The 56,433-nt window shown below is 71.6% G+C and carries 52 protein-coding genes (1 of these 52 only partly in view); 29 read left to right on the top strand and 23 right to left on the bottom strand.

Annotation, left to right across the window (positions count from 1 at the left end; all coding sequences use genetic code 11):
• Positions 1-247, bottom strand: the 5' portion of a protein-coding gene (locus tag VGB24_RS22630; RefSeq protein ID WP_331075311.1) for a response regulator transcription factor. Its footprint begins 407 nt before the window's first position; only the first 247 of its 654 coding nucleotides appear in the window; it begins with the start codon at positions 245-247; its stop codon lies beyond the left edge, outside the window.
• Complete coding sequence (locus VGB24_RS22625) at positions 216-1,373, bottom strand: ATP-binding protein (protein ID WP_331075192.1); 1,158 nt, start codon at positions 1,371-1,373, stop codon at positions 216-218. The genes VGB24_RS22630 and VGB24_RS22625 overlap by 32 nt, the downstream gene beginning before the upstream one ends.
• 505 nt (positions 1,374-1,878) lie before the next feature.
• On the opposite strand from VGB24_RS22625, the gene VGB24_RS22620 reads away from it, so the two are divergent.
• The 14 genes from VGB24_RS22620 (at position 1,879) to VGB24_RS22555 (ending at position 20,537) form a co-directional block, all read left to right on the top strand.
• A complete protein-coding gene (locus tag VGB24_RS22620) occupies positions 1,879-3,042 on the top strand; it encodes an amidohydrolase family protein (RefSeq protein ID WP_331075191.1) in 1,164 nt (387 codons plus the stop codon).
• A 59-nt stretch (positions 3,043-3,101) separates the two neighbouring features.
• A complete protein-coding gene (locus VGB24_RS22615) occupies positions 3,102-4,001 on the top strand; it encodes a cyanophycinase (RefSeq protein WP_331075190.1) in 900 nt (299 codons plus the stop codon).
• A gap of 78 nt (positions 4,002-4,079) precedes the next feature.
• Positions 4,080-4,673 (top strand): ferritin-like domain-containing protein, encoded by a 594-nt coding sequence (locus VGB24_RS22610; RefSeq protein ID WP_331075189.1) that lies wholly within the window; start codon positions 4,080-4,082, stop codon positions 4,671-4,673.
• A gap of 980 nt (positions 4,674-5,653) precedes the next feature.
• Positions 5,654-6,409, top strand: coding sequence for an FHA domain-containing protein (locus VGB24_RS22605; protein WP_331075188.1), 756 nt, complete (start codon positions 5,654-5,656; stop codon positions 6,407-6,409).
• A 7-nt stretch (positions 6,410-6,416) separates the two neighbouring features.
• On the top strand, positions 6,417-7,985 hold the full coding sequence (locus tag VGB24_RS22600) for a penicillin-binding transpeptidase domain-containing protein (protein WP_331075187.1): 1,569 nt from the start codon (positions 6,417-6,419) through the stop codon (positions 7,983-7,985).
• On the top strand, positions 7,985-9,631 hold the full coding sequence (locus VGB24_RS22595; protein ID WP_331075186.1) for an FtsW/RodA/SpoVE family cell cycle protein: 1,647 nt from the start codon (positions 7,985-7,987) through the stop codon (positions 9,629-9,631). Before VGB24_RS22600 ends, VGB24_RS22595 begins: the two co-directional genes overlap by 1 nt.
• Positions 9,628-10,863 (top strand): PP2C family protein-serine/threonine phosphatase, encoded by a 1,236-nt coding sequence (locus VGB24_RS22590; protein ID WP_331075185.1) that lies wholly within the window; start codon positions 9,628-9,630, stop codon positions 10,861-10,863. Before VGB24_RS22595 ends, VGB24_RS22590 begins: the two co-directional genes overlap by 4 nt.
• Positions 10,860-11,906: an FHA domain-containing protein gene (locus tag VGB24_RS22585; RefSeq protein ID WP_331075184.1), complete on the top strand. Its 1,047-nt coding sequence runs from the start codon at positions 10,860-10,862 to the stop codon at positions 11,904-11,906. The genes VGB24_RS22590 and VGB24_RS22585 overlap by 4 nt, the downstream gene beginning before the upstream one ends.
• Before the next feature lie 311 nt (positions 11,907-12,217).
• Complete coding sequence (locus VGB24_RS22580; protein ID WP_331075183.1) at positions 12,218-14,056, top strand: protein kinase domain-containing protein; 1,839 nt, start codon at positions 12,218-12,220, stop codon at positions 14,054-14,056.
• Positions 14,057-14,530: 474 nt separating this feature from the next.
• Positions 14,531-16,351, top strand: a complete 1,821-nt coding sequence (locus VGB24_RS22575; RefSeq protein WP_331075182.1) for a serine/threonine-protein kinase — start codon at positions 14,531-14,533, stop codon at positions 16,349-16,351.
• A 2-nt stretch (positions 16,352-16,353) separates the two neighbouring features.
• Positions 16,354-16,680: a hypothetical protein gene (locus VGB24_RS22570; protein ID WP_331075181.1), complete on the top strand. Its 327-nt coding sequence runs from the start codon at positions 16,354-16,356 to the stop codon at positions 16,678-16,680.
• 20 nt (positions 16,681-16,700) lie between these two features.
• Positions 16,701-18,311 (top strand): M14 family zinc carboxypeptidase, encoded by a 1,611-nt coding sequence (locus VGB24_RS22565; RefSeq protein ID WP_331075180.1) that lies wholly within the window; start codon positions 16,701-16,703, stop codon positions 18,309-18,311.
• A gap of 100 nt (positions 18,312-18,411) precedes the next feature.
• Positions 18,412-19,860 (top strand): MFS transporter, encoded by a 1,449-nt coding sequence (locus VGB24_RS22560; protein ID WP_331075179.1) that lies wholly within the window; start codon positions 18,412-18,414, stop codon positions 19,858-19,860.
• Between the two features lie 119 nt (positions 19,861-19,979).
• Positions 19,980-20,537 carry a hypothetical protein gene (locus VGB24_RS22555; RefSeq protein ID WP_331075178.1) on the top strand — a complete coding sequence of 186 codons (558 nt, stop codon included), beginning with the start codon at positions 19,980-19,982 and terminating at the stop codon, positions 20,535-20,537.
• Positions 20,538-20,898: 361 nt separating this feature from the next.
• On the opposite strand, the gene VGB24_RS22550 is transcribed toward VGB24_RS22555, so the two are convergent.
• Both VGB24_RS22550 and VGB24_RS22545 read right to left on the bottom strand, forming a co-directional pair.
• Positions 20,899-22,485 (bottom strand): S41 family peptidase, encoded by a 1,587-nt coding sequence (locus VGB24_RS22550; RefSeq protein WP_331075177.1) that lies wholly within the window; start codon positions 22,483-22,485, stop codon positions 20,899-20,901.
• On the bottom strand, positions 22,482-23,690 hold the full coding sequence (locus tag VGB24_RS22545) for a hypothetical protein (RefSeq protein WP_331075176.1): 1,209 nt from the start codon (positions 23,688-23,690) through the stop codon (positions 22,482-22,484). The genes VGB24_RS22550 and VGB24_RS22545 overlap by 4 nt, the downstream gene beginning before the upstream one ends.
• 203 nt (positions 23,691-23,893) lie before the next feature.
• Here VGB24_RS22545 and VGB24_RS22540 point away from each other — a divergent pair, with 203 nt between their 5' ends.
• From VGB24_RS22540 to VGB24_RS22525, 4 genes are all read left to right on the top strand, one after another.
• Positions 23,894-24,490 carry a hypothetical protein gene (locus tag VGB24_RS22540; RefSeq protein ID WP_331075175.1) on the top strand — a complete coding sequence of 199 codons (597 nt, stop codon included), beginning with the start codon at positions 23,894-23,896 and terminating at the stop codon, positions 24,488-24,490.
• Positions 24,487-25,104, top strand: coding sequence for an RNA polymerase sigma factor (locus VGB24_RS22535; RefSeq protein ID WP_331075174.1), 618 nt, complete (start codon positions 24,487-24,489; stop codon positions 25,102-25,104). The genes VGB24_RS22540 and VGB24_RS22535 overlap by 4 nt, the downstream gene beginning before the upstream one ends.
• Positions 25,101-25,487, top strand: a complete 387-nt coding sequence (locus VGB24_RS22530; protein ID WP_331075173.1) for a hypothetical protein — start codon at positions 25,101-25,103, stop codon at positions 25,485-25,487. The genes VGB24_RS22535 and VGB24_RS22530 overlap by 4 nt, the downstream gene beginning before the upstream one ends.
• 342 nt (positions 25,488-25,829) lie before the next feature.
• Positions 25,830-26,381, top strand: coding sequence for an NYN domain-containing protein (locus VGB24_RS22525; RefSeq protein ID WP_331021060.1), 552 nt, complete (start codon positions 25,830-25,832; stop codon positions 26,379-26,381).
• A 605-nt stretch (positions 26,382-26,986) separates the two neighbouring features.
• Here the strand turns inward: VGB24_RS22525 and VGB24_RS22520 are convergent.
• The 8 genes from VGB24_RS22520 to VGB24_RS22485 all read right to left on the bottom strand — a co-directional run bounded on the left by VGB24_RS22520 (position 26,987) and on the right by VGB24_RS22485 (position 33,423).
• Positions 26,987-27,499: a hypothetical protein gene (locus VGB24_RS22520; RefSeq protein WP_331075172.1), complete on the bottom strand. Its 513-nt coding sequence runs from the start codon at positions 27,497-27,499 to the stop codon at positions 26,987-26,989.
• A gap of 145 nt (positions 27,500-27,644) precedes the next feature.
• A complete protein-coding gene (locus tag VGB24_RS22515) occupies positions 27,645-28,940 on the bottom strand; it encodes a DUF58 domain-containing protein (RefSeq protein ID WP_331075171.1) in 1,296 nt (431 codons plus the stop codon).
• Positions 28,937-29,917, bottom strand: a complete 981-nt coding sequence (locus tag VGB24_RS22510) for a MoxR family ATPase (RefSeq protein WP_331075170.1) — start codon at positions 29,915-29,917, stop codon at positions 28,937-28,939. Before VGB24_RS22510 ends, VGB24_RS22515 begins: the two co-directional genes overlap by 4 nt.
• A complete protein-coding gene (locus tag VGB24_RS22505; RefSeq protein WP_331075169.1) occupies positions 29,914-31,092 on the bottom strand; it encodes a DUF4350 domain-containing protein in 1,179 nt (392 codons plus the stop codon). Before VGB24_RS22505 ends, VGB24_RS22510 begins: the two co-directional genes overlap by 4 nt.
• A complete protein-coding gene (locus tag VGB24_RS22500; RefSeq protein WP_331075168.1) occupies positions 31,085-31,726 on the bottom strand; it encodes a DUF4129 domain-containing protein in 642 nt (213 codons plus the stop codon). The genes VGB24_RS22505 and VGB24_RS22500 overlap by 8 nt, the downstream gene beginning before the upstream one ends.
• A gap of 17 nt (positions 31,727-31,743) precedes the next feature.
• The gene (locus tag VGB24_RS22495) at positions 31,744-32,634 is read right to left on the bottom strand and encodes a hypothetical protein (protein WP_331075167.1); all 891 of its coding nucleotides are present in this window, start codon (positions 32,632-32,634) and stop codon (positions 31,744-31,746) included.
• A 113-nt stretch (positions 32,635-32,747) separates the two neighbouring features.
• Complete coding sequence (locus tag VGB24_RS22490; RefSeq protein WP_331075166.1) at positions 32,748-32,885, bottom strand: hypothetical protein; 138 nt, start codon at positions 32,883-32,885, stop codon at positions 32,748-32,750.
• 70 nt (positions 32,886-32,955) lie between these two features.
• The gene (locus VGB24_RS22485; RefSeq protein ID WP_331075165.1) at positions 32,956-33,423 is read right to left on the bottom strand and encodes a hypothetical protein; all 468 of its coding nucleotides are present in this window, start codon (positions 33,421-33,423) and stop codon (positions 32,956-32,958) included.
• A 312-nt stretch (positions 33,424-33,735) separates the two neighbouring features.
• Between VGB24_RS22485 and VGB24_RS22480 the strand changes: the two genes are divergently transcribed.
• The 4 genes from VGB24_RS22480 (at position 33,736) to pckA (ending at position 39,756) form a co-directional block, all read left to right on the top strand.
• Positions 33,736-35,172: a copper resistance CopC/CopD family protein gene (locus VGB24_RS22480; protein ID WP_331075164.1), complete on the top strand. Its 1,437-nt coding sequence runs from the start codon at positions 33,736-33,738 to the stop codon at positions 35,170-35,172.
• Positions 35,173-35,290: 118 nt separating this feature from the next.
• Complete coding sequence (locus VGB24_RS22475; protein ID WP_331075163.1) at positions 35,291-37,360, top strand: TonB-dependent receptor; 2,070 nt, start codon at positions 35,291-35,293, stop codon at positions 37,358-37,360.
• 339 nt (positions 37,361-37,699) lie between these two features.
• Positions 37,700-37,951: a hypothetical protein gene (locus VGB24_RS22470; RefSeq protein WP_331075162.1), complete on the top strand. Its 252-nt coding sequence runs from the start codon at positions 37,700-37,702 to the stop codon at positions 37,949-37,951.
• A 170-nt stretch (positions 37,952-38,121) separates the two neighbouring features.
• On the top strand, positions 38,122-39,756 hold the full coding sequence (pckA, locus tag VGB24_RS22465) for a phosphoenolpyruvate carboxykinase (ATP) (protein ID WP_331075161.1): 1,635 nt from the start codon (positions 38,122-38,124) through the stop codon (positions 39,754-39,756).
• A gap of 88 nt (positions 39,757-39,844) precedes the next feature.
• Here the strand turns inward: pckA and VGB24_RS22460 are convergent, their stop codons facing one another.
• The 3 genes from VGB24_RS22460 to VGB24_RS22450 form a co-directional block, all read right to left on the bottom strand.
• Positions 39,845-40,321 (bottom strand): HEPN domain-containing protein, encoded by a 477-nt coding sequence (locus VGB24_RS22460; protein ID WP_331075160.1) that lies wholly within the window; start codon positions 40,319-40,321, stop codon positions 39,845-39,847.
• Between the two features lie 6 nt (positions 40,322-40,327).
• Positions 40,328-40,909, bottom strand: coding sequence for a nucleotidyltransferase domain-containing protein (locus VGB24_RS22455; RefSeq protein WP_331075159.1), 582 nt, complete (start codon positions 40,907-40,909; stop codon positions 40,328-40,330).
• Between the two features lie 131 nt (positions 40,910-41,040).
• A complete protein-coding gene (locus tag VGB24_RS22450) occupies positions 41,041-41,259 on the bottom strand; it encodes a DUF3072 domain-containing protein (protein ID WP_331075158.1) in 219 nt (72 codons plus the stop codon).
• A gap of 182 nt (positions 41,260-41,441) precedes the next feature.
• On the opposite strand from VGB24_RS22450, the gene VGB24_RS22445 reads away from it, so the two are divergent.
• Positions 41,442-42,383 carry an ABC transporter ATP-binding protein gene (locus VGB24_RS22445; RefSeq protein ID WP_331075157.1) on the top strand — a complete coding sequence of 314 codons (942 nt, stop codon included), beginning with the start codon at positions 41,442-41,444 and terminating at the stop codon, positions 42,381-42,383.
• The gene (locus VGB24_RS22440; RefSeq protein WP_331075156.1) at positions 42,376-43,404 is read left to right on the top strand and encodes an ABC transporter permease; all 1,029 of its coding nucleotides are present in this window, start codon (positions 42,376-42,378) and stop codon (positions 43,402-43,404) included. The genes VGB24_RS22445 and VGB24_RS22440 overlap by 8 nt, the downstream gene beginning before the upstream one ends.
• Before the next feature lie 76 nt (positions 43,405-43,480).
• Here the strand turns inward: VGB24_RS22440 and VGB24_RS22435 are convergent, their stop codons facing one another.
• On the bottom strand, positions 43,481-43,852 hold the full coding sequence (locus VGB24_RS22435; protein WP_331075155.1) for a hypothetical protein: 372 nt from the start codon (positions 43,850-43,852) through the stop codon (positions 43,481-43,483).
• Positions 43,853-44,137: 285 nt separating this feature from the next.
• On the opposite strand from VGB24_RS22435, the gene VGB24_RS22430 reads away from it, so the two are divergent.
• The 4 genes from VGB24_RS22430 to VGB24_RS22415 all read left to right on the top strand — a co-directional run bounded on the left by VGB24_RS22430 (position 44,138) and on the right by VGB24_RS22415 (position 48,509).
• Positions 44,138-44,647, top strand: a complete 510-nt coding sequence (locus tag VGB24_RS22430; protein ID WP_331075154.1) for a sigma-70 family RNA polymerase sigma factor — start codon at positions 44,138-44,140, stop codon at positions 44,645-44,647.
• Positions 44,644-45,417 carry a hypothetical protein gene (locus VGB24_RS22425; protein WP_331075153.1) on the top strand — a complete coding sequence of 258 codons (774 nt, stop codon included), beginning with the start codon at positions 44,644-44,646 and terminating at the stop codon, positions 45,415-45,417. Before VGB24_RS22430 ends, VGB24_RS22425 begins: the two co-directional genes overlap by 4 nt.
• A 31-nt stretch (positions 45,418-45,448) precedes the next feature.
• On the top strand, positions 45,449-47,662 hold the full coding sequence (locus VGB24_RS22420) for a carboxypeptidase-like regulatory domain-containing protein (RefSeq protein ID WP_331075152.1): 2,214 nt from the start codon (positions 45,449-45,451) through the stop codon (positions 47,660-47,662).
• Positions 47,663-47,735: 73 nt separating this feature from the next.
• The gene (locus tag VGB24_RS22415; protein ID WP_331075151.1) at positions 47,736-48,509 is read left to right on the top strand and encodes a hypothetical protein; all 774 of its coding nucleotides are present in this window, start codon (positions 47,736-47,738) and stop codon (positions 48,507-48,509) included.
• Positions 48,510-48,581: 72 nt separating this feature from the next.
• On the opposite strand, the gene VGB24_RS22410 is transcribed toward VGB24_RS22415, so the two are convergent.
• The 7 genes from VGB24_RS22410 to VGB24_RS22380 all read right to left on the bottom strand — a co-directional run bounded on the left by VGB24_RS22410 (position 48,582) and on the right by VGB24_RS22380 (position 55,843).
• The gene (locus VGB24_RS22410; protein WP_331075150.1) at positions 48,582-49,436 is read right to left on the bottom strand and encodes a hypothetical protein; all 855 of its coding nucleotides are present in this window, start codon (positions 49,434-49,436) and stop codon (positions 48,582-48,584) included.
• A 49-nt stretch (positions 49,437-49,485) separates the two neighbouring features.
• A complete protein-coding gene (locus tag VGB24_RS22405) occupies positions 49,486-50,580 on the bottom strand; it encodes a PAS domain-containing protein (RefSeq protein WP_331075149.1) in 1,095 nt (364 codons plus the stop codon).
• Between the two features lie 73 nt (positions 50,581-50,653).
• Positions 50,654-51,259 (bottom strand): DUF4276 family protein, encoded by a 606-nt coding sequence (locus tag VGB24_RS22400; protein WP_331075148.1) that lies wholly within the window; start codon positions 51,257-51,259, stop codon positions 50,654-50,656.
• Complete coding sequence (locus VGB24_RS22395) at positions 51,256-52,437, bottom strand: AAA family ATPase (RefSeq protein WP_331075147.1); 1,182 nt, start codon at positions 52,435-52,437, stop codon at positions 51,256-51,258. The genes VGB24_RS22400 and VGB24_RS22395 overlap by 4 nt, the downstream gene beginning before the upstream one ends.
• A 75-nt stretch (positions 52,438-52,512) precedes the next feature.
• Complete coding sequence (locus VGB24_RS22390) at positions 52,513-53,508, bottom strand: amidohydrolase family protein (protein ID WP_331075146.1); 996 nt, start codon at positions 53,506-53,508, stop codon at positions 52,513-52,515.
• Complete coding sequence (locus VGB24_RS22385) at positions 53,505-54,392, bottom strand: alpha/beta hydrolase (protein WP_331075145.1); 888 nt, start codon at positions 54,390-54,392, stop codon at positions 53,505-53,507. Before VGB24_RS22385 ends, VGB24_RS22390 begins: the two co-directional genes overlap by 4 nt.
• Positions 54,389-55,843: an NAD(P)/FAD-dependent oxidoreductase gene (locus VGB24_RS22380; protein ID WP_331075144.1), complete on the bottom strand. Its 1,455-nt coding sequence runs from the start codon at positions 55,841-55,843 to the stop codon at positions 54,389-54,391. The genes VGB24_RS22385 and VGB24_RS22380 overlap by 4 nt, the downstream gene beginning before the upstream one ends.
• Before the next feature lie 156 nt (positions 55,844-55,999).
• Here VGB24_RS22380 and VGB24_RS22375 point away from each other — a divergent pair, with 156 nt between their 5' ends.
• A complete protein-coding gene (locus tag VGB24_RS22375; protein WP_331075143.1) occupies positions 56,000-56,308 on the top strand; it encodes a hypothetical protein in 309 nt (102 codons plus the stop codon).
• Positions 56,309-56,433 lie beyond the last annotated feature (125 nt).

Below are 56,433 nucleotides of genomic sequence, written 5' to 3'. Positions count from 1 at the left end.
GCGCCAGGATCCGCACGTCGGGGCACTCGCGCGTCAGCCGCTCGGCGGTTTCGGGCCCTCCCAGGCCGGGCATGGACACGTCCAGCACCGCCACGTCGGGGCGCAAGGCGCACGCCTGAAGGCACGCTTCCAGGCCGTTGCGCGCCTCGCCCACCACCTGCATCCCCTCGCTGCCGTCCAGGAGCGATCGCAGGCCGGCGCGGACCATCTCGTGGTCATCGGCCAGCAGTATGCGCACCATGTTCATCACGGCGTGTCAGTTTCGGGGGGGGGGGAGATCCATCTGATACCCGCACGAAGAGCGTGGTGCCCACGCCGGGTGACGACTCCACGTCGAGCCGGCCTCCCAGCGGCGCCACCCGCTCGCGCATGCCCCGCAGACCCAGCGCCTGCGTCTTTTCATACAGCAGGTCGGTGTCGAACCCGTCGCCGTCGTCCTCGATGACCAGGGAGATGGACCCGCCCCGCCGCTCCAGCAGCACGCCCACGCGGGACGCGGCGGCGTGCTTCAGCACGTTGGTCAGCGCCTCCTGGGCCACCCGGTACAGCATGGTTTCCACCTCCGGGGCAAAGCGCTCGGGGCCCAGCCCCACCGCCTGGAAGTCGCACTCGATGCCGTTGCGGTCCGACCACTCGTGAAGCATGCTCTCCAGTGCCAGCGTCAGGCCCAGGTTGTCGAGCCCCGGCGGGCGCATCTCCACGGCCAGCTGGTGCACCTCGCGGGCAATGCGGCCGGCCAGCTGCTCCAGCTCGGCAACGCGCCGCGCCCGGTCTTCTCCGTCCGCGTGAAGGCCCTTGAGCCCCACCTGCAGGGCCGTCACCAGCTGCCCCATCTGGTCGTGAAGCTCGCGCGAAATGCGCAGCCGCTCCTGCTCCTCGGCCGACGCCAGCCGGCGCAGCAGGTCGTTGCGCTCATCCTCGACCACGCCGACCGTCACCTGGCCCATCAGCAGAGGCACCCGGTTCAGCCGCCCGAACACGAGCCCCACGCTCCGGGGGTCGGGCGTGCCGGGGTACTCGTTCACCCAAACCAGCGCCGCCATGTCCAGGATGTGCGCCAGCTCGTCGAACTCGCGGATGATCTCGCGCACCTCGTAACCCTGCCGGCGGCGAAGGCTGGCGATGTTCCGCATCTCCGCGGTAACGAACTCCTCGGCGGTGAGCTTTTCCGGGTCCGGGCTCAGCAGAAACTCGGCGGCCCGGCCCAGCACGATGGGAATGTCGTCGAGGATGGAGTCGTGCGGCAGAATGCGGACGGGGTGGATGTCCAGGTCCCCCGAAAGCTTCATCACCCAGTCGCGGGTGATCTGCTCGCGGTCTTCCATCAGCCGGTTGGCGGAATACTGCTCGAACGAGAGGGTCGTCTGGTCCATGGCCGTTCTTGCTGCGGGGGCACGTGGCCCTCTCGGCAAGTCGGGAACCATGCCGCGGACAGACAAGTCCAGGCGGGCGGGCTCGATCTCTTGGAGAGAAAGCATTGGGAGGCGCAATCTGCGCCCAATCAACAAGATAGCTCAACCTGCCCCGAACTCCAAACCTGGGCACGCGCACCTGCCCGGTTCGCCTGCGCATCCCCCGCACCGGCCCGGCGGCATCCCAGGCCCGGGCGGCGCCGCCGGGGGTACTCCGGGGGATGGGTGCGTGCCGTTCCCCTCACCCGCACGTGACACCCGGCGGGCCCACTCGCGGCCGGAGCGCGCCCGCGTACTCCCGCCGGTTGCCGTCGCCGCCGTACCAGCGGGCGCCCCCGTTCCGCGACTGCGCACAGGCGCGGTCCGCCGCCTGCGTTGTAGCACCCCGTAGCAAGGGCTGCGCGCGGCTTTCGACGGTGGCGCGGCGGCGGGATGGGGGTGAATCCACACGGGCGGGGACGGGCGAATGCTGACGCTGATCGAAGGGGGACGGGTGTACACGCCCGACCCGGTGGGGGTGCAGTCCATCCTGCTAGCCGACGGCCACGTGGGAAAAGTAGGCGAAGTAGACAGGAGCGCGCTGGAGCGGCTGGGCGCCGAATACGAGGTGATCGACGCCAGCGGCTGCATCGTCGTCCCCGGCTTCATCGACCCCCACACCCACCTGCTGGGCGGCAGCGGCGAAACCGGCTACAGCACGCAGACGCCGGAGTTCTTCATCAGCGAGATCATCGCCTTCGGCATCACCACCGTGGTGGGCACGCTGGGCGTGGACACCACCATGAAGACCATGGCCGGGCTGCTGGCCAAGGTAAAGGGGCTCAAGGAGCAGGGGATCAACGCCTTCTGCTGGACGGGCGGCTACGACATCCCGCCGAACTCCATCCTGGGCACCGTTCGCGAAGACATCATGTTCATCGACGAGGTGATCGGGGCGGGCGAGGTGGCCATCGCCGACGAGCGGGCCCTGGCGCCCGATCCACAGCAGCTTGCGCGCACCGCCACCCACGCGCACATCGGCGGCATGCTGGCCAAGAAGGCCGGGCTGGTGCACATCCACTGCGGCGACTCGGAGCGGCGCCTTTCGCAGCTTCGCGACGTGCTGAACAACTACGACGTGAAGCCGTCGTGGTTCTACAGCACGCACGTCGAGCGCACCGAAAAGCTTGTGGAAGAGGCCATCGAGCTTTCCAACCAGGGGATGCCCTGCGACATGGACGTGGTGGAGGGCGATCTTCACCGCTGGGTGCGCTACTGGCTGGACCACGGCGGAAACCCCGAGCGGCTGACGGTGTCGTCCGACGCGTCCATGACCGGGCACGGGCTGGTGTGGCAGCAGGTGCGCGAATGCGTGCTGGAGCATGGTTTCACGCTGGAACAGATGCTGCCCATGATCACCCGGAACACGGGGCGCATCCTGAAGCTGCGCGAGAAAGGCGAGATCCGGAAAGCCTTCATGGGCGACATGGTGATGCTGGAGGAAGGCTCGCTGGAAATCGTCAACGTGATGTCGCAGGGCAAGATGATGGTGCGCGACGGCAAGCTCACGTGCGAAGAGAACTGGCTGAAGGACAGCGACCGCGAGATCCACCTGTCCGGGCGCAAGAACGAAGGCGGCGAGGACGACTGACCGCGCACCCACGAGGGGCACGCGGGGCAGGGCGGACGAGGAACGAGGAAAGAACGCAAATGGCCGAGGACCAGGACGAGCAGAAGGGCCGAGAGGGCCAGCAGGATGTAGAGGCGGGCGACCACGCGAAGCGGATGGGGCACCTGCTGGTGATCGGCGGCGCGGAAGATCCCGACGAGGACGACATGAAGATCCTCCCGCACTTCGTAAAAATGTGCGGCGGGCCCTCGGCGCGGATCGTCGTCTGCTCGTCGCCTTCGGAAAACCCGCACGACAAGGCGGACACCTACGAGCGGCTGTTCGAGAAGATCGGCGTGGAAGCGGTGTTCCCGGCCCCCATCGAGAGCCGCGACGAGGCCGAGAACCCGGAGCTGCTGGAGTTCACCCGCGGCGCCACGGGCGTCTTCTTCACCGGCGGCGACCAGCTGCGGCTGACGGCGCTGGTGGCCGGGACGGGGTTTGGTGAGATGGTGCGGACGCGGCTGTACGGCGACAACCTGGTCGTAGGCGGCACCAGCGCCGGCGCCGCCGCCATGAGCAGCGTGATGCTGATCGGCGGCAAGAGCGAGGGCACGGTGAAGCGCGAAGACATCAGCCTGGCGCCGGGACTGGGCTACTGGCGCGACACGGTGGTCGACACGCACTTCAGCCAGCGCGGCCGCGTCAGCCGCCTGATGACCATCTTTGCGCACAACCCCCAGGTCCTGGGCATCGGTATCGACGAGAACACCGCCATAGACCTGGTGCCCGGCGACCGCTTCACCGTCATCGGCGCGGGGGTGGTGATGGTGTTCAACGGCCGCGTCAGCCACACCAACGCGCCCGATGCGTCCGACGACGAAACGCTGGCCATCACCGACACGGCGCTCCACACTCTTCCCGACGGGTACGGCTTCAACCTGCGCACCAAGCGGCCGATGCTGCCCGGGGGCGAGGAGATCCCCAGGCTGGAGCATTGAGCCGCGGGTCACGACGGCAACGACGGTAGCTACGGTCACCACGGCCGGACGAGGCCGGCTGCAGCGGAGGGATGCGCGATGACGGAGAGCGGAACGGGGCCGACCGGCGCGGAGCAGATCGCGCTGCTGAACGACCTGCTGGCGCTGGACCACGACGCGGTGCAGGCGTACTCCATCGCCATCGGGCGGATCAGCAGCGCCGAGTACCGCGAAACTTTGGCGGGCTTCCGGGGCGACCACCAGCGGCACATCACGCAGCTGACGGGGCTGATCCAGGACCGCGGCGGGGTGGCGGTGCAGCTGCCGCACCTGCCCACGGGGCACTTCAAGCTGGCGGTGCAGGCCCTTGGCGCCGCGGGCGACGACCGCGCGCTACTGATGGCGTTCAAGGCCAACGAGCGGCAGGTGCGCGACAAGTACCGCCGCCACGCCGACGATCCGCACGAGCCGGCCGTCGCCACGATCCTCCGCGCCGCGGCGCGCGACGAGGAGGCGCACTACGCGTGGGTGGAGGGCGTGCTGGAGGGGATGGGGCTGGAGCCCGGGTCGCTGCTGAAGACGGTGCAGGACGCGGCCGAAACGGCCCACGCCACCACCGCCGACGCCATCGAGTCCGCCGGCCGCCGCGTGGCCGAGGCGGTGGAGCGCCTGCGGCCGGGCGGAACCCGATAGGGGAGGCCCCTCCCCCGGGTGCCCCTCCCCCGGCCCCTCCCCGCACAAACTACGTGCGGAGAGGGGGGAACTCCGGGTGCGGATGAGGCGGGTTCGGCGCGTCGGCTGGCACCCCCCATCCCCAGCCCTTCCCCCGCAAACCCCGCGGGGGAAGGGAGCCAGTGCCGTGCGTCACGCCGGGACCGTCGCGGCAGCGGTCACCGTCACCCCACCGGCCCGTACCACCCGGCCTGTCATCCTGAGCCCCAAGCGCACCGCACCTGCCCGCACAACACGGCCTGTCATCCTGAGCCCCAAGCGCGCCGCACCTGCCCGCGCCCCATCCCACGCGGGGCGAAGGATCTAGCCGCGGACACGTACCAGCCAGGGCGCGGCAGCGGTCACCAGTACCGAGGCCGCATGCCCGCTCGTTCGCCCCGGGCCCGGGGAGCCAAGGGGGGAGCGAGGGGCGGCACCAGGGCCCGGGAGCCAGGGGCGGGTGAACCCGCGGCTGGAACAGCGGAAAGCCCCGACACGAGCCGCTGGCGCGTCTCGTTCGGGGCTTCAACCACACACATCGAAACCTGCCGAAGCGCGCTCGAATTCTCCCCCTCTCCCGCTTGCGGCCCGCTTGGGGGAGAGGGGGCCGGGGGGAGAGGGCAGCCGGGGAATGCGCCGGCGCCATTCGAAACGCGCCGCCGTCCGCCAGCCGGGACGAGCCCGAGGCCCACGCTTCCGTGCTCGCTGCCGCGCCCGGGCTGAGAAGTGCCCCAGGCTGGATCCTTCGGCCCGCGACGGATGGGCTGCGGGCCGGTGAGGTGCGCCTGGGCCTCAGGATGACAGGCTTTCGCGCTCCGGCCTGGATGGATCGCGCGCGAAGGTCCCCTCTCCCCCGGCGCGGTTCGCCGGACGAGGGGCCGCGGGCGGGGCCCGCCGCCGCTCCGGTCCTGATATTGCGGCTAGGCCGCATCGCCGACCCGTCAGAACGAACCGGACCCGCGATGATCAACGCTTTCCGCAAGCTGCTTCGCCCCACGCTGCGCAACCAGCTCGAGGACGGCGTCCGCGAAGCGCTCCGCCGCTACGCCGACCGCCGCACCGCGCCCGACCTGCGCGTGTACGTATCCACCGACCTGGTGCCCACGGGCATGGGCCCGCCCATGTGGGCCCGCGACGAGGCCGACCACCTGCGGCGCTTCGCCGCGCAGTGGGCCCAGGACAACGGCATCGCCCGCGCGGGGCTGCGCATCGAGATCGTGCTCCTGGACACCAAGCGCGAGTTCGCCCACGTCAAGCCGCTGGGCCTCGACGAGCCCAAGGCCGACCCGGGCGCCGGGGCCACCAACGCCCCGCGCCCCGACCGCGCTCTGGTGCCCGAGCCCCCGCGGGCGGCCGCCCCGGCCTACGCTCCGCCCGCCGCACCCGCGTACGGAGGCGGCGCGCCCGCCGGAGGGGGCGGGGCCGTGCTCGAGGTGGTGAGCTCCGAAACCCTGCGCGAGCCGGTGCGCGTGGAGGGCGAGGTGACGGTGGGCCGCAAGCCCGAGCCCGGCGTCTTCGCCACGGGCGACCGCTACATGTCGGGCCGGCACGCCCGCTTCCGCAGCCAGGGCGGGCGGGTGACCGTGAGCGACCTGGATTCCAAGAACCGCACCTACGTCAACGAGCAGCCGATTCCCCCCCACCAGGAGCGCCCGCTGAGCTTGGGCGATACCGTGCGGATGGGGAACACCGTGCTGCGCCTGACCCACGCCGGCTGAACCCACCGTGCTGGAAACCGCTCTCAACTGGGTTCTGCGCGCCGCCCTGCTGGCCTTTGGCGCCGGCGCGCTGATCGCGCTGCTCCGCTGGATGGGCCAGGCCATCCGCGAACGGCGCGAGCGCTGGGCCATCCGCCTGGCCATCGGCATGCTGATGTTCGCGGCGATCTATGCCTTCGGGCACGCGCGCATGCTCATGCAGGCCGAGGAGCTGGAGGAGGGCCGCATGGCCTGGCGCCGCTTCGGCGACCCGCGCGAAAGCGAGCGCAACCGCGGCGAGGTGCGCGGGTGGATCATGGACTGCACCAACGAGCCCGCCAATGCCCTGGCCCGCTACGGCGTGCGCGACGGCGAGGTGCAGCGCGTGTACCCCCTGGGCGAGGGCGGCGCCAACCTGATCGGCGCGGGGGGCGACGACGACCGCGACTACACCGTGGAGCGGGTGTTCGCCCGCCACCTGCGCAAGCCGCTGAGCTTCGCCGAGCAGGGCCAGCTCCACCCCGTGGGAACGGACCTTCAGCTCACCATCTGCAGCGCGCCCATGCGCCGCGCCTGGTCGCTGCTGCAGCAGACGGGGCTCAACGGCGCCATCATCGTGCAGGACGTCAACACGGGCGCGCTGGTGGCCTACGCCGCGACGGGCAAGGCCGACGAGCCGCCCTTCGGCATCAAGCGGTACGCGCCCCCGGGCTCCGTCTTCAAGCTGGCCCTGGCCGCGCTCTGGTGGGAAAACAACCTGCCGGACATGGAGATGGGCTGCCCGCCGGAAATCCAGGTGGGACGCGCGCGAATCCGCAACTTCGAAAGCACGTCGTACCCGTCGCTCGAAGTGCCGCGCGAGATGCTGCGCTACTCGTGCAACACGGCCGCCGTGCAGATGGCCAACTACGCCCGCCAGCGGCTGGGCGCCGAGGCCTTTCACGACGCCTACAAGCGCTTCGGCTTTCTCACCTACTCCGAGGGCCCGCCCTCCGCGGCCGAGAAGGGGTTCTGGAACACCGAGAACCCGGCGTGGGCCGAGCGCATGACGCCGCCGCCCTCGCGCGTTCGCCTCCTGCGCCGCTTCAACCAGCACGAGTGGGGGCAGATCGCCATCGGGCAGGGGCCGGTGGACGTGACGCCGCTCTCCGTTTCCCGCTTCGTGCAGGCCATCGGCAACGGGGGCGTGATGCTGCCGCCGACCATCGAGGCCGACCGCTTGAACGACCTCCCCGAGGGCACGCGGGTGATGAAGCAGACCACCTCGCAGAAGCTGATGCAGTCCATGCTCCTGGTGGTGGACTCCGGCACCGCCGCCTCCGCGCAGCCGCGGCTGGCGGGAACGGGATGGGACATGGGGGGCAAGACGGGCTCGGCCGACGTGGCGGGGCGCGCGCGCGCCGACGGCTGGTTCGCCGGGCTGATGTTCGATCCCGAGCGGCGCCCCCGCTACACCGTCGTCGTCTACCTGCAGAGCGGCGCGCCGGGCGGGCGCATTCCCGCCGCCATCGGCGCCGAGATGACGCGCTTCATGGCCAGCCAGGCGCGCGCCCAGGACCGGGGCGAAGACCAGGCCGCCGCGCGGAAGGAGGACTGATGGCGCTTCGCGACCTGTTCAAGCGGCGCGGCGGCACCGGGGGCGGCGGCCCCGAGGGCGTCACCATTTCGCTGAAGGCCCACAACCGGCCGGCCGAGCAGCGCAGCGGCCGGGTGATGCCGGGGCCGCTGTGGTGGGGGCTGCTGCTGGCCTCGCTCTTCTACATCGCCGCCCACTTTTCCATCGTGGCGGCGGTGTGGCCCATCCACGGCACCTCCACCGGCTCCGGCGGCACGCTCATCCGCGACGGCATCGCCCTGGGCGCGTGGATCGCCGTGCTGGTGGCGCTGCGCAGCCTGGGGTACCGCGGCAGCTGGGCCATCGTGGTGTTCCCCATCCTGATCTTCTGCCTGACGCGGCCCACGCAGTTCCAGCTGTTCAGCGACCCCTCGTACCAGGCCGCCGGCAAGGTGCGCGGCGCCGCCAACGACGCCAAGGCCACCCGCGCCCGGCTCTCCACCATCGAGCGCACGTACGACGACGAGCGCAAGCAGATCGTCTACCAGGGCCCGCCGCCCCCGCTGCCCGACCCGTTCGCCAGGGCCGTGCAGCAGGAGGCCCAGGGGCGCGGCTTCATCTCGCGCAGCGCCGCGCACTTCACCGTGTTCGTGGCCCCGTTCGCACTGCTGGTGGGCTTTCTCCTGTCCCGCGAGCCGCGGGTGATGCGGTGGGTGCGCGATCGAAGGCTGATCCCGTTCCTTCCCACGCTGGCCGTGTTCTTCGTCCTCACCATCGGCTTCACCAAGCTGGGCAAGGTGGGGGGGATGACGCCGTGGGAACTGTTCCTCCCCGTCTTCATCGTCATCTGGGCGGCCACGCTGGCCGAGGACGCGTACAACCTGGCCCGCCCCGGCGCGGTGATGGACCCGCGGCGCCTGCTGAACCTGTTTTTGTACGGCGCCATGCCGGTGATCCCGTTCCTGATCATCCGCGAGCTGGGCCTGAGCATCGTGCTGGCGGGGTCGATGGCGGCCATGCTGCTGGTGGGGACGCGGCGCGGATGGTGGGCGGGGCTGATGCTGGCCGTGTGGGCGGTGCTGGTGTTCGCCGCCTTCCGGGTGGACGAGCGCTCGGCCACCCGCCTGGAGCTGGCGTACGATCCGTACAAGGACGTGTCGTCGATGAACGACGAGGAGGCCGAGCGGTGGGCGGCCAAGCTTCACCAGATGAAATTGTTCGACGCCAACGTCACCACCGGCGGGCTGCTGGGCGAGGGGCCCGGCCGCGGCCACGCCGAGACGGCGCCCAACGCGGCCGACGACGGCTACATCACCGCCATCGCCACGCACTGGGGATGGGCCGGCGCGGTGTCCATCGTGCTGGTGTACACGCTGTTCATCGTGCAGCTGCTGAGCGCCGCCGCGCGCGAGACCGGCGCCTTCGAGCGCACGCTGCTCACCGGCGTGGCCATGCTCATCGGCATCCCCTTCTGGCTGGCGACGCTGGGCGGCATCCGCCTGATCCCGCTGACCGGCGTGGCCACGGCCTTCGCCGCGCACGGGGGCGCCAAGCTGCTGGCGTCGGCGCTGGCCGTGGGGCTGGCGGCGGGGGTCAGCCACCGCAGGGCACGGGAAGAGATGTTCGACGAGGCACTCGCCGCGCCCGGCACCGCCGAGCCGCGCGCCAAGGGGATCCGCATCCGATGAGCGACGACACGCAGCCCACGCCCGCCGCGCCCCGCCCGACCGCGCCGGCGCTCCCGGAAACCCGCGCGCTGGGCATGGTGCCCCTGCACGGGATGCTCTTCGACATCGCGGGGGCCAGCGCGCAGGGGCCGCGGGCGGAGAACCAGGACGCGTTCAGCGTCGACACCTTCACCCAGCGGATGTTCGTCGCGGTGGCGGACGGCATGGGCGGCGAGCGCGCCGGCCGGGTGGCCGCCGACACCGCGCTGACGGCGCTGATGCAGGGCGGCGACATCCGCAGCCTGGACGCGGCCCGCTACGCCCTGCGCCACGCGGACGAGACGGTGGCGCGCCTGGCCCAGCAGTCCCCCGGAGACCGCGGGGGGATGGGGTGCGCGCTGGCGCTGCTGGCCCTGGCGACGGACCGCGCGGGGAACCCCGGCTGGGTGGGCGCCCACGTGGGCGACGTGCGCATCATCAGCCGGGGCCCGGACGGCACGGTGCGGCTGGAGACGCGCGACCACACCCCGGCGTACGCGCGGTGGGAGGCGGGGGAGATCGCGCTCGACGAGGTTCCCGACAGCCCGGGCAGCAACCGCCTGCAGCGCGCCGTGGGGCGAGGCGGCGAGGCCGACGCGGTGTGGATCCCGGTGCGTCCCAACTGGACGTACCTGCTGATCAGCGACGGGGTGACCAAGGCCATGCGGCTCGACGAGCTGGGCGAGGCCATGGCCCTTCCGTCGTCGGAGCAGATCTGCTCGGCCATCACCCGCAAGGTCGAGGAGCGCGGGCCCGACGACAACTACACGGCGGTCGCGGTGCGCGTGCTGGGCGACGGGGGCGGCGCCACCATGCCTTCGCCCCCGCCGCGCGGGGGCGCACAGATCGCCGCCGCGGTGTCGGAGTCGCCGCACCGCGGGCACGCCAACCTGGTGCACGAGAGGAACGACGACGTGAACGGCAGACGAGGGTCCATCCTTCCGACGCTGCTGTCGCTGCTGGCGCTGGCGGTGGGCGGGTTCGCCCTGTGGACGGCCATGCAGGCCGGCCGCGGCACCGATCCCGCCGTCGCGGCGCAGATCGACAGCCTGCGCGCCGAGGTGCGCGGGCTCAGCAGCCGCGTGGCCACGCCCCGCGACAGCCTGTCGCTGATCGGCGGCACCGACACGGCGGCGCCGGCCGCCGCGGCCGCCCCGGTGCCATCCGCCCCCGCCGCCGGGCAGGCGCCGGCCAACCCAACCGCACGCCCATGACCGACTTTACCCCCGCGTCGCGCCCGCACGAGAGCATCGACGGGGAGCCGCTGCTCGATTCGTTCCTGCGCGAAGCCATCCCCGAGATCAAGCTGGCGCTGGGCGACCTGATCGACCGCGACAACTCGCGGGCGATCCCCGACAAGTACGTGAAGATGCTGCCGCTGACGACGCTGGTCGTCACCCTTCGCCCCGACGCCGCCCAGGCCATCGCCGACATGGCGGCGGACCTGGAAGAGGACCTGACGGACTCGGTGATGCGGCACGGCTCGCTGTACGACCGCGACTACAAGGTGCGCCTCAAGGAGGCCGGCTCGCGCGGGGCGCCGCTCTTCCGCGTGTCGACGCAGCCGGCCGGCCAGCCGGACCCCGCGCCCATCGTCGCCGCGCCGCCGCCGCCCCCTCCCCCTCCGCCGCCCCGCGCGCCGGAACCGGAGCCCACGATGGCGGCGCCCCGGCACGATCACGCGGCCGCCTCGCCCCCGCCCTCCGTGCCGGCATGGGTGGCGCCCGGCCCGCCGCCCTCGGTGGACCCCGACGCCACGCGCGTGGAGGGCATCCCTTCCGCCCCTGCGCCGAAGCGGGGGCCCGACTTCCCCGCGGGACGCTACGAGCTACGGGTGGAAGACGAGGACGGCACCGAGCGCGAGCGCCTGCCCATCCCGGGTGCGACGGTGAGCGTGGGCCGGCACACGGACGACCCGGCGCTGCGCAGCGACATCCAGCTCACCGGCGCGCCCAACGTCAGCCGGCGGCAGCTGGCGCTGGTGTGGGAGGAGCGCGACGGAAAGCCGGGGTTCCTGGTGTACAACCTGGGGCTGAACGGCATCCACGTGGGCGACCGCGAGGTGTCGGGCGCCAACACGGGCAAGGGCGAGATGAAGCTCGACGGGCTGGATGCGCACAGCATCTGGCTGGCCCCGGGTGACGCCCTGCGCATCGGCGGCCACGGCCCGGTGGTGCGGATCCTGGAGAAGGGTGCCGACGCGGATGCCGAGGTGCCTGAGATCGCCGAGGACCCGGATAAGACGCAGTTTGGGTGAAACTGCAGTGCGTGAGTGCGTGAGTGCGTGAGTGCGTTGGTGCGTTAGTGCGGAAGTAACTTCTACGGGGGACGACTGATCTCGGTGTGCCGGCCGGTGCCCCCCTCTCCCAGCCTCTCCCCCGCAAACTGCGCGGGGGAGAGGAGCCAGTCCGGCGCGTTTGGCGGAGTTCCGGTGCGAAACAAGTGGCGCGTCCCCTCGTACTGACGCACTCACGCACTAACGCACTCACGCACTTCCCCTTACCTTTGTGGGATTGTGCGGGGTGAGGGGACGGGGTTGGGATCACCCCATCGCCTGAGAGGGCACTGATGTCGGGCTTGGCGCAGTTTCTTGTAGGCCACGTCCTGAACGAGCGATACCGGCTGGATTCGGTGCTCGGGCAGGGCGGGTTCGGCGTGGTGTTCCGCGCCGCGGACCTTCAGCGCGACCGTGAGGTGGCGGTGAAGGTGATGGATCCGCCGCGCGGAATGGGGCCCGCCGAAACGGAGCGGATGCGCCAGCGCTTTCAGCGCGAGGCGGCCGTGGCCGCGCGCCTGCCCATGCACCCGAACCTGGTGCCCGTCTTGGACGTGGGCTCCGACGCACGCGTCGATTTCCTCGTCATGCAGCTGCTGCGGGGCGAAAGCCTGCGCGAGCGGCTGGCCCGCGAGGAGCCCCTGGGGCTCCGGACGGCGCTGCACGTCCTGCGCGAGACCGCGCGGGGCGTGGCCGCCGGGCACGAGATCGGGCTGGTGCACCGCGACCTGAAGCCCGCCAACATCTTTCTGGAGGGCGACGGACCGGAGCCGTCCGTCCGCGTGCTTGACTTTGGCATCGCCAAGGTGCTGGACGACGAGGAAGACGAGGAGACGCGCACGCACCTGACCATGCCCGGCGAGTGGTTCGGCAGCGAGTTCTACTGCGCGCCCGAGCACCTTCGCCGCGAGCCCGTCACCCGCACGGCCGACGTCTTCAGCCTGGGCGTGGTGGCGTTCGAGGTGCTCACGCGTACGCGCCTGTTCACGCGCGAAGACCAGAACCGCCGCCGCGCGGGGCTGCCCGTGCCCATTCCGTCTCTCGTCGCCCGCAACCCGCAGGTGCCACGCGACGTGGAGTGGATCGTCCGCCGCGCGCTGCTGGACGATGCCGGCCAGCGCTTCGCCAACGCGGGCGAGATGGCGGCCGAGCTGCACCGGGCCATCGCCAGCCTTCGCCGCGCGGCCGATCACCCGGTGGAGGCCGTCGAGACCGTCGCCGTCCCCGCGCAGGACCGGCGCGCCGTCTCGGTGGAGCCGGGCGAGGCCACCGTCGCCGTCGCCCCCTTGGCGCAGGCGGGGTTCTTCTCGTTCGCCCGGCGGAAGGTGGACGTAGCGGACGACCCGCTCTCCGCCGAGATAGAAAAGGTGCGCTGGCGGCGGATGAGAACGCTGGCCGCGCGCGCCGCGGTGGTGGCCGTCCTGGCGAGCGGCGGGGTGATGGGCGGCATCGCGCTGGCGGCCAACCGCGAGTACGAGGGCGCACCCGCCGCGCCGGCCCGCGTGCTGACCGCGGTGGAAGAGAACGAGGAGGGGCTGCGCCGGTTCCGCGCGGGCGAGTACGCCGTGTCGCTGGGCCACTTCCGCCGCGCGATGGAAAAGGCGCCGGGCCAGGCCGAGTACATGAACAACCACGCCTACGCCCTGCTGCGGGCGGGGCGGCCGCAGGAGGCCGTGACGGCGCTGCAGGACGTAATCGCGCAGCATCCCGAGCGCGAGGTGGCCTACAGCAACCTGGCCGAGGCGCAGCTCGCCCTGGCCGACACGGCGGGCGCCATCACCACGCTGAACGCGCTGCTGGCCACGAATCCGTCGCAGGGGCGCCGCCGCGAGGCCGAGATCTTCCTCCGGCGCCTGGGGGGCGACTCCTGGGACACGGCGGAGTGGGACGACGTGCAGCAGGCGGAGACGGTGGACGTCGAGCCCGATGCCGGCGACCCCTGGACCGACGCCCCCGTGGAGAACCTCGTGCCGACGATGGACACGATCACCCACGTGACGACCACCACCCGCGCCGAAAGCCGTGCCTCGAGTAGCACGATCCGCCGCCGGACGTACTCGGGCGGCCGCTGGCGCGATACCATCGTGTTCCGTGCCGAGCCCGGGGAGACGCTGCGCGTCGGCACGCCGTAACGGCCGAAGCGCAGTCGGATTCTCCCTTTCCCCTGCGAAGCGGGGGAGAGGGCCGGGGAGAGGGGGCTGCCGAGGCGTGACCGGCAGCCAGTCGCACCCCGACCGAAGTTCTCCCCTCTCTGCACAGCAGTACCGTGCGGGGAGGGGCGGGGGGAGGGGCCCCCAAGGGACGCGTCTCAGGGCTGGGTGCTCGCTGTCGCGCCCAGGCTGAGAAGTGGGGCCGGCTAGATCCTTCGGCCCGCGACGGATGTACTACGGGCCGGTGCGGTGCGCCTGGGCCTCAGGATGACAGGGCTTTGCGCGTCGGACAGCATAGGCCGCGCACGAAGGTTCCCCCTCTCTCCCGCGCAGTTTGCGGGGGAGAGGCCGGGAGAGGCCGGGAGAGGCCGGGAGAGGGGGAACAAGTACGCTATCTGCGGTAACCGCCGCCACGGCAGCAACGGACGTCGCTAGAGCACAGGGTCAGGGAACCACATGGCGGGATTGGAATCACTGCTGAAGGGGCGGGAGCTGGCGGGCCGGTACCGCATCGAAGAGGTGATCGGGCGGGGCGGAATGGGCGCCGTATATCGCGGAACGGACCTGCGTCTGGGCCGGCCCATCGCCGTGAAGGTGATCACCGCCTCCAGCGGCAACGACCCCGAGCTGCGCGACCGCATCCGCGCGCGCTTCCGCCACGAGGCCTCGGCCGCCGCCAAGCTTCCGCATCATCCCAACGTCGTTCCCGTCTACGACTACGGCACCGACGAAGACCTGGGGCTGGACTACATCGTCATGGAGCTGCTGCGGGGCCACGACCTGGCCTCGCGGTTCCAGCGCGGCGGCCCGCCGTCCCTGGCCGAGGCGCTGCGCATCCTGCAGCACGCGGCGCGCGGGGTGGCCGTGGGGCACCGCTCCGGGCTCATCCACCGCGACGTCAAGCCGGGCAACATCTTCCTGGTCGAAGCCGAGCACGCGGGCGAAGAGACGCAGGTGCGCGTGCTGGACTTCGGCATCGCCAAGGCGATGGCCGAGGAAGACAACACCAGCGGCCTCACCCAGGACGGGCGCGCGCCCCTTTCGCCCGCCTTCGCCTCGCCCGAGCAGATCCGCAACGAGCCGCGGCTGACCCCCGCGTCGGACGTGTTCAGCCTGGGCGCCGTGGGCTTTCAGCTGCTCTCCGGCGACCGCCCGTTCACCGAGATCGACCGCAGCCGCATGGGCGCGGGTATGGACGTGCCCACGCCCTCGCTGCGCGCCCGCAACCCGGGGGTGCCGGACGAGGTGGAGGCCATCATCCGCCGCGCCCTGGCCTCCAACCCGGCGGACCGCTTTCCCCACGCGGGCGCCATGGCCGACGCCCTCGAGGGCCCGCTGCGGCGCCTGGGCGAAACGCCCGCCGCCGCCCTCCTCCCCGGCGCGGGGGCCCTGGCGGCGGACGACGACCGCACCATGCTCGACGGCGTTCCGATGGATGACGACCGCACCATGGTCGCGGGCATCGGCGGGGCGATGGCGGACGCCGACCGCACCATGATGTCGCCGCCGCGGCACGCCGCCGTTCCCCGCCCCGAGCCCACGCCCGAGCCGGGATACGCGCAGCCGGTGATCAACCGGCCCCGCGGCCGCCCCGCCGCCGAGCCCGCCGCGCGCCGCGGGGTGCATCCGCTGGTGTGGGTGCTGCTGGTGGCGGTGCTGGGCGCCGCCGCGTTCTTCGCGCTGTCGCAGGGCGGCGGAGGGGGAGACCGCGCACTGGCCGCGGACAGCATCCAGGGCGACAGCGTCCGGCCGGACTCGGTGGACCCCACGGATCCGCTGGCCATGAGCCTGGAGGCGCAGCGGCACTACGGGATCGGGCAGTTCGATTCGGCGCTGGCGTATGCGCAGCGCGCGATGGAGCTGGCACCCACCAAGCCGGAGTACCGCGACCAGGCGGGTGCCGCGCTCATCCGCCTGGGCCGCTACGCCGAGGCGGTGCCGCTGCTGGAGGGCGCCATCCGCATGGACCGCCGCTTCGACCTGCCGTACAGCCACCTCGCCGAGGCGCGCCTGCGGATGGGCGACACGCTGAACGCCATCAAGGCGCTGGAAAGCTTCATCGAGACCACCTCGATCGGCGCGGAGCGCAGCCAGGCCGAGACGCTGCTCCAGGCGCTGAAGGTGGCTTCCACCGCGCAGGTGCAGCCGGTGCCGGGCCCGCTCGACACCACGCCGTCCATCCCGTTCCCGGAGCCGCCGCAGCCCCAGCCGCAGCCCGATACAGGGCGCACCCGGCCGGCGCCGCGCGACACCATCGTCATCAGGGACCCGGGCTGACGGTGCAGCACCTCGTCGCCCTTCGCGGGGCGGGGCGGGTGGAGCTCGCCGCCTACGGGCTGGCGGACGCGGAGCACCAGGTGGAAAAGGAACTCCGCGCCCTCTGGCCCGAGGCCGCCGCCCAGGTGCTGGACGTGGCGCGTTCGGAGGGCGGCTCGCGGATCGTGGAGGAGTTCCGCATCCGCTACCGCGTGCAGGGTACCGTAGCCGTCACCGCCCCCACGGAGGACGAGGCGCGCAAGTCGGCGCTCCGCGTTCTCCGCGAGCGTTTCACCGGCTCGCGCTTCGAGCTCGTCACCTGGGACGTCGTTCCGTCCGCCACGGCATGATCCCCGTCTCCCCCGCGCCGATGACCCTCCGCCGATTCGCTCCGCTCGCCCTGCTGGCCCTCGCGGCCGGCTGCGCGCCCGCTCCGATGGCCGGCCCGGCTCCCGTCGCCGGTCCCCTCACCCGGCCGGAGCGCAGCGGCTACACGCAGACCTCCAGCTACGCGGACGTCATCGGGTTCCTGGATTCGCTGCGGATGCGCGGTGCCGGCATCCACGTGGATACGCTGGGGACGTCCACGGAGGGACGCGTGATTCCGTACGTGGTCGCGTCGCGTCCGCTCGTGCGCTCGGCCGGGGAGGCGCGGCGCCTGGGTCGTCCCGTGGTCTATCTGCAGGGCAACATCCACGCGGGCGAGGTGGAGGGGAAGGAGGCGCTGCAGGCCCTGCTGCGCGACCTGGTGATGTCGCCCGCGCCCAACGTGCTGGATTCGCTGGTGCTGGTGGTGGTGCCCATCTACAACGCCGACGGCAACGAGGCGATGGGCCCGCAGGAACGGCAGCGCTCGGAGCAGAACGGCCCGGCGCTGGTGGGCCAGCGTCCGAACGCGCAGGGGCTGGACCTGAACCGCGACTACATCAAGGCCGAGGCGCCGGAAACGCGGGGCGCGCTGGCGCTGTTCCGCGAGTGGGCGCCGGAGCTGATCGTGGACCTGCATACGACGAACGGAAGCTACCACGGCTACGCGCTCACCTACTCTCCCTCGCTGAACCCTGCGTCGGGCGCGGCGGGAGCGTACACGCGCGACCGGCTGCTCCCCGAGCTTCGCCGCCGCGTCCGCGAGCGCCGCAGCTACGAGACGTTCGACTACGGCAACTTCTCGCTGCGATACGGCGCGGACGTCAACACCGACAGCACGCGCGAGGGATGGTTCTCGTACGACCACCGGCCCCGCTTCGGGACGAACTACTACGGGTTGCGCGGCGGGTTGTCGGTGCTGGGCGAAGCCTTTTCGCACGACCCCTTCGAACGGCGCATCAAGTCGACGTACGCGTTCGTCTCCGAGCTCCTGTCGCTGGTCGCGGAACGGTCCGGCGAGGTGATGGCGTACACGGGGAGTGCGCCCGCCGGGGCGGCGGTGCCCGTGCGCAGCGAACTGACCCGCACGCCGTACGTGGGAGAGGTGCTGGCGGAGATCCTGGAAAGCGATCCCGACTCCGTCCCCGACGAGCCGGGCGTCCACCGCGGAATCCGGCGCACGGGCCGCGTCCGCGCGCTGCGCATGCCCGTGTACGACCGCTTCGATCCCACGCTGCAGCGCACGCCCCCCGCCGCGTACCTGCTGGACGCGTCGCAGACGGAGGCCGTCGCCCTGCTGCGCCGGCACGGCATCCAGGTCGAAACGCTTTCGGCCGGGCGGCGGGTGCGCGGCCAGGCGTTCGTGGTGGATTCCGTCGCCCGTGCACCCCGCCCGTTCCAGGGGCACAACGAGGTGAGCGTCCGCGGCCGCTGGCAGCCGGTGGAGCGGACGTCACCCGCGGGATCGTTCCTCGTGTCCACCACGCAGCCGCTGGGAACGCTCGCCGTGTACCTGCTGGACCCCGAGAGCGACGATGGGCTGACCACCTGGAACTTCTTCGATCCCTGGCTGCGCGCCGGCGCGGAGCATCCCGTGATCGCAGTCGACCGGTGAGCCGCGACGAGCCGTCGTTGACGGTGCCGCGCCCCGCGGGTACGTTGGCCGGGTCCTGAGCCCGTAGCAGTCCCATCCGCACCAATCGACGAAGAGGCCCGTGAGCAAGCTCGCCGTACTGATGATCACGGCGTTCGTCGACATGGTGGGGCTCCTGATGGTGATCCCGCTGCTGCCGTTCTTCGCCGAAGACCTGGGCGGCGGCGGCCTGTGGGTGGGCATCCTCGTGTCCGCCTTCTCCTTTGCCCAGCTCGTCAGCGCCCCGCTCTGGGGACGCGTCTCCGACCGCTACGGCCGGCGCCCGGCGCTCCTGGTGGGGCTGGGGGCCGCGGCCATCTCGTACGTCGTCTTCGCCTACGCCAGCTCGTTGTGGCTGCTCCTTCTCTCGCGCCTGGTCCAGGGCGCGGGGGGCGGCACCGTGGGCGTGGTGCAGGCGTACGTGGCGGATGCGACGGAGCCCAAGGACCGCGCCAAGAGCCTGGGATGGCTGAGCGCCGCCACCAACGCCGGCGTGGCGATCGGGCCGGTGATGGGCTCGGCCAGCCTGGGGTTCGGCCGGGCGACGCCGGGGCTGCTGGCGGCGGGGCTGTGCCTGGTGAACATGGCGTTCGCGTGGATGTTCCTCACCGAGTCGCACGTCGGCAGCGCGCGCGACGGGTCCGCACGCAAGCCGGCGCGGTCGCGCGAGATGCTGCGCCACGTGATGGCCAACCCCACGCAGCCCGCGCCCCGGCTGATCTGGATCTACGCCGTCGGCATGGGCGCGTTCGCCGGGTTCACCTCTACCCTGGCCCTGTTCCTGTCCCACCACTTCGAGGTCACCGAACAGTCCATCGGGTACGTGTTCATGTGGACCGGCGTGGTGTCGGTGATCATCCGCGCGCTGCTCCTCGGCAAGATGGTGGATGCGCTCGGCGAGGCGCGCCTGGCGCGGCTGGGGCAGATGCTGCTTGGGGCCGGGCTCTTCCTGCTCCCCCTCACCTGGCGCGTGGGCGGCAGGACGACGGTGAACCTCCCCGGCTCCGGGTGGCGCGGGGGGCTGGACCCGCTGGCGCTGGTCGGGGGGCTAGTCGCCCTGCTCCTGGGCGTCGTCGCATGGGGCACGCGCAGGGTGCGCGGCGCGGACCGGCTGAAGCTGCTGGCCTTCATCGCCGTCCCGGGCGCGGCGGCCATCGCGGCCGTGGTCCGGGGCCCGCCGGGGCCGCTACGCATTTCCATCCCCGCCGTGTATCCGCTGGAGTTCCGCTACGTGGTGCTGGTGATGGTGATCACGCTGATGCCGCTGGGAACGGCGTTCACCTTTCCCTGTGTAACGGCGCTGTTGTCGCAGGTGATCGACCCGCGCGAACGCGGGGTGATGATGGGCGTGCAGCAGAGCTTCGGCGGCGCGGCGCGCGTGCTGGCGCCGCTGTGGGCGGGGTGGGCGTGGGACCACGTGAACACCGCCGCACCTTTCTGGACGAGCGCCGTGCTGGTCCTGGGGACACTGTTCCTGACCTTCGGAATCCAGCCGACCCCGTCGCCCGTGGCCGCGCCCGCCGCGGATTGACCCCGGCGGGGACCGGAACCTGCGCGGGATGGAGTGTACCAGAGCCTATCCGGAAACCAGGTACAATGCCGAATCCGCCACGGACGGGACACACGGCCCCCATTAGAGGTTGAACCACCATGCACGTCTATCTGCGGGAAGAACCCATCGAGCTGGAGATGAAGGAAGTGGAGGCCGAGGGGCTGGTTTCCGACGAATCGGGGCTGATTCCCATGGCGTTCTTCGCCCAGGGCAACGATCGCCCGTCGTTCCGCGCCTTTCTGCCCCCCGAAACGGTGAACATCCTTCACCAGGTGATCACCGGCCCCGTGCGGCTGGGGCTGATGGCCGAGGAGCCGGAAGACCCGTCGCAGGAAATCCAGGCGATGGTGGGGCTGACCATCCCCGTCGAGGCGCTTCCCGACGGCATGGTGCCCAACGAGATCGAGGACGCCGAGCCCAGCCTGGAGCCGTGGCAGCAGGGGGGTGAGGCGTGGCAGTCTGACTCCTGGAAGGGCGAGGACGACGACGAGGACACGCCGCGCACCATCCTGCTGGCGTTCGCGCCCCTGGTGCGCATCGCCCGCCGCCGCCCCGACGACTTCGCCGAGGAGCTGGCCGACCTGCTGGAAAGCGCCCTCGCGGGATCGACGAAGCCCTCGCTCGAGGCCCGCGTGGACAGGATGCTCGGGCTCTGAAAGCGCGAGTGGAAATGCGAAAGAAGCCCTCTCCCGGCACCCGGGAGAGGGCTTCTTCGTCCGATCCCGCCCTTCCATCAGACCCCGCGTCGCGCACCTGTCATCCCGATGGAGCGACCTCCCGATACCCTGCCGAGCGACAAACTCCGCAGCGACTGAGGGATCCGCCACACACCGCGGTTTTCTCATTCGAGGCTACCGAATGCGCCGACAGGGACCGTACCGGCCGGAACACGGAAAAAGCATTTCACGCAGAGGACGCAGAGAAAACGGAGAGGACGCAGAGGAGTTCGTGGCTGTCCTCTGCGTCCTCTCTTTTCCCTCTGCGACCTCTGCGTGAAACTGGTGTGCGTGGCGGATCCTACTGGCCGGTGCCCAGGATCTGCTGCGCGCGGGCGAACTCGGCCACCGCCCGGGCGATCTGCGGGTCCAGGGCCGCGTCCACCCGGTAGTAACCCGTGCTTCCCCACCGGGTGCCGGCGATCTGGCGCAGCAGCATGCGCTCTAGCGCCCGGTCGGCCTCGTCGCCGGCGGGAACCGCGTGCCCCTGCTGGCCGGCAAAGGCGCGGAACGAGGCCAGGGCCCCCGCCGGGAGCCGCGGGTTGGCGGCCAGCGCGGCGGCGGTGGTGAAGGCGCCGGCGTTCTCCGTCAGGTATCCGCCGATCCAGCGCGTGTGCACCGCGGTTTCGGCCAGGCGCGACAGCCACGCCGGGGCGGTCTCCGGCTCGTCGAGCACCACGTCGGGGTAGATGCCGCCGCCGCCGTACACCTTGCGGCCCCCGGCCGTGCTGCACGACGGCAGCCCCGCCGTGTCGCGCTCCGCGCGCGCCATCCGGTAGTAGTCGGCCGCCCGCACCTCGCGGTACTGCCGCTGCACCACGCGCCCGCACGGCGTCTTGATGTGGCCGATCACCAGCATCATCATCGAGCCGTCGGAAAGCGGAAAGCCCTGCATCAGCAGCGCCTTGCCGAAGGTGGGGCGGCCCACGATCAGCGCGCGGTCGTGGTCCTGCAGCGCGCCCGACACCAGCTCCGAGGCGCTGGCCGTTCCCTCGTCCACCAGCACCACGATGGGGTACTGCCGCTCGCGCCGGAACAGCGAGCGCCGCACCACCACGCTGTCGTGCACCTCGGCCTTGCGGCCTTCCGACACGTACACCGTGGCCCCGGCGGGAAGGAACATCCCCGCGATCCCCGCGGCCTCGCTCACCAGGCCGCCGCCGTTGCCGCGCAGGTCCAGCAGCAGCCGCTGCATCCCCTGCCCCTCCAGCCGCCCCAGCGCCGCGCGCAGGTCCTCGGCCGCGCGCTCGTTGGAAAAGGTGGTCAGGCGCACGTACCCCGTCTGCGCGTCCAGCATCTCCGACACCGGCACCGCCGTTTCGTCGTCGCCCCGCTCGCGGCGGACGGTGCGGTCCAGGCTCACCCGCGTGCCGTCGGAGCGCTCGCGCTCGAAGCGCAGGTTCACCGAAGAGCCCCGTGCCCCGGCCAGGAACACGTCGAGCTCCATGGCGCTTTCCGCCAGCACGGGCCTGCCGTCCACCGCCACCAGCACGTCGCCGTGAAGGATGTCCTGCCGCGCGGCCTGGGTGCCCGGCGACACGCTGACCACCACGGGCATCCCCCCGGCGTACCGGAAGTCGATCGGCACGGGATGAAGCCGCCCGGCGCGCAGCTGCTGCTCCTTTTCGGGGGACAGCCGCGCGGCGGAGATGACGTACGAGTGCGGGTCGGTGGCGCTGACCATTCCCTGGATGGCCGACATGAACAGCCGGTGCGTGTCTACCGAGTCCGGGTGGTTCACCCGGATCTGGTTGAGCACCTGGCTGAACATCTGCAGGTCGTCGTAGGTGGTGCGGGCGCGGGTGGCCCCCGTGGGCTGCGCGGCCAGCGCCGCGGGGAGCAGCGCGGCGGCGAGCGCCAGGGCGGCGCGCAGGCGGCGGGCGCTCACTGGGCCTCCGGAGCGGTGGCCACGAGCTGCTCCACCTGGGCGCGGCGCGGGTCGTCCCTGGCCGCGCGGGCCAGGTACGCGCGGCACGCCCTCAGCATCCCCTCGCCGTCGCCCCTCAGCTGCTTCACCATCGCCAGCACCAGCCAGCCGTCCGCGTGGTGGGGCGCCAGCGTCGTGGCGGCATCCAGCTGCGCGGCGGCTTCGTCCAGCCTGCGCAGGCGCGAAAGCAGGGTGCCGTACAGAATCCGCAGCGTGGCGTCGTCCGGAGCGGTCTCCGCCGCCAGCCTCATCTCGCCCTCGGCGGTGGCGGTGTCGCCCGCGGCCAGCGCCAGCAGTCCCAGCCGCAGGTGCGCCGGCGCGTACGCCAGGTCTTCTTCCAGCGCGCGGGAGTATGCCTCGCGCGCCTCGCCGGTCTTGCCCGTGCGCTCATAGATCAGCCCCCGGCTGTGGTGGAGCACCGCCTTGCTCTCGTAGAAGCGCACCAGCTCGCGCTCGTCGCGCTCCACCTGCAGGTTCACCGCCGAATCAAGGTCCGCCAGCGCCCGTTCGTCGTTGCCCACCAGCGCGAACATCCGCGCGCGCTCCTGCAGGATCCACCCGCGGGTTTCGCTGTTGTTGCGCCGGCTGCGCAGCGCCTCGCCGAATGCCTGCGCCGCCTCGGGAACTTTTCCCTGCGCCGCCTTCACCCGCGCGCGCATGATGGGAGGCAGGTCGGCCATCACCTGGTCGGTGTAGAACGAGAGCAGCGTCTGGTCGCCTACCCGGGTGGGGTCGCCGCCCGCGATCAGGGCGCCCACCCACATGCGGGTGAGCTCCGGCTCGAAGCGCCGCTGCACGAAGGGATCGCTGCGCAGCGCGCGCAGGTACAACGAGTCGATCTGCCGGGCCTCGGCCGACGAGCGCGCCCGTCCGCTGCTCTGGTACTGGATCATCCGGTGGGGATCGCGCAGCAGCATCGCCGTGTGGCGTCCGTACAGCGCGTCCGCCCATCCCGGCCTCAGCTCCACGGCCCAGTAGAAGGCGTCGGCCGCCAGCTCCGGGCGGCGGGCCATGCTGCGGACCCCCAGGTCGTAGTAGGCGCGTGCGTCGTTGGTGTCGGCCGCCGCGGGAAGCGCGGGCCGGCGGGGCGCGCGCTGGGCATCGGCCGAGGTGGCCAGGAACACGGCGGCGGCGAACGGCGCCAGGCGGCTGCGGAAGAATCGCATGGTAAAATACACGGGGAGCAATTGCGGGCGGGCGTGCGGAAACGGACGAAACTCGTGCGCACGGCAAGAGGATATTCATCCGTCCCGCGATCCGCAACCCGCTCGTCCGCAACCCGCTCGTCCGCTGCGCCCCAACGTTCGCACGCGCTCCGCTGTATTCCTGTATGAAGTCGCGAACGATCCGCCCACACGAAGCTTTTGCCATGAATATGCTCGTCCGCATCCTGTTGATCGCCCTTGCGGCCGCCGTGGCCGCCCCCGCCGCCGCGCAGCCCGGCGGCCGGCATCCCGAGCGCCCGCGCGCCGAGGGTCCGCTTTCCCCCGACGAGGGCCGCCGCCCGTTCGAGGTGCTGATGCGCCACCGCGAGCAGCTGCGGCTGACCGAGGCACAGGTGCGGCGCATCCAGGAGATCGAACGGGGGCTGCAGGCGCGCAACGCCCCCCTGCGGAGGCGGCTGGCGGAGGAGCGGCAGCGGTGGATGGCCCAGCGCCAGACGGAGCTGGAGCGGATGGATGCCGAGCGGCGCCGCCACGAGATGCGCCGGATGCGCCAGGAGCGGCGGGTGCCCGAGCCGATGCGGCCGCTGGTGAGGGAGATGCGCGAAAACATCGCGTCCGCCGTGCGCGACGCCCACGGCGTGCTTTCCGACGAGCAGCGCACCCGGGCGCGCCGGGTGCTGCGCGAGGAGGCGCGCGCGCGCCACGAGCAGATGCGCGCGCGGCACCCGCAGCGCGGCCGTCCTCTCCGCGAGGGGCGGCCCCCCCGCCCGCGCGTGGAAGCCGCTCCCCGGCAGCCGTGAACCCGGCGCTCGCGGCCGTGCCGCTGGCGCCCGCGCAGGCGGGCCCGGCGTCCTCCGCCCCGGTGGCGGAGGACGAATGCGCGCTGGTGGAGCGGGTACGCCGGGGCGACGCGGGCGCGTTCGACACGCTGGTCACGCGGTACATGCGCCGCGCGTTCGCCGTGGCGTACCGGCTGCTGGGCAACCGCGAAGATGCCGAAGACCTGGTGCAGGAAACCTTTTTGGCCGTGCTGCAGAAGATCGACGCCTTTCAGCCCGGCCGGGCCTTTTCGCCCTGGTTCTTTCGCATCCTGGTCAACCGCGGCCTGAACGCCCGCAAGGCGCGGGCGGTGCGGACGACGGAGGAGATCCCCGACGGCACCGCCGCGGGCGGATGCTCGCCGGAGCGCAGCGCCGAGCGCGCGGAGCTGCGGGGGCGCCTTTCCGCCGCCATGGCGCGGCTTCCCGAGCGGCAGCGGGTGATCGTGGAACTGTTCGAACTGGAAGGGTTCGCCGGCCCCGAGATCGCGGAAATCCTGGAAATTTCCGACGGAACCGTGCGCTGGCACCTTCACGAGGCACGCCAGGCGCTGCGGCGGGAACTGGCCGCCTACGACCGCAAGGAGGGAGGATGAGGGACGACGTTTCGCGCGACCCCGCGCTGGCCGCCGCGCTCCACGACGCCGCGGGAGCGCCCGCGCCCAAGGTGGACTGGGAAGCCCTGCGCGCGCGCATCTCGGCGGAGGCCCGGGTGCCGCTGGCCCGCCGCCGCCAGTCGCGGCGCACGAGCGTTCGCCTGCGCGCCCTGCTCCCCCTGGCCGCCGCCGCGGGAATCGCCGGCCTGGCCCTGGCCACCGTCCCGGAGCGGCGCCCGGCCGCCGTCACCCCGCAGGAGCGCAGCGAGATCCAGGCGGCGCTGCGCGAGTCGCTTCCCGACCAGGTGGCCCTGCTGATCTCGGGCGAGGCGGCCGAGGCGGCGCTGCTGGAATCGGCGGAGGAGAACGCCGCGGAGAACTAGACCGGCGACCCCCATACTGCACCCGCCAGAGTGCGGACGGCCGTCCGAACGGGTGGAGCGGGCGCAACGGCAAGGAGTGGCGGCAGCAGGTGCTCCCGATTCGCACTGCTCCCGAAATCCGGAGCAGCGGCAGCCGCCACGGGCGGCGCAAATCCGTGCACCGCAATGGAATGGCGCGATTGGAAGGTGCTTGACAAGCGGGGTCCCGGGCGGTAATTCCAAGACGCACGGGGCGCCGCGCGGCACGGGGCCGCGGGCGCCGCGGCCCCACGGCCGCGCATCCTTCGCTACGGCTCCCGCCGCACCGTGCGGCGGGTCTTGTTTTTACTTGGACGGCACCAGATGAACGCAGCCATCTTCATTGACGGCGGATATTTCGACCGCGTGTCCCGCGACTGCGGATCGCCGCGGATCGACTTCGGCAAGCTGTCTTCGGAACTCGCGCGGCCGCACGAACTGCTTCGCACCTACTACTACCACTGCCTGCCGTACATGGGCCCCAACCCCTCGGAAGAGGACCAGGCCCGGTACGACAACAAGCAGCGCTTCTTCAACGCGCTCACACGGCTCAACCGCTTCGAGGTGCGCGAGGGCAAGCTGGAGTACCGCGGAACGGACCGCGAATCGGAGCGGCCCATCTTCGAGCAGAAGCGCGTCGACATCTACCTGGGTGTGGACCTGGCCATGCTGGCGGTGAAGCAGCGGATCCACCGCGCCATCCTGGTGACGGGCGACAGCGACTTCCTTCCCGCCATCCGCGCCGCCAAGAACGAGGGCGTGCTGGTGCACCTGTTCCACGGCACCGGCCCCCAGCAGCCCCACAAGGACCTGTGGGACGAGGTGGACGAGCGCACCGTCATCACGCCGGACCTGCTTTCGCACTTCCTGCTGTAGCACGAGGGCCACGGACGGACGAAGCCCGCCGCGATCAGGCTTGATCGCGGCGGGCTTTCCCGTACCCGTCTCCCCGGCCACCACGACGCTCGCACATCCACCCAGGCCTGTCATCCTGAGGCCCAGGCGAACGACACCGGCGCGTAGCCCATCCCACGCGGGCCGAAGGATCTAGCCGCGGACACGTACAAGTCCAGGCGCGGCAGCGGTCACGGATGCCGGGGCCTCGGCTGCCGTGGGGCCCTCACCCGGCCGCGCTGACACGCGTGCCACCCTCTCCCACGAACAGCGTGGGAGAGGGGGTACACATCGGGTCGAGGTGCGGCGGGGAGCACAGCGGCGGAGGCCCGGCCCTGCTGGGGCGACTAAAGTCACGGCAACAACGGCACGAAGTCCGCCTTCGCGGACTGCACGCGTGGTCGGGTGCGCGAGGCCAGCGGAGCGCGATCGAATTCTCCCTTTCCCCCGCTCGCGGGGGAGAGGGCCGGGGAGAGAGGGCGGCCAGGGGCATGCGCCGAGTTCCCCGAAGCGCACCGTTCCTCACCCGCGATCCCCATTGAGTGCGCCAACGTCATCCCCAGCCCGTCCCCGCTGGCGCGCCAGCGCTAGAAGGGTAGCCCGGGAAGGAACGCCTGCGAGCGGATCTTCCAGCGCCCGCGCTCGCGGAAGAGCACGGTGAAGTGGGTTCCCGACACCGGCTCCGCGTCCGGGCTCGCCTGGTACATGTAGGGGCCCGTCGCCGAGTACAGGTCTTCGCCAGCCACGAAGTCGGCGATGCCGGTGCGGAGCTGCGAGCCCTCGGGAAGCGAGTCGTTCAGGAACCGGACGAGCGCGTTGTGCCCGTTGAGGACCGTCGTGGGCGAGAACGCCACCGTGGGGCCGGCCGAGTAGAGCCCGGCCAGGCGCCGCTCGTCGTGGCTGGCCCAGGCCTCGCTCCAGCTGTTGATGAAGCGGTTGAAGTCGCGCAGCGCGTCGGCGGTGTAGGCCTGGCGCTCGCGCGCCATGTCGACCCGCCCGGACTCGCCCGGCACCTGGGCCCGCGCAGCCACGGGCGCGAGCAGCGACGTGAGCAGCACGCCCGCCAGGGCCGCGCCGCGAATGTGCAGACAGGAGAACACGTTCAGCTCGTTGCGTGGAGGTGAAGAACGAGTGCCCGGACGCTCGGTGCCGCCGCACGGGCGCGGCGGAGCCCCTCCTTCGGGCGGACGACGTGCGGAACCATACCCCGCGGAGAAACGGATGGTCCACACAGTACCATAGGGGTCACAGCATTCCCCGGCGCTTCACGTCGAGGTAGCGGTTCACCACCGCGGGCACGGCGTCGCCCGGGCGGGTGTCGGCCACCAGCACGCCGGAGCGCTGCATGGCCGCCAGGGCGGCGGCGCGGGCCTGCAGCAGCTCTTCGGCGGCGGCGCGGCGGTACACCGCGGCCTCGTCCACGGGCGCCGTCTCGGCCACGGCTTCCAGGTCGGGGTTGCGGATGGCCACGGCCAGGGGCAGGTGCCGCTCCGCCGCCCGCCCCAACTGCGACACCAGCGCCGCCGAGGCAAGCGGGTCGATGATGTCGGTGAACAGCACCAGCAGCGACCGCTTGCGCACCTGCTTGGCCAGGTAGGTGAACGCCGCCGGGTAGTTGGGCTCCACCATTTTCGCGTGCACCTCGCCCAGCGCGTCGGAGAGGCGCGCCAGCGAGTTGCGGGCGGGCGGAATGAAGCGCGTCACCCGGTCGGCGAACACCAGCAGCCCCACCGCGTCGTCGTGCACCCCCGCCACGTCGGCCAGCAGCAGCGCGGCGGTCAGCGCGTAGTCCAGCCGCTCGCGCTCGCCCACCTTCTGCGTCATCAGCCGGCCGGCGTCGATGCAGATCATCACGTTCTGCCGGCGCTCCATCTCGTACTGCCGCACGATCAGCCCGCCGCGCCGGGCGGAGGCCTTCCAGTCTACCGTGCGCGGGTCGTCGCCGCGCGCGTACTCGCGCAGGCTTTCGAACTGCCCGCCCTCGCCGCGCTGCCGGATGTTGCGGAAGCCCGCCTCGCGCAGCCGGTTGCGCAGCCCCAGCAGGCGGAACTGCTTCACCTCGAGCACACCGGGGACCACGCGCACGGCGTCGCTCCGCGGCACCCGCCGCTGCCGCCACGCCAGCCCCAGCGGCCCGGCGATGCGCAGGTGCACGTCGCCGAACACGTCGTCGCCGCGGCGCACCGTCCCAACCGCGTACCCCAGCCGCGTCTCCCGCAGCGCGTCGAGCCACAACTCGTGCTCGTCGCCGCCCTCGCGCCGCAAAATGGGCGGCAGGTCGTCCGTCACGCGGACGCGCACCCGCCGGCCGGCGCGGTTGTCGAGCAGCCACGCCACCTCCGCGCGGGCACCGAGCGAGATGCGCGGGGGCGAGCGGCGCGACACCGTGAGCTGCGCGGGGCCGGGGACGTACCACGCGTCCAGCGCCAACGCCACCAGCAGCACGGCGTCGGCCAGCAGCGCCAGGACGGGGTCTACCAGGAAGAGCGCGGACGCCCCCGCCAGCAGCGCCAGGAACAGGCGCGAGGGAAGCAGGCTCACCCCTCGGCGCCGCGCGGGGCGGGAATGGTGGTGAGCAGGCCGGCCAGGCGCTGGTCCACCGTCTGCCCCTCCACCTCGGCCTCGGGGGTCAGCACCACGCGGTGCCGCAGCACGGGAAGGACGAGCATCTTCACGTCGTCGGGCGTCACGAAGTCGCGCCCGGCCAGGAACGCCTCGGCGCGGCTGGCCAGGAACAGCGACACGCCCGCGCGCGGCGACGCGCCCAGCGCCAGGCTGGGATCCTCGCGGGTGGCGCGCACGATCCGGGTGATGTAGTCGCGCACCGTGGGCTCCACGTGCACCGTGGCCACCGACTGCCGCAGCGCGACGAGTTCGCCCGACGACAGGACGGGCTTGATGCCGTACGTTTCCGCCCGGTCGGCGCTGAAGCCCGCGACATAGCGGTCCAGGATGGCGCGCTCGGCCTCGGCGCCCGGGTAGCCGATGGTGATCTTGAGCAGGAAGCGGTCGAGCTGGGCCTCGGGAAGCGGATAGGTGCCCTCGTACTCCACCGGGTTCTGCGAGGCGAACACGGTGAAGCCGGCCGGCAGCGGGCGCGTCTGCCCGTCCACCGTCACCTGCCGCTCCTGCATGGCTTCCAGCAGCGCCGCCTGTGTCTTGGCGGGCGCGCGGTTGATCTCGTCGGCCAGCAGCAGGTCGGTGAACACCGGCCCGGAGTGGAAGGTGAACTCGCGCTTCATCTGGTCCAGCACGTTCACGCCGATCAGGTCCGTCGGCATGAGGTCGGGGGTGAACTGCACCCGGCCGAAGCGAAGCTCCAGCGCCATGGCCAGCGAGCGGATGGAAAGCGTCTTGGCGGTCCCCGGCACGCCCTCCAGCAGCGCGTGCCCCCCCGCCAGCAGCGCCACCATCATCTGCCGGAGCAGGTCTTCCTGGCCCAGCACCACCGTGCCCAGCTCGTCCAGCACCCGCTGGGCTCGCTCGGCCGCCACCCCGTTCGTCGTCAGCTCGCTCACCGTTTTACCTCGTCCAGAAGATCGTCGACGCGACGGGCCACCGACACCAGCTCGGCGTCGGTCCCGCGCTTCCATTCCGTTTGCAGCGCCGCCGCGGCGTCGCGCCCCACCGGGCTGGCCGTGGCCATGCGGCCCAGCAGTTCCGCCGCGCCCGCCTCGTCGGCCGGCGCGCGCTTCCCCAGCCGCCGCGCCATCCCCGCCACCAGCAGCCGCCGAGCCGTGCGCCTGGCCCCCGCCTGCCGGTACGCGCCGGCCAGCGCCTCCACGTGCTCCAGCGGCGACCGCCGCCGCGCGGGCGGGGGCGGCAGGGGCGCGCCGAAGCGCCGTCCGGCCGCCAGCATCAGCAGCAGCAGCACGGCGAACAGCTGCAGCGAGGCGTGCCCCGCGGGGTGCTCGCCCAGGAACCGCCGCAGCGCCTTCCACACGCTTCCGTCGCCCTGAAAGCCCTGGTGGTACTCGTCGAAGGTCAGCGGCCCGCCCCCGGCCAGCTCCGCCGCGGCCCGGGCGAACAGGGGAGCGGCGCCACTGGTGCGCAGCCGCTCGTTGGTCAGCGGCCGCGCGTCGGCGAACGCCACGACCGTCCCCCCGCCCATCCTGTACGTGATGGCCACGGGCTTTCCCCCGGCTTCCAGGAGCACGGTCGCGCGGCGCGTGCGGACCACGCGCGAGCTGTCGCCGAACCCGCGGCGGAAGCCCTTCACCGTGCCCGTGCCCTGCGTCCAGCGGTGCGGGCGGGCGGTGGCCGCCGCCCCTTCGCCGAACTCCCCGCCATGCGCGCCGGGAAGCCGGCGGACGTCCAGCCCCAGCGTGTCGTACGCCGGCCCCTCCGTTCCCCACGGGCTCGCGGCGAACACCAGCGTTCCGCCCCCGCGAACGTGCTCGGCCAGCGCGTGCATCTCGGCGGGGGTGGGCTGCTCGGCGGGGGAGATGATGGCCAGCGCGCGGGGAAGCGAACCGGTGCCTCCGGCGTTCGCCAGCGGCGCGGTGCGCCGGGCCACGGGCACCTTCACCTCTTCCAGCGTCCAGTACAGCGCCTGCAGCCCGCCGGTGGAGGTGAGGAAGGTGGAGGCGCGCGGGTCTTCGCGGTCGTCCGGCGCCTGCGTGCCCACCAGGGTGGAAAGGACGAGCAGCACCAGCACCAGCCCCACCAGCATCCCGGCCTCGCGCCTACCCATGGGCACCCGCCTCGGCCGCCGCGCCGCGCAGGCGCTCGTACACGCCCGCGTCCAGCGAGCGCCCGCCGAACACGGCGGGCTCGAACGCGCGCAGGAACGCGCCGAGCGGCCGCGAAAGCGCGTGCGGGCGGGCCTCCATCCGGTAGTCGCCGGGCGTCTTCGCCGGGTCGTAGCGCACGGCGCCCGCGGCTTCCAGGCGCAGCAGCAGGGCCTGGTACAGCGCCACGGCGGCGTCGCGGTACTGGCCCGCGCCGGCCAGGCGCCGGGCCTCTTCTTCCCATCCCGTGGCGTCGCGGGGGCGGCGCAGCGCCTGGGCTCCGGCGGCGGTCTGCCGGGCGGGCGCGGCGTCGGCGTCGGAAAGGCGGCCCAGGATGGTGTAGAGCAGGGCCACGATCAGCGCCAGCCCCAGCGCGGCCAAAATGGCGACGAGGATCCAGAACAGCACGGGGCTGTCCGACGCCATCCCGCCGAACAGCCGGTCCAGCGCCTGTCCCAGGCGCGTGAAGAACCGGCCGATGGCTTCCCACACCGGGTCCAGCGCCCCCCTGGGCGGGGGCGCCAGCTCCGGGCGGGCGTACACCTTTTCCACCGCCCGGGCTACGTCGGGGGCGGAAGGCAGGGGGGTGGATTGCAAGGGTCAGCGCGGAGCGGTCACTGGCCGGCGGGTGCCAGCGACTCGGTCATCACCTGCACGTCGAGCGCTTCGGTGCGCACGCGGCGGTCGAAGTAGGTCAGCACGAACACCGACACCATGAAGGGCGTGGTCAGCACGGCGGCGATCCACCCAAGCACCTGCTGGGCGATCAGCGCGTTCGCGCCGGGCATGGCCGCGGCCGAGCTGGGGTTCAGCATCATCCCGGCGCTTCCGGTGACGAACGCCACCGCGACCACGGGCATGTAGGCGATCAGCACCGACACCACCACCAGGCCCATCGTCCGCCAGAGCGCGCCATTCACCAGGTCCCACGAGCGGGTGAGCGCCGACAGCGGGCCCTGCCCCTCGACCACGATCGCGGGCGCCACGCCGGCAAAGATCGTGATCGCCAGCATGGACAGCACCAGCAGGCCGATGCCCATCAGGATCGCACCGATCACGCCCAGGACCACGGTGAAGATGCCCCCGAGGATGCCCATGGCAAGGCCGGCCGCCCCGACCACCAGGCCTGCCAGGAAGGCGGACCCCAGCATCGACGGGAGGGCGCGCAGCCCCGACTTCAACCCGCCGGGCACCGATACGGGAGAGCCGGTGAACGCCTGCGTCGCCTGACGGGTCAGCGCCCCCCACGACACGAACGTCGCCAGGCTGGTGAGAACGATGTACAGCAGGAACGGGCCCGCGATGGCGGCCCCTGCGGTCGCCGGGTCCCCCCCCTCGCGAAGGTACCCGCCCAGGGCGACGGCGTAGATCAGCCCGCCCGCCAGCAACCCGATGGAGGGCACCAGGGCGGTCAGGACGAACGGTCCGAAGTTGCGGCGATACAGTGAAAAGGCGCCGTCGAGAATCTCGCCGAAGCCGAGGGGGCGAAGGCCGGGAACGGGCATGGGCGGAGGATGTGGACGCGAGGGGAAACAGCCGGAGAGGCGCGGGTAACGTACCCCCCGGCCCCCGGCGCGTCAACGACGGTCTCGCGGCCCGATCGGGGGCGCCGGGCGGGTCAGCCGCCGGCCAGGGCCAGCGACTCCGTCATCAGCTGCACGTCCAGCGCCTCGGTGCGCACGCGCCGGTCGTAGTACGCCAGCACGAAGACGGAGGCGACGAAGGGCGCGGCGGCGATGGCCACCGCCAGAATCACGATCCCCGCCCCCGGCCAAGGCGGCGCCCCCGTCTCGGGAAACGCCTGTTTTGAGAGGACCGGGTGGCGCTTACCGCAGGGTGACCGGAATGGTCTGCGAGGCGCCCTGCGGGATGGACTGGTGGTTCTCTCCCGACCAGGTCATCCGCAGGGTGGTGGAGCCCGAAGGAAGGCGGGGGAGCGCCCAGCGGTAGCGGGTGCCCTGGACGGCGGTGATCCCGGTGGCGGACGCCATCAGCTCGGTGCCGCCGGCGAACAGGTGAAGGTGCCGCCCCGCCACGGTCCACCCGGTGGGGCCCAGCACCAGCGGCGCGCCCGCGTCGAACTCCACCGAGGCCGGCTGCGGGAGCGCGGCCCCGGCGGCGGGACTCACGATCCGGATCTGCGGCACGGCGGACGCGGGCCCGGAGCCCGTGTCGGACCCGCCTTCCATGAACGACCGCACCAGGAACACCAGCCCCAGCAGCACCATCACCCCGCCGACGATCCCGAACACGCGGTCCGCCATCAGCCGCTCCCCCGATCCGCCCTGCGCCATCCGATCTCCTTCTCGCGATTCCGCTCCCGAGGACGAGCGGGAAAGATGCACCCCCGCGGCGCCCCGCGCGAGGGCGGATGATCGTGGAAGTGGATGAAGGGGCGGCGTTTACTTGCCGCGCGGGTGCCGCGAGCCGCCTCCGTGGAGCGGACGTGTCCGTCCCGTGTCTCCCTGCTGCCCCGCGGGGCCGCTTCTGGAGGCTGGCGCCTGTCTGCCGTATCTTCCCCGCATCGGCCGGGTGCGCTCGTGCGCGGCGGCGTGCTGGATGGATGAACCGCGGCACTGTTCCGCGGGGGCTCAGAACACAGACGGATGCCTTCGATCTTTTTTCTCATGGCCCGGCTGGCCCGGCGCGGCCTGCTTGCGGTGCTCGCCTGCGCGCTGCTGTCGGCCCCGGCGGCCGCGCACACCAAGATCCACTCAACGCAGCCCGCCAACGGCGACACGGTGGCCAGCATGTTGGCGGAGGTGCGCGTCCGGTTCACTACCGCCGTCGCGCCTGGGCTCACGCGCATCGAGCTGCGGCACGGTGGACGCACCGTCCTCACCGGCGGCGCGCCCGTGGATGGAGAGGGCAACCGCGAGTACGTGCTGCAACTGGCCCAGCCGCTCGCCCCCGGCGCGTACGAGGCGCAGTGGACCACGGCCGGGGCGGATGGACACGTGCTGCGGGGGACGTTCGGCTTCGTCGTCTCGGCACCCGCGACTCCCGCGAGACCCAGCGGACCGCTGCCCACGGAAGCAGCAAAAGACTCCGCGCGGGTGGACTCCAGCCTGGCGGCGGGCATTCCGGGCGACCCAGACGCGGTCGGCACCACCACGTCCGCCGCGGCGAGCCCCCTTTCCGTCGCGGTGCGCTGGGGATGGTTCGCCGCGCTGCTGGCGATGATCGGCGTGGTGGCCTTCCGCTTCGGCGTGCTGGCGCGGCTGGCCAGGGACGAGGCGTTCCGCCCGGTGGCCGCGCGGGCGGAGGCCGGGGCGTGGACCATCGCCCTGGGCGCCGCGTCGCTCTCCATGCTGACGCTCGCGGGCCGGCTGTGGCTACAGGCGTCCGCGCTGGGAATGCGGACGGAGGACTGGAGCGGGGATCAGCTGACGGCGCTGGTGACGGGAACGGTGTGGGGGCTGGGCTGGCTGCTGCAGGCCATCGCCACCTGCGCGTTCGTGATGGGAATGCTGATCGCCCGGGCGCCGCACGGTCGGACCGCGGGGTGGATGGGCGCCGCGGGAAGCGTGGTGCTGCTGGCCGCGGTTCCCTCGCTTTCCGGCCACGCGGCGGGCGTGGAGAGGCTCACCGCGCTCGCCATCGTAGCCGATACGCTGCACGTGCTGGCCGCCGGCGCGTGGATCGGCAGCCTGCTGATGGTGCTGGCCATCGGCATTCCGGCCACGCTGGGGACGACGGCCGCGGCGTGCGGGTCCGTCGCGATGATGGTGCGCGCCTTTTCGCCGATGGCGCTCATCGCGGGCGCCGTGGTGGGCGCCACCGGCGTCGTCAGCGCGCTGCTCCACATCGGCGCCGTCGGAAACCTGTGGGGCACGGGCTACGGGCGCGCGCTGCTGCTGAAGGTGGCGCTGCTGACGCTCGTCGGCGCCACGGGCTTCTACAACTGGCGCCGCGTGCTCCCCTGCCTGGGCACCGACGACGAGGGGACGCGCCGGCTGCAGCGCTCCGCGCGGGTGGAACTGGCCATCGCCGCCGCCGTCCTGCTCGTCACCGCCGTGCTCGTGGCGCTGCCCACGCCCTGATGACGCGCTCCCCACCCTGAAGAACAGCGAGATCGGGCTATCCCCGCCATGGACCGCTTTCTGCGGCGGCAGGCACGCGAGGGCTGGTCCTAACTCCGTTCCCCAAAAGCTGTTGCAGATGAAGCCGCTCACGGCCGCGCCCCTGCGCGCCGCCTTTTCGCTTGCGTGCCTGTGCGCCGCCGCGCCCGCCGTAGCGCAGACCGATACGACGACAGTTCCGCTCGATACCGTCACCGTGCAGGTGCTGGGCGGCAGCGTGCCCCAGCTGCGCGCGCCCTTTGCCGTCACCGCCGTGCGCGAGGCCGAGATCCGGCAGGCGCGCCCGGCCCTGGCGCTCACCGACGCGCTGTCGGCCATCCCCGGGGTGCAGGTGGACAACCGCTTCAACTACGCGCTGGGAGAGCGCATCTCCATCCGCGGCTTCGGCGCGCGGGCGCAGTTCGGCGTCCGCGGCGTGCGGGTGCTGGTGGACGGCATCCCCGCCACGCTCCCCGACGGGCAGACCACGCTGAACCACGTGGATCCCTCGCAGCTGGGCCGCGCCGAGGTCATCCGCGGCCCCGCGTCGGCGCTGTACGGCAACGCGTCCGGCGGGGTGATCCGCTTCACCAGTGCCCCCCCGCCCGATGCGCCGTTCGCCACGGAGCACCGCGCGCTGGCCGGGGGCGACGGGCTGCTGCGCGGCGAGACGAGCGCGGGGGGCCGCATGGGCGCGCTGGGATACCGCGCCTGGGTGTCGCACCTGCGCTACGGCGGCTATCGCGAGCACTCGCGGGCGCGCAACACGCTGGCCGGCGGCAGCGTGTCGATGGCCCGCGGGGCGAACGAGGCCCGGCTCACCCTCAGCCTGGTGAACTACGACGCGCTCAACCCCGGCTCCCTCTCCGATTCCCTGCTGCGCGTGGACCGGCGGCGGGCGTTCGCGCGCAACGTGCAGCAGGCCACGGGTGAGGAGGGGCGGCAGGGGCAGCTGGGGGTGTGGTGGCGCCGGGCGCTGGGCGCCGGCGCGATGGAGCTGTCGGCGTACGGGCTGATGCGGTCCATCGACAATCCCATCCCCACGTCCATCATCGACCTGGACCGCAACGTCCAGGGTGCGCGCGCCGCGTGGAACGGCGGCGCGGGGGGGCTCCGCTGGACGGTGGGCGGCGAGATGGAGGGGCAGCGCGACCAGCGCCGCAACTTCGCCAACACGGCGGGGGAACGGGGGAGCCTGACGCTGGACCAGCGGGAGCGCGTCACCTCGTCCAGCGTGTTCGCCCAAGCGACCGCGACGCCGCTCGCGCGGGTGGACGTGCTGGCCGCGATCCGCTACGACCGCTTCCGCTTCGGGGTGAGCGACCGCCTGGTGTCGGCCACCAACCCGGACGACACCGGCGCGCGGACGATGGACCAGGTGAGCCCCGCGCTTGGCGTGTCGGTGGCGGTCACGCCATCCGCCACCGTGTACGCAAACCTGGCGACCGCCTTCGAGACGCCCACCACCACGGAGCTGGCCAACCGGCCCAGCGGCGCGGGGGGCTTCAACCCGGAGCTGAACCCGCAGCGCACCGTTTCGCTGGAAGTGGGCGGCAAGGCACGCGTGGCGCCCGGGGTGTGGGTGGAGGCTGCGGCGTATCGCGCCCGGATCGAGGACGCGCTCATTCCGTTCGAGGTGCCGGGGGCGCCGGGCCGCACCTTCTTTCGCAACGCGGGCCAGGCGAACCACCGCGGCTTCGAGGCCGCCGCCGTGCTGACGCCCCGCGAGGGATGGACGGCGCGCGCGGCCTACACGCACACCGACGCGCGCTTCGGCCGCTACGTGGTGGGCGGCGACGACCGCGCGGGCAACCGCGTTCCCGGCATCGCGCCGCACCGGTGGGAGCTGTCGCTCCTCGCCTCGCCCCCGCGCGGCCCGTTCGCCGGGCTCGACGCGCGCTACGTATCGTCCACACCGGTGGCGGATACGGATGCCGACGCCCGCTTCGCGTCGCCCGCGTACGCGCTGGTGGACGTGCGCGGAGGATGGGAGGGCGCCCACGTGGCCGGACTGGAGTTCGCCCCCTTCGCCGGCGTCACGAACCTGCTGGATCGAGGCTACAACACGTCCGTGGTCGTCAACGCCTTCGGCGGCCGGTACTACGAGCCGGGGCCGGGCCGTTCGCTGTACGCGGGCCTGCGTATGCAGCTGGGCACCTCCCGACACTGACCGTCGTGGTGCCGCCGATGGCGTAAAATGAACAAACTTTACACCCGCTGAAACTCGCTTATCTTCGCCGCCTCGGGATCTCGTGAACCGGGGGGAGGCGATGACGCGGGCGGAGAAGACCCTTGCAAGAATGCGGGCCAACCCACGAGGCTGGCGGTACGAAGAAGTCGCGGCGGTGCTGCGCGCCTTCGACTTTTCCGAGAAAAGACGTGCGACCAGCCATCGACAATGGACTCACCCGGTGGCCAGACCACTTACCCTTGTCCCGGGCGGGGGAGTACTGGCGACCTATCAGGTGGAACTGGTCGTGAGGAGGATCGACGAACTGCAGGAGGGTACATGATGACCGTCGACGAATACGTGGCGCTGCCTTGGACCGTGCACGGGCGCATGGTGCGCGAAGCACCCGGTGAGCGTCCCTATTACCTGATCACCATCGATGAGATGGATGGTTTTTCGGTGGTCGCTTCGTCGCGCGCAGCGGCGGAGGAGTTGTTCCCGATCGTGCTGCGGGAGCACATCGAAGCCTGGCTGGAAAGCGGGCACGTTCCGCCGATTCCCGGCCCTTCTCGCGCAGCCATAGTGGCCTGAGGAACGTCGCACCACGACTTGGCGCTCTCGTCGGAGCAGGTTGCACGAGCAACGAATCAGTGAGCCGCATTCACCTTGCATCCCCGCGCCGGGGGTGCTAGAGTTGCCGTTTCTGCCCGCCCGGCTGCGGTCTGATCGGGCCTGCACGACCCTGTTGCACGAGAGCGACGATGTCGACGACCCTTGTTCCCGAAGCTCCCGCAGCGGCTGGCACCGGCCGCGAAAGCCGCTACGGGTTGGAAAACCACGGGATCCGCAACCCCGGAACCGTGTTCTGGAACCTGAACCCCGTGGAGCTGGTGGAGCACGCGGTGCGGCGCGGCGAAGGCAGCCTGGTCGAGGGCGGCCCCTTCAACGCCGTCACCGCGCCGCACACCGGCCGCTCGCCCAACGACCGCTTCGTGGTGCGCGAGCCCTCGTCCGAGGAGCACGTGTGGTGGGGCAAGGTGAACGTGCCCATCTCGCCCGAGCACTACGCGACGCTGCGCGAAGACGTGATGGCGCACCTGGAGGGGCAGGACCTGTACGTGCGCGACATGGTGGCCGGGGCCGATCCCAAGTACGCGCTGAACGTACGGGTGATCACCCCCAACGCGTGGCACAACCTGTTCGCGTTCAACATGTTCCGCCGCCCCGAGGCAGGCGGCCTGGCCGACATGGTGCCGGGGTTCACCGTTCTCCATGCCCCCGAGTACGAGGCAGACCCCGCCCGCCACGGCACGCGCACCAGCACCTTCATCCTGATCAACTTCGGCGCCAGGGAGGTGCTGATCGGCGGCACCCGCTACGCCGGCGAGATCAAGAAGTCGGTGTTCGGGGTGATGAACTACGTGCTGCCCATGCAGGGCGTGCTTTCCATGCACTGCTCGGCCAACGTGGGCCCGGAGGGCGACACGGCGCTCTTCTTCGGCCTGTCGGGCACCGGCAAGACCACCCTCTCGGCAGACCCGGAGCGCGGGCTGATCGGCGACGACGAGCACGGGTGGACGGACGACGGGATCTTCAACTTCGAGGGCGGCTGCTACGCCAAGGCCATCAAGCTGTCGCCCGAGGGTGAGCCGGAGATCTACGCCACCACCCGCATGTTCGGCACGGTGCTGGAGAACCTGGTGATGGACGAAGCCCGGCGGGTGGACTTCGACGACATCTCCATCACCGAGAACACGCGGATCTCGTATCCGCTTCACTACATCCACAACTACGTCCCCGAGGCGCGCGGCGGCCATCCGCGGAACATCGTGTTCCTGACGGCCGATGCGTACGGCGTGCTCCCCCCCATCAGCCGCCTGACCCCCGAGCAGGCGATGTTCTACTTCCTGTCGGGGTACACGGCCAAGGTGGCGGGCACGGAGCGCGGCGTAAAGGAGCCGCAGCCCACCTTCTCGGCCTGCTTCGGCGCGGCGTTCCTGTCGCTGCATCCGGGTGTGTACGCCGAGCTGCTGGGGCAGAAGATCGCCCAGCACGGCGCGCGGGTGTGGCTGGTGAACACCGGCTGGACGGGCGGGCCGTACGGCGAGGGGAGCCGAATGAAGCTGGCGTACACGCGCGCCATGGTGCGCGCGGCGCTCTCCGGGCAGCTCGACGGCGTGGCCACCGAGACGGTGCCGTTCTTTGGCCTGCAGGTGCCCACCAACGTGCCCGGCGTCCCCGCCGAGCTGCTGAACCCGCGCGGCACCTGGGCGAATCCCGAGGCGTACGACGCCCGGGCGCGCGATCTGGCGAACGCCTTCTGCCAGAACTTCGAGCAGTTCGCCGACCGCGTCCCGGAGGCCGTCCGCAACGCCGGCCCCTCGTCGGCCGAGTAGGCTTTCCGGCGTCAGCCGCCAACGAAAGCGGGCCGGAGCCGAGGAATCGGCTCCGGCCCGCTTCGCTATTCGCGCCCGTGGCGGCGGCTCAAGATTTCACCATGTGAATGCGCTTCGCGGCGTCTGGGCGTGCGGCACGGAGATGCTTTGCGCCCAGGTTGATGACCCGCCTGGCTGCCTCGATCGCGCGGCTCACCGTTCCAGCATCCACGTCGTCTTCCGGTTCGTACTCGACCGCGTGCCGAACGGAGCGCAATTCGTCGATCCCGAGGAGAGCGTCCGCCAGCTCACGCGTGGAGGCAATGCTCCGGGCTACGTCGAACGTCACGTAGTGGTGCCTCTCCGATCCGCGCGGTCGATACCCGGCTGCCCGTATCAACGCGAGCGCGGCGAGCCGGCCGGCATCGTACGCGCGCAACAGCCGGCTCTCCGGGCTCGTGCCCACGTGCCGGGCATCCTCGAACGCACGGATGGCCTTGCTCCAGTAGGCCACGACTTCGTTGTCATTGGCGACGCGCTCCTCCAATGATCGGCTGGCAAGGTGGTTCTGGATCGTCGCGTTCACGCGTCCTCAGATCGTCGGCAGTGCTGATTGCGAGCCCACGATCCACGCTTTGGGGCCGGTGACAACGTCCTGGATGAACGCGCGGCCCGCCTTCAGCTTGGCAGTGAGCGTAGCGAGGGTGTAGCGCTTGATGTCCAGCGGCCGCCCGAGCAGCGACTCGGCGGGGAGCGTTGCACGGCTGAGTGATCCAGCCGCAATCCCTTCTTCCACGACGAGCAGATCGATGTCGCTGTCCGGCCGTGCGTCGCCACGCGCGACGGACCCGAAGATGAACGCGGCGCGAATCCCTTCGACGTCGCGAAGCGCGACACCAAGCACTTCTGCCGGGTCGGCGTGCTCGCGGATCAGGGTTCGCAGCGCGGTCCAGCTGGGATGGTCGATCAGGGGAACGAAGTGAACCCGCCCGCCGTCTTCGGCTCGGCGAATCAGCCCCAGCGCTTCGAATCGCGCCAGCTCCCGCTGCAGGGCGCCCATCCCGAGGCCGGTGCGCCTGTGGATCGCGCGGAGGTGTAGTCGCGCCTCCGGGTCCAGCAGGAACTGAGTGACCAGCCGGACGGTGCCGGACGGGAGCAGGGTGGTCGGTAGCATGAAGCCTCGCCTGATCAAGTGTACCCAAGTTTGGTACATCGTTCGGTGAAGGTCAATGGTCCCGTGCCCAAGAAGAACGAAAGCGCCCCCGGCTCGTCCAAGCCGGGGGCGCGCATCGGGCGGACGAGGGCTCAGCGGCCGCGGCCGGTTTCATCCTTGAGCTCGTCGATCTTCTTGGAGGCCTCGGCCTTGGTGAGGTCGTCCTCCACTTCCACGTGCGCCTCTTCGGCGAGCGTGTGAAGGTACGAGCGCTGGGCGCCCGTCATCGGCTCGTCGCCCGTGACCCAGTTGTCCGGGTCCTTGATCATGTTGCTTTCCTCGGCGTGCTCCTGCGTCGCGCGATCGGTCATGGCCCGTTCTCCCGCATGTGATCCAAGTAGTTGTCAGTCAATCTGTTGGGCGTGCTCATCAGCAGGAAGTATACCAAAGATACACCGAAGATCGCCGCACTCCGCCCTCGTGCTCCGCGACCGCGGCACCGGGCGTGCGAGCGTGGGCCGGCTTCCCTCTCCCCGGTGAACGGAGACGCGAGTTGGAACGGACGGATACACGGACGGAGCCCGCCATCCGCTGCCGCGGTCTGCGCAAGCGGTTCGGCGGCACGGTGGCGGTGGACGGCATCGACCTGGAGGTGCGCCGGGGCGAGTGCTTCGGCCTTCTCGGGCCGAACGGCGCGGGCAAGACGACGACGGTGGAAATCCTGGAGGGGCTGCAGCCCCGTGATGGCGGCGAGGTGCAGGTGCTGGGGATGAGCTGGGAAAGCGACGCCCCCGCCATCCGCCAGCGCCTGGGCGTGCAGCTGCAGGAAAGCGAGTTTTCCGACCGGCTGACGGTGGAGGAGATCGTTCGGATGTTCCGCTCGTTCTACCGCCAGGGCCCCACGCCCGACGAGCTGATCGACTTCGTGCAGCTGGGCGAGAAGCGCGCTACGCAGGTGCGGCACCTGTCCGGGGGCCAGCGCCAGCGGCTTTCCGTGGCCTGCGCGCTGGCGGGCGACCCCGACCTGCTGTTCCTGGACGAGCCCACCACCGGCCTGGACCCGCAGTCGCGCCGGCAGCTGTGGGACGTGTGCGAGGCGTTCAAGGCCCGCGGCGGCACCATCCTGCTGACCACGCACTTCATGGACGAGGCCGAGCGCCTGTCGGACCGCATCGCCGTCATGGACCACGGGCGGGTGATCGCCCACGGCACCCCGGCGGAGCTGATCGCGTCTCTGGGCGGCGCGCACGTCATCGAGTTCGCCGCCACCGCGCAGCCCTCGGACGACGAGTTGCGGGCCATCCCGGGGGTCACCCGCGTTTCCACCCACGGCGGCGCGACGCAGCTGACTGTCGAGGAAACCCACCGCAGCCTCCCCGCGCTACTGGATGGCATCGCCGCGGCGGGCGGCGTTCTCACCGTGCTGACCACCCACCGCGCCACGCTGGAAGACGTGTTCCTGGCCCTTACCGGACGGGAGCTGCGCGATGAGTAGTCCCCTTCGCGAGCTGACCCTCGCCCGCGTCCGCGGCTTCGTGCGCGAGCCCGAGGCGCTGTTCTGGACCTTCGGGTTTCCCATCATCATGGCCGTGGGGCTGGGCCTCGCCTTCCGCGAGGCCCCGGCGGAGCGCGCCGCGGTGGGCGTGGAACGAAGCTCCGTGGCCGAGCGCTACCTGCCCGCGCTCCGCCAGTCTGCCGAGGTGAAGGTGACGGTGCTGGATGCGGGCGCCGCCGAGCGCGCCGTGGCCAGGGGCGACGTCGCCGTCCTCCTTGCCGGGCGCGGCCGGCTGACGTACCGCTTCGACCCGGCCCGCGCGGAAAGCCGTAGCGCGCAGCTGATCGCCGACCGCGTGGTGCAGCGCGCGGCCGGGGCCGTGCCGCGGGTGCCGACCATCGACGACCCCACGCGGAGGCCCGGCGGGCGCTACATCGACTGGGTGATCCCGGGGCTAATTGGTTTGAATTTGATGTCGACGGGGATGTGGGGGATGGGCTTCAGCCTGGTGCAGATGCGGCAGAAGAAGCAGCTGAAGCGGATGTCGTCGACGCCCATGCGCCGGAGCGACTTCCTGCTGGCGCAGATCCTGGCGCGGCTGGCCTTCGTGGTGCTGGAGGTGCCGCCCATCGTGCTGTTCGCCTGGCTGGCGTTCGGCGTGCAGGTGAACGGGTCGCTGGCCCTGCTGGCGCTGGCGGTGGTCCTGGGCGCCATGACCTTCGCCGGCCTGGGGCTGCTGGCGTCCACCCGCGCGCGGACCATGGAGGGGGTCAGTGGGGTGCTCAACCTGGTGATGCTGCCCATGTTCGTGCTCTCGGGCGTGTTCTTTCCCGCCAGCCGCTACCCCGACGCGCTGCAGCCCTTCGTGCAGGCGCTGCCGCTGACCGCGCTGAACGACGCGCTGCGGGCCGTCTACAACGACGCGCTGCCGCTGGGGGCGTTCGCGGGCGAGGTGGGAATCCTGCTGGCGTGGATGATCGGTTCGTTCCTGCTGAGCGTACGGGCGTTCCGCTGGCAGTGACCGTGCGAGGATCAAAAGGAACGCGGGGCGACCCCGCCGTGAACGAGGCCGCCCCGCGCGCCGACCGCACTCCGCCTCAGCCCGCCTGCAGGGTAGCGGTGAGCTCCTGCGTCTGGGGCCCGCAGGTGGCCCCTGGAACCACGATGCCGCTGCGCGTCCACACGGCCGACCCGGGGCGCTGCACGCGCACCGTGTAGGTGCCCGCCGGCCCGATGGCGGCCAGGTAGCGCTCGCTGCCCGCGCCCAGGTGGCGGAGCGAATCGGCCAGGGTGCCGGTGGACCAGGTGCCCGTGACCTGCAGGTCCACCCGCTGCTGGGTGGGCCCGTCCACCACCCGTACGACGACGGCCGGGCTGGCGGCGTCGGGGCAGACGGCGTTGACGGCCATGTCGTTGCACGCGCTGGCGGCGACGGCCGCCGCGAGGGCGGCCAGGATCGGCCTCTTCATCTTCTCTTCGAATTCCGGCTGACGGGGAATGTCGCACATGGCGGAAGCCGCCTCGGGCCTACAACGAACGGCGCTCGGAAGTCGTGACACGTGTGCGCCCCGCAGCGTTGGCGACGGCGTGTCACGATCGGCGCGCGACGGGCGTTCTTCCCCCGTCGGACGCGTGGCGCAGGGCGCCGCGCCGCGTTATTCCGCTCCCGAAGCGATGATCGAGCCCACGTGCCGAGCAGCCACGCCGCCCGCCCCGCGCCGGACGCCGCCGCACCCGCGGCGCCGAGGCCGGTCTTGAAGGCCGTTCCCCCGAGCGCCCCGGACTACGACGCGCTGTTCCGCGACGTGTATCCGTCGCTGTTCCGCTACCTGCACCGGCTGACGGGCGACCACGACCAAGCCGAGGACATCGCGCAGGAATCGTTCGTGCGCCTGCTGGGGCGGTCGCTTCCGGGCGACGAGGCGCGGCTGTGGCTGTTCACGGTGGCCACCAACCTGTTCCGCGACGGGGCACGCACCCGCAAGCGCCGCGAGCGGCTGCTGACGGCCACCCCGTGGAAGCCGTCGGCGCTCCCCGCGCCGGACGTGGAGGCGGAGCGCAAGCACGCGGTGCAGCAGGTGCGCCGCGCGCTGGAGCAGATTCCCGAACGCGACCGGCAGATGCTGCTGATGCGCGAAGAGGGATTCAAGTACGACGAGATCGCCCGTGTGGCCGGTGTGGCCCCGGGATCGGTAGGCACGCTGCTGGCCCGCGCAACCCGGCGGTTCCTGGCGGTGTACGACGGAGAACGGGAGGACGGATGACACACCTGGGTGAAGGCACCCTGCAGGAACTGCTCGACGACGAGCTGGCGCCCGACCTGCGCGGCGCGGCCGACCGGCACCTGGCCGCGTGCGCCGCGTGCGCGGGCGAGCTGGCCGAGCTTCGCGCGGGCGGCGAGCGGGCCTCGGCGCTGCTGGGGCTGGCCGACGTGCCTGCCCCCGTGCTGCGGGCGCAGGCCGGGTTCCACCGCCGGCGCCGCGCCGGCGGCCCGCTGGCCGGCGCCGGGCGGGCGCTTCCGCGCGCGGCCGCCATCGCGCTGACGCTGGCCGTGGCCGGCGTGGCCGCGGCCGTGCCCGGCAGCCCCGTGCGCGGCTGGCTGGGCGGCGAAACGGTGGAGGAGCGGCCCGCCGAGCCGGTGCGGCTGGAGCGGGCGCCCGAGGCGCCACCGGCGGCGGTGGTGCCCCTGCCCAAGGCCGTTTCCATCTTCCCCGACGCCGGGCGCGTGCGGGTGGTGGTGTCGGGCTCGTCGCCCGAGCTGCGGGTGCGGACGCGGCTGACGGACGGGCCCAACGCCGAGGTGCACGCCACGGGCTCCGCCGCGTCGGCCCGGTTCCGCACGGCGCCGGGGCGCATCGAAGTGGTGGGCGCCGGGCCGGGCGAGGTGGTGGTTCACCTTCCCGCGAGCGCCCGGGCGGCGTTCCTGGAGGTGAACGGCCGCGTGTACGCCGCCAAGGAGGGCGCCGTGCTGCGCTCGCTCCAGCCGCGGGTGGACGGGTCGGCCGCCGAGCCCGTCTTCCGCGCCGGGCCGTGATGTCCATCCGCTTCCCCGCCGCCGTTCGCTGATGCTCACCGCGCTGTTCGCCGCCGCGCTGATCGCCGCCGCCCCGGTCCAGGACACGGCCCGGGGGGTCATCCGCGGCACCGTGCAGAGCGACCCGTCGGGGCTGCCCGTGGCGCTGGCCGTCGTGGAGGCCGGGTCCGGCCCCCGCACGATGGTGGGAATGGCCGACAGCGCGGGCCGGTACGCCGTGCGGGTGGGCGCCGGCTGGCAGGTGGTGCGCGTGCGGCACCTGGAGCACGCACCACAGGAGATGCAGGTGCTGGTTCCCTCCGGGGGCGAGGTGGTGCTCGACGTGGCGCTGGAGCTGCGGCCCATCGCCCTGGCCCCCGTGCGCGTTCACGCCCTGGGCGACCCGCGCGCCGACAGCATCGCGGTGCCCTCGACGGACGTGAGCTACCTGATCGGCCATCGCTCGCTGGGCGAGGGGAGCGGGCTCGACGGGGCGCTGGGACAGGAGTACGAGCCGGACACCGAGCCCGCCGGCGACGACGGCGACGCGCTGTACGTCCGCGGATCGGCGGGAATGCTTCAGCTGGTGCTGCTGGACGGCGCCCCCGTGTACGCCCCGTTCCACACGGGCGGGCTGCTGGAAGCCTTCGAGCCCGGCGTGCTGGGGTCTGCCCGGCTGTACCTGGGCGGCGCGCCCGCCCGGTACGACGGCGGGCTCTCGTACGTGATGGACCTTTCCACCCGCGGCGGAAACGGCGACCGCCACGCGGGCGCCGGCGCGGTCGACATGATGTCGGCGCGCGGGCGCGCCGAGGGGCCGCTGGGCGACGGTGCGCGGTACCTGGTGTCCGCCCGCACGGTGCACGGCGCCAGCATGACGCAGCTGGAACGCGAGCCGTTTCCCTATCGCTTCGGCGACGCGCTGGCGCGGCTGGACCTGCCGACACAGTACGGGGCGCTGTCCATCACCGGGTTCATGAACCGCGAAGGGGTGCGCATCGACACCGCCGGGCCCGGCGACGGCCATGCGCGGTGGGGCAACCTGGCCACCTCCATCCGTTGGCGCGGACGGCTGCGCGGCGCCGATGCGGAGCTCACCCTGGCGGGCGGGCGCTTCGACGCCAACCTGCCCCAGCCCGATTCCGCCCGGCTGCTGGAGCTGGAGTGGCAGCAGGAGCGGCTGCGGCTGGGGCTGGACCTGGCCAGCGACCTGCGGGGGGGGGTGCGGCTGCGCTACGGCGCGTCGCTGGACCGCACCTGGTTCCGGCACATCGCCACCGTTCCCGAGGAGTACCGGCTGCTGCTGTACTCGCGCGGCGCCGGCTCGGCGGCCGGGGGCTACGTGGACGCCTCGTGGCAGCCCGCCAGGCGCGTGCTGCTGCGCGGGGGCCTTCGCGGCGACCACTTCTCGGTGGGCCAGGTGGCCAAGGTGGCGCCGCGCGCCTCCGCTACCTGGCTGCTGTCGGACGGCGCGGCGCTGACGCTGGCGGCCGGGCGCTACCACCAGTACGTGCGCGTTCCGCGGCCTTCGCTGCAGGCGGGCGCGCCTCCGCGCAACAGCGCCGACGCGATCCGCGTTCCCACGCAGATTGCCGTCGCCAGCGCCACCCACCTCTCCATGTCGCTGGACCAGGAGCTGGTGGCCGGGGTGCGGCTGGGGCTGGAAGGGTTCTACAAGCGCTTCCACGGCCTGCCGCTGAAGGACGCCAGCATCGCCCACAACTCGGGGGTGGACGTGTGGGTTCGCCGCACGGCGGGCGAGGTGACCGGCTGGCTGGGCTACTCGCTTTCCTGGGGGTGGAACTCGAACGAGGGGATGGGCACCTCGGCCGAGTTCGTGGGCCGGCAGACGGTGAGCGCGGGCGTCCGCGGCCCGGTGTGGCGGCGCACGCTGCTGGGGCTGCGGGTGGCGTACGGCGACGGCCTGGCCTACACCCCCGTGACCGTAGGAAACTCGGAGGCGCTGGACGGGGGAAGCCTTCCCGTGTACCAGAGCGGCAACTCGGTGCGCCTGGACAGCGATGCGCCGCTGCGGGGGCCGTCGGCGGACTTCCTGCGCGTGGACGCCGAGGTGTCTCGCACCTGGACGCCCATGGTCGCCGGCCGCCGCACCCAGCTGACGCCCTACCTGAAGGTTCTCAACGCCCTGGAAAGCCGCGACGCGCTCTTCTACCGCTACTTCGCCGAGGGCGACAACGGCGCGCGCCTGCAGCCGGTGTCCACCCTGCCCGTGGTGCCGGTGGTGGGGGTCGCCTGGCACTTCTGACGCTTGAGAAAGCCGTGGCCTCGAAGTAGCTTCATCCCCCGCCCGCCAGTTCATCCCCGAAGTCCGAAACGCCATGCACCCCACCATGCTGCGCCCGCTGAACGTGGGCGAGATCCTGGACCGCGCGTTTTCGCTGTATCGCAGCCAGTTCAGGCCCCTGCTGGGCACGGCGCTGACAATGTACCTGCCCCTGGCCATGCTGTCGGTGATCTTCGGCGTCGCCGCGGCGTCCGGGTCCGATGCGGCGCTCCTGGCGGGGGGCGCGCTGGCCCTGCTGGTCGGCCCGATGATGCTGGTGGGAATGGTGCTGGTCGTCGCCGCGCTGACCTACCAGGCCAGCCGGGCGTACATGGGGCACCCCGCCACCGTCGGCGAGGCCGTGCGCCACGGCTTCGCCCGCTTCTTTCCCCTGGCCGTGGCGCTGATCCTTACCGGAATCGCCGTATTCCTGGGGCTGTTCGGGCTGCTGATCGGGGCGCTGATCGTGTACGTGCTGCTCTTCGCCGTGGTCCCGGCGGTGGTCGTCGAGCGCCGGGGCCCGCTCTCGGCGCTGCAGCGCTCGGCGGAGCTGGCGGAGGGGGACTGGTGGCGGATCTGCGCCGTGGTGGTGGTCGCGGGGCTGATCGCCACCCTGCCTTCCGCCGCCGTGGAGTTCCTGATGTCGTCGGCGGTGGAGTCCAAGGACCCGCTGTTCACCGGGATCGTCGGCGCGCTGAGCGCCCTGGTGAACGCGCTGACCTATCCGTTTTCCGTGGCGGCCACGGTCATCCTGTACTACGACCGCAGGGTGCGCGCCGAGGGGCTGGACGTGGAGCTGATGGCCGCCACCGCCCCGGTGCCGGCCTGAGCCCGAGGCACGACGAAACGCGGGCGGGCCGAATCCTCGGCCCGCCCGCTTTCCGTTTCTGCCGATGCGGCACTACCAGTCCATCCCGGCGGAAACCAGGAGGCCCCACTCCGGGCTGAACGGGGTATAGCCGGCCACCGCCTCGGCCAGCAGCCAGCGGCGCCCACCGGCACGCACGCCCAGCCGCACCTCGCCCAGCGACTCGTTGCCGCGGATCTCCCGGCGCCGGGGCCTGCCCACCTGCTGGCCGAGGACGGTGACCATCGGGCGGAGGGCGCCCGCGGCGTACTCGGCGCGCAGGGCGTATACCAGCAGGTCGTCCTGCTCGAAGGTCGGCCGGCGGGTGCCGAAGATGCCCACGCCCGCCTCAGCCTGCAGCGCAACCGGCCCGCGGACGGTCCGCCCGCCGAGGGTGGCCATGAAGTCCGTCGCGTCCCGGTCCAGCCCCACCGCGTTGTCCGTGGTCGGCAGCCGCGTGCCGAAGCGCAGGGCGGCCGCCACGGGCCCACCGTCGTCCGTCAGGCGGATGGCGGTGAGGATGCGGTAGTCGCCCGCGTCGTGGCGCTTTCCGTCATCCGCCGGCCTGACGTACGGCTCCGGCGCGGCGAACGACGATTGCTCATCGAAGAACCGATGCACGGTGCCGCCGCCCTCCAGCACCACCCGCCCGGTGCGCCAGAACGCCCGCCAGTTTCCCGCCTCCACCAGCCTGCCCTCCGTTCCCGCCAGCGACGCGCGCTGCCCCGCCATCCATCCACCCCCCACCTGCGCCGACGCGGTGCGGCCGCCGTCGAACATCCGCCACTCCAATGCATCCAGCGGCCGCAGCTGCGCCGATGCGCGCGCCGGAAGGACGCAGAGAACCAGCAGAAACGAGATTCGCCGCGCGAATGCACATCGCGCGGCGAGCGGGGTTGGACGCATCATCCGTGGCTCGACGGGAGAGAAGGGGATGCGGAGATGCCGTGCCGCCGCTTCAGATCTCGCGCATGGTGAGCACGGCACCCAGCTTCTTGCCTTCCGCGAAGACGGGGCTCGCGCTGCCCTCCAGCCGCGCTTCGGTGCCGTCGCCGCGCCGGACGAGCCACCGTTCGTTGGTGACCACTTCGTCGTTCAGGGCGGCGCGGGCCAGCGGAAGGTCGCGCGCCGGGTACTCGCTCCCGTCTTCGCGCAGCAGGTGGTACTCGCGCGTGTAGGCGTCGGGCGCCACGCCCAGGCGCTGCGTTCCGTGCATCCGCTCCGCGGCGTCGTTGACGAACCGGATGTGCCCCTCGGCGTCGGTTACGATCACGCCTTCCAGCAGCTGCGCCAGGATGGCACGGTGCTCGGCCGCCGCGCGCTGCATCTGCGCACGCTCCGCGACGATGTCCGTCACGTCCACGCTCACGCTCAGGATGCCCGACACCCGGCCGTCGGCCTCGAACAGGGGCTGATAGATGACGTTGAAGCAGCCCTTCACCCGTTCGCCGGTGCCCGTGGGATCGAACTCCACCGGCATTTCATGGCCTTCGAAGGCCTCTCCGGTGGCGTACACCTGGTCCAGCAGCTCGAAGAAGCCCTGGCCTTCCAGTTCGGGAAAGGCGTCGCGCACGGTGCGGCCTTCCACCTCGCGGTCGCCGATCAGGCGAAGGCCCATCTCGTTCACCACCTCGAACCGGTGCTCCGGCCCGCGCACGATGCTGATGGCGATTGGCGCCTGCCGCACGATGTTCCGCACCGCTTCGCGCACCGCCTCACCGTGCTGCCGGCGGGCGATCTCGGTGATGTCGCTGAAGAGCAGGAGGATGTGCCCGTCGCCGGAGGGCGCCGCGCGCACCTTGTGCCACACGTAGAGCGAGGGGTAGAAGTGCTCGACGATACGCACCAGCCCCTGCTCGCGCGCCGCGCGCACCTCGCTCTCGAAGCGCGTGCCCGCGACGTCGGGAAGCGCCTCCCACACCACGCGGTTGACGAGGTCGGCGCGGCGGCGGCGGAACAGCGTTTCGGCGCGGCGGTTGGCTTCGGTGATGCGCCAGTCCGCATCCAGCACCAGCACGCCGTCGGTTACGTTGTCGAGAATGGTCTGCAGCATGATTCTCCCACACGAGGCACTTGATCCAGCGGAGAATCTAGCGGCTGTCCGCGGCGGGAGCGAGCGGCGGGGCTCAATCGGCCGTCTGCGCGAGGTGCTGGAGCAGGCGTTCGCACCGGGGTGCGCGTGCCCGGACGGTCGCGGGATCCAGGCTATCGAGGATCTTCGGGGCGTGCCGCGTCTTGTGGTACAGGCCCGGCTGCGTGTTGCGCGTGGCGTCCTTGAGCGCCTTTTCGACGTCTGCCTTCGGGATCTCCTCGACGTTCTTGCGCTTGGGAATAGACGCGGCGGCGAAACCCTGCCCGTAGAACCGCGCCAGTGCGGCTGGATCGGCGACGAACCACGATTCCATCAACTGCGTCATCAGGTGGATGGAATCGTCCTTGGCGAATGAGAGATCCCAGCGGTCCTGCGCGGCCAAGTGCTCGCGCTCCGTGCCAGTTACAGGTGCCTCAGCATCCACGAGCAGGAGAACGGCAGCCCCTTCGTGCTCGCGAGTTCCGAGGCGGAACAACTCGTAGGTTTCCTGGCGCGACCCGCACATCACCACGCGCAACGTGGCCTTTGATCGCGTGCCATCCGGACGGGCTTTGTTCAGAAACTGGGTGAAGGCGCCGCGAAGCCAAGCCTTGCTGTCCTTTCCCCCGCCCCCTTCCACGTAAATCCGGATCTCGTTCACCAGCGGTTCCCCCCGATCTCCCCCATCCGCCAGATCTCACCGAGCGAGTACTTCTCCAGCCACTCGCGCAGGTGCTCCGATCCCAGCCGCTCGATCGTCGTCCCGTCTGGAGTGATCTCGCAGACCAAGATGCACTCCGGCGTGTCCGACAGCGCCGAGACGAGCGCATCCGAATGGGTCGTGACGAACAGCTGTGTGCGCTCCGACGCTTTCCGAAGCAATTCCGCGATCGTCGGCAGGATGTCCGGATGCAGCCCGAGCTCCGGCTCCTCGATCCCGATCACCGGCGGAGGATTGGGATGCAGGAGGATCGCAAGAAGGCAGAGGTAGCGAAGTGTCCCGTCCGACAGCCGCGTGGCAGGGGTGAGACACCCTCCTTCCTCTTCGATATAGAGTTGGAGCGTCCCACCTTGGATTTTTGTGGATATGTGCCGCGCACGATCGTAGAACCGGCGAAGGTAACCGATCAGTTCGTCGCGGCTAGCGGATGTCTGCCCCAAGTCATGGAGGATCAATCCGAGATTGCTCGCATCCGGGGACAGGAAGTCGTTCGGCAGATCAGTCGGTTGCGGACGCCGTGAAGGCGCTCCTCGACCGAAGTTCCACTCCTGGAACAGCCTTATGCCGCCGAAGAGTTCCGCAAGAACAGTGAGCTCCGGGTACATCTCCGGCTCTCGGAATTGTGAAAGCACGGATTGATCGGGCTTTACGGTCACGCGCCTAAGCGCAGGTTCGCTGTTGTCGGGTGTTGTCCGAAGTTTCGCCTCTCCGTCTTTCATCCCATAGACTACGCTCGAGACCTGCCCAGTATCTGCAACCCGATAAATCCTCTCGTTATCCAACACCAGCCGACTACCGGCCCTGGTAAGTCCGAGGTAGAAATAAACCGATTCGGCACTGCCTCGCTCTTCCTCGATGGCCGCTGTCAGTTGCGCGACTTCCCTGACCTTGGCGCCCTTCCAGAGATATTCCTCAACACCACCCCCTTCACGAAGAGCAGCAGCCAAATCAGACGCGCTGGCACGGAGGATCGCGAGCGCCTCCAATATATTTGACTTACCGGACGCGTTCGGACCGATCAGGACGTTGAGCGGCTGAACCTCTACAACGACTCCCCTGGGTCCGAACGACAACAAGTTGTCGAACCTGAGGTCACGAATACGCGGCCGTCCTGGCATTTCAGAATGGGTCGTAGGCAAAGGTTGGTACGATGCGAATATGAGTGACCTGGGCTGACTGGGAAAGCTTAGACTCTATGTGGACAGCCACCTGTCCAAGTTCGCTAGGACGTGCACCGCACGGGTGAGGGTGTCGTCCGCGTAGCCGAGGGCGCGCTTCATCTCGATGTCGCGCTGCATGCGGTTGCCGATGCGGTCCAGCGCCACCGCGCGGCGGGCGCCCAGCTGGCGCGCGTACCAGAAGGCATTGGAGGGCACGGGAAAGTCGCTTCCGTGCAGCATTCGCGGGGCGAAGTCCGGGTCGCGCGCAAAGCGGGGGAGGTGCGCGAAGCGCGGCGGGTTGGCCATTCCCGAGTTGTCGACCCACAGGTGCGGAAACTCCCCCAACATCGTCCGCAGCAGCGGCACCTGGTCGGGATCCCCCGCGTAGGTGACGGGCGCGCCGCAGTGCGCCACGATCATCCGTACCCCCAGGCGCAGCGGCAGGAGGATGCGGCGCAGGTCCTTGAGCGCCGGGTTCACCTCCGCGAAGGTGTTTTCCGATCCCCCCGAGTGGACGAGGATGGGGATGCCCGTTTCCGCCAGCCGCCGGTAGAACGGGGCGAGCGACGGGTCTGCCGGGTCGATGCCGTGCGTGGCGGGAAGCCACTTGATGAGCACGGCTCCGCCCTCGATGCACTCCTCCAGGCGGTCCATCGCGTCCGCCCGGTGCGGGTTGATCGAAGGGCCGGGGAGCAGCTGCGGGTACCGGCGGCAGACCTCGAACACCCAGCTGGGCGGGATGAACATCTGCGACCTGGCGCGGTCCAGCGCGCCCGCCCGGTCGTACACCCCGTCGAACCCCAGCACCACGGCGTGCGTCAGCTCGCTGCGGCGTACGCGGTCCGCCACGTCCGCGGCCCAGTCCGCGTCGGCCGACTCGCGCATCTGCCGCGCGTTGATTCCGTGGCGCAGCTTCAGCAGGCGAAAGCTCATCCGCCGCATGAACATGGGAGAGACCCAGCAGCCGGAGCCGTTGGTCCCCACCCCCGCCAGGTGCACGTGGATGTCGATCCTGGGCGATTCGCTCATGCGGCTGCAGGCTGGTGCTGGCCGATCCACCGGACCACGCGCTCGATGGTGAGGCGAAGGAAGGGAAGCGCGTAGTGCGACACGCCACGCAGCGAGAGCAATTCCGCGCCCGGGATGCGGGCGGCCAGCCGCGCCCCCTGCGCGTGCGGGACGATCCAGTCGCCGTCGCTGTACACCAGCAGCGTGGGGTGGGTGATGGAGGCCGCGCGAGCCTCCAGGTCCAGTTCCGCGAGCAGCCGCTGGACGGCGGCCACGTAGCTCCACGCGCGCCCGTCGTCGTCCACGCGGCGAAAGGGGTATGCGGCGCGCTTCACGGGGCCGAAGGCGGGCACCAGCCCCCACCATCCGTAGTGCCGGCGCTGCGCCAGCGTGTCGCGGCGAAAGAACCCCCGCAGCTCTCCCGCCACCGTGCGCGCACCGATCCGCACATCCACCGGCGAGGAAAGGATTGCGGCGGAGGCGGCGCGCTGCAGCGACCCGGAGGCGAGCGCATCCAGCACCAGCGATCCTCCCAGGCTGTGACCGACCACGTGCAGCGGCAGCGCGGGCCGTCCGCGCTCCGCCTGGTCCGCCGCCGCGGCGATGGCGGTGCGGACGGAGTCCGGCGCGAACACTGTGGTGCTGGCGCAGCCGTGCCCGTCCACGTCGAACGAAAACACCTCGGCGCCGCTGGCCAGCAGCGCGCCGAACAGCTCGAGCAGCGGAAAGAGGGCGTCGTTCCCCGCCCCGTGGGCCACGAGCACGCGCGCGGTGGGCGGGCCCGGCGGAACCAGCCGAACGGCGCACGCCTCGCCCCGCGCCTCGGCGCGGTCGTATCGCATGCCGTGGACGGTGGCGCCCAGCCGCGCCGCCCAGTCCGCCAGCCGCTCCGCGTAGCCCTTCATCCGGCGGGCGGGGACGAGCCCTGGGCGCGGTCGCCACCCATCCACCCGGTGCCCTCCGCATCCGACGGCGCCACCTGCCCCTGCGCCGCAGCCACGGCGGCATCGCGCGCGGCGGGGCGGCCCTCGGACAGTGGCCGCTGTGCACGATCCACCGTCCCCAGCGGCTTTCCGGGCGGGGCGAGCTCCGACCCCACCTCGCCGGTGATCAGCCGGGCACCGCGCTGCCAGGTGAGGTAGCTCCACGCCCACTGCACCATCACCAGCAGCCGGTTGCGGAAGCCGATCAGGAAGAAGATGTGGACGAAGAGCCAGGCGAGCCACGCTAACCACCCCTCCACCTGCACCTGGTGCGCCTGCAGCACCGCCTTGCGTCGGCCGATGGTGGCCATGCTCCCCTTGTCGACGTAGCGGAAGGGCCGGCGCTCTTCGCCGCGAAGCGTAGCGCCGATGTTTCGCGCCACGTGCCGCCCCTGCTGAAGCGCTACGGGCCCAACGCCGGGAAGCAGCTTGCCGCGCTTGTCCTGCAGGTGCGCCAGGTCGCCGATGACGAACAACTCGGGGTGGCCGGGGACGGACAGGTCGGGCTGCACCATCACCCGGCCGACGGGGTCCGTGGGCACGCCCAGCATCTTTCCCAGCGGCGACGCGGTGACCCCGGCGGCCCAGACCACGTTGCGCGTACGGATGCACTCATCGCCGATGTACACCGCGTCGGCCTCGATGCGCGTGACGATGGCCCCCGTGCGCACCTCGACGCCGATGTGCTCCAGGGCGCGGCGCGCGTAGTCGCTCAGGCCCTCCTCGTACGCCGCCAGCACACGCGGCCCGCCTTCCAGCAGGATCACGCGGGCGGTGGACGTGTCGATGTTGCGGAAGTCGCGCACCAGCGACCGGCGCGCCGTCTCGGCCATCGCCCCCGCCATCTCTACCCCCGTGGGCCCGGCGCCGATGACGACGAAGGTGAGCAGGTCGCGCCGCTCCTGGGGATCCGTGGCGGCTTCGGCGGCTTCGAAGGCCAGCAGAAAGCGGCGGCGAATTTCCGTGGCGTCTTCCACGGTCTTCAGCCCCGGCGCCAGCGGCTCCCACTCGGGGTGGCCGAAGTAGGCGTGCGTGGCGCCCGTGGCCACCACCAGGTAGTCGTAGTCCAGGGTGCGGCCGTCCGCGAGGCACACCGTGCGCCCGTCGAGGTCGAAGCCGGTGACCTCGGCCATCAGCACCTCGGTGGCGCGGCTGCGGCGCAGGATCAGGCGGATGGGTGCCGCGATGTCGGCGGGCGACAGCGTGGCCGTGGCTACCTGGTAGAGCAGCGGCTGAAAGAGGTGGTGGTTGCGCCGGTCGACGAGCGTGGCGCTGACGGGCACGCTGCGCAGCGCGCGCGCCGCCGAAAGGCCGCCGAACCCGCCGCCCACGATCACCACGTGCGGCACCCTGAACACCCGCGTCGAAGTCATCTCCGTTGACCTTTGCACCGTTGTCGTCGTCAGCTCCGGCGAGAACGATACCGCCTGCGGGGCACGGCGGAAACGGGTCTCTTGACCCGGGCCGGGCACGGGGGTAGCATCACGTTTTAGGGAGATTTTCGCATTCGCACAGGCGTGCAGACCACAATGACGGGAAACGGCGTAGACGGAACGGATGGCGCTCTCATTGCACCCACGCGCGACGATGCGCTGGCGTTCCTGGCCCGCGCCATCGGGCCGGACCGCGCCGCGTCGACGTGGGTGCGCGCCGTTGCCGCCGCCGGAGTGGGCTCGCCGGGGGGCGAGCTCAGCGTGGACGAGATGCTGAAGGTGGCGGAGCGTCTGGCGGCGGAGCCCGGGGTGGTGGGGGTGATCGGCACGTCGCTGGTGGTGCGGCTGCGCACGTACCGGCTGATGGCGTCCACGCAATCGGAACGCGAGAAGCCGCGGGATTGAGGGCGGACGACCGGCGGAGGGTGTGGCGGGGGGTCGGAGTTTCGGCTGGGTTCCTGAGAAGGGTGGGGCGGTTCGACTGACGCTGGTGCATGCCGCGGGGGGCCCCACCCCCCGCCCCACCCCGC

This window comes from Longimicrobium sp. (assembly GCF_036399935.1).
Taxonomy (GTDB): domain Bacteria; phylum Gemmatimonadota; class Gemmatimonadetes; order Longimicrobiales; family Longimicrobiaceae; genus Longimicrobium.
The sequence above is the reverse complement of the archived record's forward strand: the minus strand, read 5'-3'. Positions and strand labels throughout refer to the sequence as shown.

Bases quoted from the DNA above. Each gene is read 5' to 3' on its own strand.
- VGB24_RS22625 (WP_331075192.1), bottom strand. From the start codon at position 1,373: ATGGACCAGACGACCCTCTCGTTCGAGCAGTATTCCGCCAACCGGCTG.
- VGB24_RS22620 (WP_331075191.1), top strand. From the start codon at position 1,879: ATGCTGACGCTGATCGAAGGGGGACGGGTGTACACGCCCGACCCGGTG.
- VGB24_RS22615 (WP_331075190.1), top strand. From the start codon at position 3,102: ATGGCCGAGGACCAGGACGAGCAGAAGGGCCGAGAGGGCCAGCAGGAT.
- VGB24_RS22610 (WP_331075189.1), top strand. From the start codon at position 4,080: ATGACGGAGAGCGGAACGGGGCCGACCGGCGCGGAGCAGATCGCGCTG.
- VGB24_RS22605 (WP_331075188.1), top strand. From the start codon at position 5,654: ATGATCAACGCTTTCCGCAAGCTGCTTCGCCCCACGCTGCGCAACCAG.
- VGB24_RS22595 (WP_331075186.1), top strand. From the start codon at position 7,985: ATGGCGCTTCGCGACCTGTTCAAGCGGCGCGGCGGCACCGGGGGCGGC.
- VGB24_RS22590 (WP_331075185.1), top strand. From the start codon at position 9,628: ATGAGCGACGACACGCAGCCCACGCCCGCCGCGCCCCGCCCGACCGCG.
- VGB24_RS22585 (WP_331075184.1), top strand. From the start codon at position 10,860: ATGACCGACTTTACCCCCGCGTCGCGCCCGCACGAGAGCATCGACGGG.
- VGB24_RS22580 (WP_331075183.1), top strand. From the start codon at position 12,218: ATGTCGGGCTTGGCGCAGTTTCTTGTAGGCCACGTCCTGAACGAGCGA.
- VGB24_RS22575 (WP_331075182.1), top strand. From the start codon at position 14,531: ATGGCGGGATTGGAATCACTGCTGAAGGGGCGGGAGCTGGCGGGCCGG.
- VGB24_RS22565 (WP_331075180.1), top strand. From the start codon at position 16,701: ATGACCCTCCGCCGATTCGCTCCGCTCGCCCTGCTGGCCCTCGCGGCC.
- VGB24_RS22555 (WP_331075178.1), top strand. From the start codon at position 19,980: ATGCACGTCTATCTGCGGGAAGAACCCATCGAGCTGGAGATGAAGGAA.
- VGB24_RS22545 (WP_331075176.1), bottom strand. From the start codon at position 23,690: ATGCGATTCTTCCGCAGCCGCCTGGCGCCGTTCGCCGCCGCCGTGTTC.
- VGB24_RS22540 (WP_331075175.1), top strand. From the start codon at position 23,894: ATGAATATGCTCGTCCGCATCCTGTTGATCGCCCTTGCGGCCGCCGTG.
- VGB24_RS22530 (WP_331075173.1), top strand. From the start codon at position 25,101: ATGAGGGACGACGTTTCGCGCGACCCCGCGCTGGCCGCCGCGCTCCAC.
- VGB24_RS22525 (WP_331021060.1), top strand. From the start codon at position 25,830: ATGAACGCAGCCATCTTCATTGACGGCGGATATTTCGACCGCGTGTCC.
- VGB24_RS22505 (WP_331075169.1), bottom strand. From the start codon at position 31,092: ATGGGTAGGCGCGAGGCCGGGATGCTGGTGGGGCTGGTGCTGGTGCTG.
- VGB24_RS22495 (WP_331075167.1), bottom strand. From the start codon at position 32,634: ATGCCCGTTCCCGGCCTTCGCCCCCTCGGCTTCGGCGAGATTCTCGAC.
- VGB24_RS22485 (WP_331075165.1), bottom strand. From the start codon at position 33,423: ATGGCGCAGGGCGGATCGGGGGAGCGGCTGATGGCGGACCGCGTGTTC.
- VGB24_RS22480 (WP_331075164.1), top strand. From the start codon at position 33,736: ATGCCTTCGATCTTTTTTCTCATGGCCCGGCTGGCCCGGCGCGGCCTG.
- VGB24_RS22475 (WP_331075163.1), top strand. From the start codon at position 35,291: ATGAAGCCGCTCACGGCCGCGCCCCTGCGCGCCGCCTTTTCGCTTGCG.
- VGB24_RS22470 (WP_331075162.1), top strand. From the start codon at position 37,700: ATGATGACCGTCGACGAATACGTGGCGCTGCCTTGGACCGTGCACGGG.
- pckA (WP_331075161.1), top strand. From the start codon at position 38,122: ATGTCGACGACCCTTGTTCCCGAAGCTCCCGCAGCGGCTGGCACCGGC.
- VGB24_RS22455 (WP_331075159.1), bottom strand. From the start codon at position 40,909: ATGCTACCGACCACCCTGCTCCCGTCCGGCACCGTCCGGCTGGTCACT.
- VGB24_RS22450 (WP_331075158.1), bottom strand. From the start codon at position 41,259: ATGACCGATCGCGCGACGCAGGAGCACGCCGAGGAAAGCAACATGATC.
- VGB24_RS22440 (WP_331075156.1), top strand. From the start codon at position 42,376: ATGAGTAGTCCCCTTCGCGAGCTGACCCTCGCCCGCGTCCGCGGCTTC.
- VGB24_RS22435 (WP_331075155.1), bottom strand. From the start codon at position 43,852: ATGAAGAGGCCGATCCTGGCCGCCCTCGCGGCGGCCGTCGCCGCCAGC.
- VGB24_RS22425 (WP_331075153.1), top strand. From the start codon at position 44,644: ATGACACACCTGGGTGAAGGCACCCTGCAGGAACTGCTCGACGACGAG.
- VGB24_RS22420 (WP_331075152.1), top strand. From the start codon at position 45,449: ATGCTCACCGCGCTGTTCGCCGCCGCGCTGATCGCCGCCGCCCCGGTC.
- VGB24_RS22415 (WP_331075151.1), top strand. From the start codon at position 47,736: ATGCACCCCACCATGCTGCGCCCGCTGAACGTGGGCGAGATCCTGGAC.
- VGB24_RS22410 (WP_331075150.1), bottom strand. From the start codon at position 49,436: ATGATGCGTCCAACCCCGCTCGCCGCGCGATGTGCATTCGCGCGGCGA.
- VGB24_RS22405 (WP_331075149.1), bottom strand. From the start codon at position 50,580: ATGCTGCAGACCATTCTCGACAACGTAACCGACGGCGTGCTGGTGCTG.
- VGB24_RS22395 (WP_331075147.1), bottom strand. From the start codon at position 52,437: ATGCCAGGACGGCCGCGTATTCGTGACCTCAGGTTCGACAACTTGTTG.
- VGB24_RS22390 (WP_331075146.1), bottom strand. From the start codon at position 53,508: ATGAGCGAATCGCCCAGGATCGACATCCACGTGCACCTGGCGGGGGTG.
- VGB24_RS22385 (WP_331075145.1), bottom strand. From the start codon at position 54,392: ATGAAGGGCTACGCGGAGCGGCTGGCGGACTGGGCGGCGCGGCTGGGC.
- VGB24_RS22380 (WP_331075144.1), bottom strand. From the start codon at position 55,843: ATGACTTCGACGCGGGTGTTCAGGGTGCCGCACGTGGTGATCGTGGGC.
- VGB24_RS22375 (WP_331075143.1), top strand. From the start codon at position 56,000: ATGACGGGAAACGGCGTAGACGGAACGGATGGCGCTCTCATTGCACCC.